The organism is Mesorhizobium sp. CA10, assembly GCF_020165285.1.
GTDB lineage: Bacteria > Pseudomonadota > Alphaproteobacteria > Rhizobiales > Rhizobiaceae > Mesorhizobium.
Genome location: NZ_JAIUHV010000001.1, coordinates 338,593 through 395,561 on the forward strand (window position 1 = coordinate 338,593; position 56,969 = coordinate 395,561).

Here is a 56,969-nt window from a genome sequence, read left to right on the forward strand (position 1 = left end):
TGCTGCTCGACATCGAAAACAAGATCGCCGCCTCCACGACCCAGAAGGAGCGCACCGAGCTTGAGGGCGAGCGCTCCAAAATGGCGACCGAATACAATGAAAAGCAGGCCAAGGAGCAGGAGCTGCTGGCCGAAAGCCAGACGCTGGAGCGCTACACCTCGATGTTCCAGACCTTCGTCGATTCACTCAACAACCAGATTGCCGCGCAGTCGACGCTGATCAACAAGCTGACCATCGACACCGAGCAGCGCATCGTCCTCTACAAGGCGCTGGAAGACTCGCTCAAGACCGCCGCCCAGCAGGACGTCGCCCACAAGATCAACACGCTGGGCAGCCAGGTCGACAACACGGCCGAGGAGACGATGGCCGGCATCGGCGCCGCCTCGCAGAAGCATATCGGCGACCTGCTCGAGATGCATGAGAAGAACATGGTGGCTTCAGCCGACATCCAGCGCCGCAAGAAGCTTGCCGACGATGCTTTCGCCCGCCGCTTCGACGATGTGATGAAGAAGCACAACGCCGCCAACTATGTGCAGCAATAGGCGGCGCCGCTGATTTCATTTCCACGGCAGCCACATGACACCTGAGAACGACGCCGCGGCACGCTATTTCTCCGCCATCACGGCGGCGCTGAGCGGGCTGGAAGTGTTCATGCGCGACGACCGCTCGCCGCTCTACCGGCACGGCATCGTCGCCAGGATCGTCGCGGAGTATATCGCGCGGCTGGACAAGTCCTTTGCCTGCTGGCGCAACCGGCTGGGCTTCATGGACACCTTCCGCATCTCGCGCGCCGAAAGCGGCTATCCGGTCTTCCAGAACCTGCTGGAGCTGGAAAACGACCGCCAGCAGGCCGATGCCCGCCTGGCCAACATCCCGCAGGCCGGCGAGCTGCGCGAGGAGATGGCCGACTTCATCCTGCGCCATAAGGAATTTCCCGAGGCGCTACAGAAGTCGATGGCCGAGCGGCTCTATCTGGAGGACGTCAAGAGCGAGGCGACCTTCGGCCCGTTCACGCTTGCGCAGACGGCCAAGGTCTCGGTCAACCCGAAAACCATGCGGCCCTATTACCTCGTCCACTGGGCCGCGTTCGACGGCAGCGCCAACCTGCCGCTGGTCTACATGGTGACGGTGGAGGACTCCTCCGAAAGCATGGTGCGCCAGCTGGTCGACGTGAACGGCAAGCTCAACGAGCGGGTCGATATCCCGCTCCCCGTCGACGGCTTGCTCAACCCGGAGCTTGCGCACCGCTTCGACGATTTCACCGAGAAGAACTCGGCCTATACGCTGTCTCCGGCGACGATCGCCGTCAATCTCGACAAGGATTTCGAGCCGCTGCATCCCAAGCAGCTGAGGCGCGTGGTGCTGGGACCCTTCTACTCGGCCGGCATCACCCAGAACAATTCGACGGTGGCCGAGGTGCTGGCCAAGGTGCGCAAGCCGCAGAACGCCTGGCTGCTCACCTGGACCATCCAGGAAGTCTTCTCCAAGAGCGAAAAGCCCGGCCGCAGGGGCCTGTTCTCCAGCGAGAAGACGACGCAGGAATTCTTCATCAACACCGACGATCTCGAAGCGGCGCGCCAGGGCGTGTCGAGCTACGAGAACCACGCGCTGATCCCGCACGAGGCCTATCAGGCACTCTACGCCGCCGGCGAGGCGCAGAAGATCTTTTCCGGTTACAAGGTCCACATCCTGTCCAACGGACAGGTGATCAGCGACGTCTGACCGTCAATCGCGGAGCATCCTTCATGGACACCGGCCTGACCACGATCTCGGAAGCCGCAATCGAAAAGCACCGCGCGACCGCGCAGAGCTTCATCACCCGCATCGTCGTGCTGGAGGACCCTTCGCGCGAATCCGGCACGGCGCTTGCCGGCACCAACCGCCGCTTCGTCTCGACCGTGTCGGTCGGCTCGGTGCGCCGCACGCGCGAGGTCGAGCTCACGAAAACAGTAGCGGCCATTCATCCCGACGACCAGTTGATGAGCATCCCGCAGCACACGCTGCTCTACCGCGCCCGCCGCGGCCTGGCGATCGCGCTCGCCATATCCGACGTCTTCGCCGAAGGCTCCGACCTCGAAAGCCTGCAGGCGAGGAATGCGCGTGCGCCGCTGGAAGGCGATGAGGCAGCCACCTTCAAGAAGCTTCTGTCGGCCTCGGCTTACGTTTCCGCCTTCAGTTTCGCTTCGTATCTCTTCCAGCTGATCGACAGCGATGGCGAGGCGCCGAACGACATCCCCGAGCCCGACTTCCTGTTCGACACGCCGCAGGACGCGGTCAAGTCGATCATCGCCGGTCTCGACAAGGCAATAGCCGGCTCGAAGGACGACGCCGACCTGACGACGCGCGCTCGCGCCTTCGCCCGCGTCGCCATCGACGGGTTGCTTGCGCGCAAAGGTCGCTTCGACGGCATTGGCCCGTTCGAAAATGCGCATATCCGTATCGACGTCGACGATTTCACCCTCGATGGTTTCGACGTCGCGCCCGGCAAGCGCACCAAGCCGCTGGTGATGACCTTCAAGAAACCGGAAGAGGTCATCGGCAACCACATCGCCAAATTCCAGTCGGTCAGGCTGGCCAAGATGCTGATGGCCTACGACTTCGAGCGCGAACTGAACCCCTTCGTCGAGCTCGGCGGGTTCCTGTTCACCTTCATCGGCGACGGGGCGCCGGGCACCGGCAAGACGACGCTGATCCAGATGATCGCCGGCCTCGTCAACAGCTACTGCCAGGTCGCCGGCTATCCCTTCGCCTATGAGAATTTCGGGGTCGACCAGATCTCGTCCTACCAGGGCAAGTCGGGCCAGAACTGCCGACAGTTCATCAACAACGTGCTCAATCCGCGCGTCATCGGCTTCGGCACCATCGACGACATCGACCAGGTGGCGGCGCGCCGTTCCGACGACCGTGCTTCCGCCGGTCAGCAGGAGATCACCGGCGTCCTGATGGACGCCTTCGCCGGCGCCTCGACGGTGGTGCGCGGCAATTGCTCCTTCGGCATGTTCTCCAACTATCCGGAAAATGTCGACGACGCGCTGCGCCAGCGCGCCGGCGCGCGCTGGCTGGTCGACGGCCCGCAGACGCGCGACGACTATATCGACATCTTCGTGCTGCTTGCCGGCAAGAACCACGAGATCCCGCTTGGCAAGCACGAGCTCTATGCCGCGCAGGAAATCCAGCGCGCCGTGGCCGAAGCTTATGAAGAGCACGAAAAGCCGCAGGAAGACGGGCTGATGAAGGTCTATGAGCGCTACATGAAGGAAAACGGCGCGCCGAAGACCATGGCCGATGTCGGCACCTATCTGCACATGATCAAGGACGCCGAGCCGCGCTTCACCGGCCGCGCCATCAAGAACGTCACCGACGCGATAAAAATGCGCGCCATGGACATCGAGCTGCCGGACGACTGGTTCGAGAAGCCGGAAGCCTTCATGCACAAGAGCTACGACGACAAGAAGGCGATGATCGAGGAACTGCGCGGACCGTTCTCGATGGACATGGTCATGCAGGAGATCAACCGCTACGCCGATTCCGAGTTCCGCTATTCCGATAAATCCGACGACGCCGCCGTGGAGAAGCTCCTGCGCGACGCCAGGCTGCGCGAGCGCGCAGCGCGCGAGATGGAGGAGTTGAAGAAGAAGGGGCTGTGGAATGCGTGAGCTGCGCCGACCTCGCCTTCTCCCCTTGTGGGAGAAGGTGTCGCCGAAGGCGACGGATGAGGGGTGCTCCAGGGAACGCCAGCGTCTCACTCCGCTGGAACACCCCTCATCCGTCTCGGCGCTATCGCGCCGATCCACCTTCTCCCACAAGGGGAGAAGGGAAGAGTGCGCTGCCCCTCATCCGCCCATCGGGCACCTTCTCCCCGTGAACGGGGAGAAGGACAGATGAAAGCCGCCAAGAAACCCGACCTTCTGCGCGACAACGAGCTGATCTACGGCAGGCTGCTCGCCATCGACGAGCCGCATCTCATCCAGCGCTACAACAAGGCGCTTGCCGCTTTCGGCCTCGAGCCCACCAAGCTTGCGAGCTTCCAGATCGACCGCACCGGCTTCTCACCCGAAATCGCCGAGGAATGCGGCGACTACAACTATCTCGATCCCAATGAGGTCAACCGCCGCTTCATCATCCTGACGCCGTCGCAGATCGACCTGCCGGTGGTCCACACCGCCTTCTCCAACACCTCGCAGCTGATGTTCGAGTTCATGTCGAAGAACCAGCGCGCCATCGACGCGCTGACCATCAAGGACGTCATCTACGGCGAGATCGAGGACTCGGTCCCGAAGGTCAACGACATCGAGGACCTGCTGTCGATCAATCAGGTCGAGTTCAAGGTGTTGTCGGCCGAGGATGTGCTCGGCAAGGCGGCCGAGCTCGGCAAGCTCGTCGACCGGCTGAGGCAGGAGCCTGACGCCTGGCGCGACGACGTCATGCTTGAGCGCATGGTCGAGCTTGCCAAGGTCTGCGGCGACATCCGCGAGAACGCGCTGGTGCCGGACCAGGTGATCTTCCGCCACAACGCCTACTGGACCAGCCATTTCGGCGGGCTCTATGTCTTCGTCGACCCCGACATGACGACGGTGATCAGCGATCCGGCCGCTCCCGGGTTCCGCCGCTCGCGCCCCTGGCAGGTGAGCTATCTGTCGATCAATGACGCCGACAAGGTGTTCGGCTTCCTGGCCGCCACCGGCCGTCTCGATCTGCCTCGCGCCTCCTGGATCGAGACTTCCGGTTATCTCGAACACCGCGCCGAAATGGTCGTGCGAGCGCTGATCCGCGACGCCGAGCCCAACCGCAATCTGACCGATGTCGACAAGATCTGGCTGCAGACCTGGATCCTTGGCCACGCCGACCTGATCGCCAGCGACGGCAATTTCCCCTTCCTCAACGCCGCCAAGCGCGAGATCGCCCAGCTCGGCCATCTCAAGATCGAGGATGTGTCGCCGCGCCAGCGTTTCCTGGTCGTGCGCGCCAAGCCCGATCATCCCGATGCCTGGCTGACCAACCAGCTGATCTCGGATTTCGTGCCGCAGGACTTCGTGTCGCGCTACGTCTTCAACAAGCCCGGCTTCTACAAGGATTATGACGGCTTCAGCGACGCCTGGCGAAGCCATGTTGTGGACGTTCTGAAAACCACATATTTGAAGGACAAGGGGGCGTTCCGCGCGCGCCTTTACGGTTTGACTGACTAGAGCATGATTCCGAAAAGTGGGAACCGGTTTTCGGGGGAAATCATGCTCCAACAAAGAGTTAGATCAGGATGACGTTTCAACGAAACGTTATTCTGATCTAGAGCAATTCCAGGAAAAGTGTGGGCGGTTTTCCGCCCGGAATTGCGGCAAAACAAAGGGTTAGGGCAGATCGCCGTTTCCCTTGAAACGGTGAAATGCTCTGAGGGGTACCACAGCCATGCTCGACCCGATCGTGAACTTCTTCACCCGGATTTTTCAATGGATCGGCCGCGGCATCGGCTTCGTTATCGGCCTCATTCTGTGGCCGTTCATGTGGGTTGGCCGCTGGTACGGCCAGCGCGGCTGGATTCTGAAGGCGGTGGTCGGCCTTGCCGTTCTGGTATTGATCGGCCTCTATGCCAATTTCTTCTACGCCACGCAGTGGTGGAACAATTTCAACCCGAACTATCCCGACACCTACACGTTCGAGAAGCGGAACGTGTCGGCGGGCGAGCAGGTTTCAGCCGGCAGCGGCACCGATACGGCCAAGACATGCGGCAACTCGGCGATCGCCCAGGTTGCCGCCGATTTGACGGACTTCAACGTCAACCAGAATGCCTGGATCTCCTCGATGATCCTCTACAAGCTCGGCTTGTTCGGCATCGATTGGGACCACACGCCCTGGATGGACAACAAGGCCTCCTTCCAGCGCGGCATCAACCAGGCGGTGCGGCGCACCGCGACCGAGCTTGCCGACAATCTCGGCCGCGTGCGCACGACATCGCAGATCGACGCCGACCTGCAGGATGCGCGCGGCAATCTGCAGTTCGATGAATACACCTGGTATTTCGGCCTGAACCCGTTCGGCCCCAAGACGCCGACGCCGAGCTATTATCGCGACGCGGTGCGCAAGCTGCGAAACTTCAACGCCCGGCTGGCCACCTGCCAGGCGACGTTCGACGCCCGTGCCGACAATCTGAAGCAATATATCGACCGCATCTCCTCGGACATCGGATCGACCTCGGCCATCCTCAAGGAGCGCGCGGAAAACCACAATGATGGCTGGTTCGATACCCGCGCCGACGACCGCTTCTGGTTCGCCTATGGTCAGCTCTATGCATATTACGGCCTGATGAAGGGCGCCCAGGCCGACTTCGACGACGTGATCAAGGAAAAGCACCTGCAGAGCCTTTGGGACACGATGGATTCGCAATTCGTCTCGGCGCTTCGCATCCAGCCCTTCATCATCGCCAACGGCCGCGAGGACGGCTGGCTCCTACCGACGCATCTGACGACGATGGGCTTCTACATCCTGCGCGTGCGCTCCAACATGGTCGAGATCAGCAACGTGCTCACGCAATAGCGCCTTCGAGGCGACACGGCGATGGTGGATTTGCGCCGTCGCCTCTGTCGCTTTTCGCGTATTCAGCGGCTGTTTTGAGACGGCGGAACGGTCTTGGCTCTGGCTTCTATACGCCGCAAGCGACCGGGGCCGAAGACCCGAACAGGGTCGGACCGGGAACAGCAGTTTTTCTTTGCAGGAAACTTAGTTGCATGGAAGTTGACGCCGCGGCCGCGACAGGGTTAGAACTTGCCCTTGCGCCCGCGCGGCGTTTCGAACATGCACAAATGATCAAAACCGTCCCTTCCACCGCCCAATCCAGAGGAAAGCCGTCATGGCCGAAGTGAAGTCCGACATCGAGATCGCGCGCGCCGCCAAGAAGAAACCGATCCAGGAGATCGGCGCCAAGATCGGCATCCCGAACGAGCATCTCTTACCCTATGGCCACGACAAGGCGAAGGTCTCGGCCGAGTTCATCAAGTCGGTGAAGGACAGGAAGGACGGCAAGCTGATCCTCGTCACCGCCATCAACCCGACGCCGGCCGGCGAAGGCAAGACCACCACCACGGTCGGCCTTGGCGATGGTCTCAATCGCATCGGCAAGAAGGCGATCGTCTGCATCCGCGAGGCCTCGCTCGGACCGAATTTCGGCGTCAAGGGCGGTGCCGCCGGCGGCGGCCTCGCCCAAGTGGTGCCGATGGAGGACATGAACCTCCACTTCACCGGCGACTTCCATGCCATCACCACGGCACACAACTTGCTTTCGGCACTGATCGACAACCACATCTACTGGGGCAACGAGCTCGGCATCGATACTCGCCGCGTCGCCTGGCGCCGCGTCATGGACATGAACGATCGGGCGCTGCGCGAGATCATCTGCTCGCTCGGCGGCGTCGCCAACGGTTATCCGCGCGAAGCCGGCTTCGACATCACCGTGGCTTCCGAAGTCATGGCGATCCTGTGCCTCTCCACCGACCTCAAGGACCTCGAGAAGCGCCTCGGCGACATCATCGTCGCCTATCGCCGCGACAAGTCGCCGGTCTATGCCCGCGACCTCAAGGCCGACGGTGCCATGGCGGTGCTGCTCAAGGACGCCATGCAGCCCAACCTCGTGCAGACGCTGGAGAACAACCCCGCCTTCGTGCATGGCGGCCCGTTCGCCAACATCGCGCATGGCTGCAACTCGGTCGTCGCCACCACGACAGCGCTGAAGCTTGCCGACTATGTCGTTACCGAAGCCGGCTTCGGCGCCGACCTCGGCGCGGAAAAGTTCTTCGACATCAAGTGTCGCAAGGCGGGGCTGAAGCCGTCGGCGGCGGTCATCGTCGCCACGGTGCGCGCCATGAAGATGAATGGCGGCGTCAAGAAGGAAGACCTCGGCAAAGAAAACATCGAGGCGGTCAAGAAAGGCTGCCTGAATCTCGGCCGCCATATCGAGAATGTGAAGCAGTTCGGCGTGCCGGCAGTGGTGGCGATCAACCACTTCACCACCGACACCGAAACCGAGATCCAGGCGATGAAGGACTTCGTCAAGGCGCAGGGCGCCGAGGCCATCCTGTGCAAGCACTGGGCGCAGGGCTCGGCAGGCATCGAGGACCTCGCCAGGAAGGTGGTCGAGATCGCAGAATCCGGCGCCTCACAGTTCTCGCCGCTCTACCCGGACGAGATGCCGCTGTTCGAGAAGGTCAACACCATCGTCAAGCGCATCTATCGCGGCGACGAGGCGATCGCCGACAAGTCGATCCGCGACCAGTTGCATGCCTGGGAGCAGGCCGGCTACGGCAATCTGCCGGTCTGCATGGCCAAGACCCAGTACTCGTTCTCGACCGACCCGAACCTGCGCGGCGCGCCGACCGGCCATACCGTGCCGGTGCGCGAGGTCAGGCTCTCGGCCGGCGCCGGCTTCGTCGTCATCATCTGCGGCGAGGTCATGACCATGCCGGGCCTGCCCAAGGCGCCGTCCTCGGAGAAGATCTTCTTGAACGAGACCGGCCAGATCGAGGGCCTGTTCTAGACGCTGCTCGAACTGAAAGCCCAAGGGCGCCGCCTCACCGCGGCGCCTTTTTTCTTCGCCGGCTTTCACGCCACCGTGGGCGACCCGAACTTCTTGATGCCGGCGACCGACATCGAGACGAACTGGTCGAGGATGGCGAAGAAGATATCGAGGCTGAAGCCGAACAGGAAAGCGAAGGTGAACAGGCTGAAGCCTATGCCGGTCACCTCGCCGCCGAGCTTGGTTCCCGGCGCCATGAACCAGGCTAGGATCATCCCGGCAAGCCCGCCCAGCGCGATGCGATGAATGAGCCGCGACAGCGGCGGATTGGGCAGAAGCGGGTTCAGGATCATGCGCATGTGGAACATGATGCCGCCAAGCGCGCCGTAAAGCGCGGGCAGGATCCACAGCGCATAGGGGCTGAGGACTTCGCTCAGCGTCTTGGCCTGCAGTGTCAGCGTCGAAATCGAATTCGGCGTGATGGTAATGACGCCTTCGCACTGCAGATCGCGTGTCGCCGCGTCGAAATCCGCGCTCACGTCTTCGACCATGCCGGTAGAACTGACGACTTGCATGCCGCCTTGAGTGTTGCCGTTGTTCCTGCAATCGAAATCCGACTGCTTGAGCGGCTGGCTGCTCCCGGCCCCGCTCTGCTGTTGCGCCAGCGCGATTTCCTGGCCGCAGAACTGGTCAATCGCCATCTGCCTGGGGTTCGAGAAATCAAGCAGCGCGCCCGCTTTGGCCGAGGAAGCCGAAAACTTGCAATAGGCCCATTGCATGCCCCAGAGCGGAAACGGCGCCTCCTGCGTCATGAACCCCTGCGCCCGCACCAGCAACGAGGAAAAACGCTGGTCAAGCGAATGCAGGCTGTCGACGGAATTGTAATAGGCGTCCTTCAGAAGCGTCAGATCGGTCGCCGACGCCTGCTGGGCGGCGGCCGAGCTCAATTGCTTCTTGGTCGCCCAGACCTGCCTGATCGACTGCCCGAACCGAGCGCTGAAATCGTTGTTGTCGATCTCCTGCAGTTCCGCGTTGATCGAGACGCCCCTGTTGTAGACATAGGTCAGCTTGCCGATGACGATCATCATCGTCACCGACAGGGCGATGAGGAAATAGGTCGCGAGAGCGGTCCGGCGCGACATGTCGCCCGGCGACCAGCCGGTGCGCAGCGCAGCCAGGGTTGAAAACGGCACGGTGCTGGAGCAGTCGTTGAGCACCGTTTGAAGTTTGACGACCTCGGGCTGGCTTGCGCTCGCGTCACTGAGTTTTTCCGCGTCGCCGATCGCAGCGAAGAGCGCGCTGTCCTTGAACACGCCGTAGCGGCCGTAGCCGGCAACCAGCTTGGCGTCGGCAAGCAACCCGGAGACAAGAGGATCGTGGAATGTCGTCATCGCGCCCCCCGACGACTAGCCCAGATAACCCTGCACGAAGCCATATTGCGACGGGCATCCGCAGGGATAGCCGGCCGGCCCGGGCGGTTGCGCCCAGCACCAGAAGAATTGGGTGAAGCAGATCGTGCCTGGCGCATGCGGCGGCACTTGCGCGAAGGCGGGCCACGGCAGCAGCGCCGCGCCGACAGCGAGGGTCAGGACGACCAAGGTTCGTGCAACGCGCGCCTTCAATCCAGCCCCCCGAGCCATCCGCGCTTATTCACATGCGCGGTGACTTTCTGAAAATACCGGAACGGCGTCCGTGAAATGGCTCACGCTCTTGCTGGATATTTGGCGCGAAGAAAAAGGCGCCGCATCCTGGCGGCGCCCTTGTTTTGAAGGCTTCGGGTTACGCTGCGTTCCGCTGCAGGGCCCGCTGGTTGGACGCATAGATCGTGTCGCGCTCGGGCAGGGCGCCGGTCTTCAGGCAATCGATCCACTCGGCGGTCTTGAGCACCGCAGCGAAGCGCGCCTGCAAGACGACGCTCACCACCCGGTGTATGTCCTCGGCGGACGCGTAGCCGGCGCTGTTGGCATAGGGCACCGAGCCGCTGGCATCCGAAAGGAACTCGACGGCAAAGCCCATATGCACCGCGTGGATGATGGTCGACAGATCGCAGTTGTGGGTCATGTAACCGACGACCGCGATCGTATCGATGGCGTTGGCGCGCAGCCAGGCTTCGAGATCCGTGCCGGTGAAGGCCGAAGGCAGCGTCTTTTCGACATAGTGGTCGCGGGCGCGCCTGGCGATCTCGGCATGCAACTCGCCGCCATGGCTGCCCTTGGCAAAGATCGGCGAGGTCTCGGGCGCCATCTGCTTGACGACGACGATTTTGATGCCGGCCGCCGCGGCGGCATCCATGGCGCGCGCCACATTGGCGACGGTCTCGTTGAAGGGCGGATGCTGGATGGCGAGGTTGCCGCCATTGTAGTCGTTCTGGACATCGACGACGACAAGCGCGCGGCGCGGCTGGGTGGCTGGTGCTGACATGACGGTTTTCCTTTCGACCGGGTTGATGGGCGCAAAGCTAGGCCGATGTTTCGAGTCGAGAAAGTGTCCCAATTGACATCATTCGAAAAAATTGGGACATTCAATTTTCAACGAAACGATGCTTGCCATGAAGAATCCGATCATCGCCGCCGTCGCCTTCGACGGCATCAGTCCTTTCCACCTCTCTGTGCCGTGCCTGGTGTTCGGCACCGATCGAACCAACCTTGGCCTGCCGCGCTTCGACTTCCGCGTCTGTGCGATGGACGAGGGACCCATTCATACCGATGCGGGGCTGAGCATTGTCGTGCCGCATGGGCTTTCCGCGCTCGAGGAGGCCGACATCGTCATCATCCCGAGCTGGAAGGATCTCGAGGATCCCCTGGCCGCGCCGTTCAAGGATGCTCTGCAACGCGCGCATCGGCGTGGCGCTTTGATCGTGGGCTTGTGCCTCGGCACCTTCGCAATTGCCGGCGCCGGATTGCTGGCCGGGCGCAAGGCAACAACCCACTGGGCCTATACCGACCGGCTGCAGGCGCTGCATTCCGACATCGCGATCGATGCGGACGTGCTCTATGTCGACGATGGTGACATCGTCACCTCCGCCGGCGTCGCTGCCGGCCTCGACTGCTGCCTGCACATCGTTCGCGCTCGCTATGGCGCGGAGGCCGCCCTTCGGCTTGCCCGCCACGTCGTGCTCTCGCCGCATCGGCAGGGCGGCCAGGCGCAGTTCATCGAGCGCCCGCTTGCGCCGACGCCGAATGCCGACCGGTTCTCGCGCGCTCTCGACCAGGTGCGGGCGACGCTCGGCGAACCGCACAGCCTCGACAGCGTCGCCGATGCGGCCGGCCTCACCCGCCGCACCTTCACACGCCGCTTCCAGAAGTCGATAGGCACCAGTTTCGGCGATTGGCTTGCCGACCAGCGCGTGGCACTTGCGCAGAGGCTGCTGGAGCAGACGGACAAATCGATGGACATCGTGGCCTTCGAAGCCGGGTTCGGCAGCGCCACCTCGCTGCGCCAGCATTTCGCCGCGCGGCTCAGGACCTCGCCGGTGCGGTACCGGCGTGAATTCTCAAAAACCGCTCAAAACGCCGGTGCGCTCATCGGCGCGTAACGGCCCGTGCCGGGTTGCCGACGACGGTCGCGTTGGCCGGTACGTCGCGGGTCACCACCGCGCCCGCGCCGACGATGGCGCCCTCGCCTATGCTGGCGCCAGCGAGGATCACCGCGCTGCCACCGATCCAGGCATTGTCGCCGATCGTTACGGCTTTTGCGATCTCCAGCCCGGCCAGCCGGCCGGCAGCTTCGCGATGATGCTCGGCGCAGTAGATCTGCACATTGGGCCCCAGCATCGTCCCCTTGCCGATGCGCACCGGCGCGGTATCGAGGATGGTGCAGCCGGCATTGAGGAAGACGCCCTCGCCGAGGAACAGGTTGAAGCCATAGGCGCAGTGGAACGGCGCCTCGATGCGCGCGCCCTCGCCCACGCCGCCAAGCAGCGTCAGTAAGGCGGGAGCGATATCGCCGCGCTGCCTGGGCGGTAGGCTGTTGTGCTCGAACACCGCGTCGCTTGCGAGAACGCGCAACGCCTCCAGCTCATCGTCGATGCAGGTGTACCATTCGCCCGCCGCCATCTTTATGCGTTCGCTTGTCGTCATGGTGGCCCTCCAGGGTTTCGTCTGCTGCCAAAGCATAATCGATCGTCTGTCAAAAGCCCCGTAGCCAAACGCCTGGCTTGTGCTAGCCTGCCGTTGCGAGGCCATGCGAAGGTCTCGGTTTGAGGGGGCCGATCATGCTTTACATTCTCGCCCTGCTGATAGGCGTCATTGCCGGCCTGCGCGCCATGACCGCGCCCGCCGCCGTCGCCTGGGGTTCCTATCTCGGCTGGCTGCCGGTCACGGGCACCTGGGCGAGCTTCATGGGCCACTGGATCACTGTCGGCATCTTCACCATCCTGGCCATCGTCGAGCTGGTCGCCGACCAGCTGCCGTCGACGCCGAGCCGCAAGGTGCCGCCGCAGTTCGGCACCCGCATCGTCGTCGGCGCCTTCTGTGGCGCAGTCATCGGCGCGACCGCCGGCGCCACCATCGGCGGCCTGGTCGCCGGCGCGATCGGCGCGGTGATCGGCACGCTGGGCGGCGCCGAGGTCCGCGGCCGGCTGGCCGCCGCATTCGGCAAGGATCAGCCCGCCGCCTTCATCGAGGATGCGGTGGCCATCATCGGCGGGCTGCTCGTCGTGGCGGCCGTCACATGAGCGCAAAGAGCTTCGACGCCATCGTCATCGGCGCCGGCCAGGCCGGGCCGCCGCTTGTCGGCCGGCTCGAGGCCGCCGGCATGAAGGTCGCGCTGATCGAGCGCAAGTTCATCGGCGGCACCTGCGTCAACACCGGCTGCATGCCGACCAAGGCGATGGTAGCGAGCGCCTATGCCGCGCATCTCGCCCGCCGCGCCGCCGACTACGGTGTCGCTCTCTCAGGCCCCGTCGGCGTGGACTACAAACGCATCAAGGCGCGCAAGGACAAGGTCACCAACGACGCCCGCGGCAACCTCGAAAAATGGATCGCCGAAATGAAGGGCTGCACGCTTTATCGCGACCATGCCCGTTTCGTCACCGCCGACACGGTGCGCGTCGGCGATGAGCTGCTCACCGCGCCAAAAATCTTCCTCAACACCGGCGGCCGCGCCTCGGTGCCCGATCTGCCTGGCGTCAACGACGTGCCCTATCTCACCAATTCCTCGATGATGGATCTCGATGTGCTGCCCAGCCACCTGATCGTCATCGGCGGCAGCTATATCTCGCTCGAATTCGCGCAGATGTTCCGCCGCTTCGGCTCCGAGGTCACGGTAATCGAGAAGGCGCCGCGGCTGACCGGCCGCGAGGACGAGGACACCTCCGCCGCCATCCAATCGATACTCGAAAACGAAGGCATCGCCGTCCATGTCGGCGCGGACGACATCGCCTTTGCCAGGCAAGGCAATGGGATCGCCGTCACCTTCGCCGCCGGCAAGCCGCCGGCGGTCGGCTCGCATGTGCTGCTGGCGCTGGGGCGCAAGCCCAACACCGACGATCTCGGCCTCGACAAGGCCGGCGTCGCGGTCGACCAGCGCGGCTATATCGTCGTCGACGACCAGTTGCGCACCAATGTGCCGGGCATCTGGGCGATGGGCGACTGCAACGGCAAGGGCGCCTTCACCCACACCTCCTACAACGACTTCGAGATCGTCGCCGCCAACCTGCTCGACAACGATCCGCGCAAGGTGAGCGACCGCATCGAAGCCTATGCGCTCTATATCGATCCGCCGCTCGGGCGCTGCGGCATGACGGAAGCCGCCGTGAAGAAATCCGGCCGCCGCGCGCTGGTCGGACAGCGGCCGATGACGCGTGTCGGCCGCGCGGTCGAGAAGGGCGAGACGCAAGGCTTCATGAAGATCCTGGCCGATGCCGACACCGGTGAAATCCTCGGCTGCTCCGTGCTCGGCCCGGGCGGCGATGAGGCGATCCACTGCGTGCTCGACCTCATGTACGCCAAGGCGCCGATCTCGACGCTGGCGCGCGCCATGCACATACACCCCAATGTCTCGGAGCTGCTGCCGACCATCGCCCAGGAGCTGAAGCCGCTGGAGTAGAGCAATTCCGGAAAAGGCGCAGCGGTTAGGCTCGGCGTCTTCGCCGTAGCCGCCCTGCCCCGATAGCCCGGCGAGGCTGGACCACTCGACAGCCCGATCGCAACAATGCATGGCTGAAACCTCCTCACGCGGAGATATCCCATGCAGAAGACGATCGAACGCATCGCCGGCGACAGCGAGGGTGTCGCCTACGAATTTCCGGTCTTGCGCTTCGAGGGCAAGGACAAGGCGGCTCCTTCCGCCTATCTGCAGGCGGCGCTGCATGCCGGCGAGCTGCCGGGCGTCGTCGCCATCGACGCGCTGATGCCGATGCTGGCCAAGGCGGAGGCCGAGGGCCGCATCAAGGGTCCGATCACCATCGTACCCTGGGCCAACCCGATCGGCCGCGCGCAATATCATTTCGGCGAGCACCAGGGCCGCTTCAATCTCGGCACCCGCACCAACTTCAATCGCTCCTTTCCGCTGCTTGCCGCGCCCGACGCCAGGCTTCTGCCGGATGTCAGCCTCGGCGGCGCCGATCGCCGGCTGAAGAACCGGCTCGTCCAGCTCTCGCTCGGCAACGACATCGTGCTTGACCTCCACTGTGACGACGAAGGTCTGGCCTATCTCTACATCCACACCAGCCTGTGGCCGCATATGGCCGATTGCGCGGCGGCCATGGGCGCCGAAGCCGTCCTGCTGTGGAGCGAGGACGATACCGGCACCTTCGAAGGCGCCTCGATCATGCCCTACCAGAACGTGCCGGCGAGCGTCGCGCGCTTCGATCGCCGCGCCGTCACCACGGTCGAATATCGCGGCATGCTCGATGTCGACGCCGCCTTCGCCGCGGCCGATGCCGCGGGACTTTACCGACTGCTTGTGACGCGCGGCGTCGTCCAGGACTCATCCGTGCCGAAATTCGAGAAATTTTCCGGACCGGTCGTACCGCTGGAAAACATCGACATGATGCCTTCGCCCAAGGCCGGCGCGATCCTTTACGATGTCAAACCCGGCGACCGCGTCAAGAAAGGCGAAAGGCTGGCGACGATCGTCCACGCGCCCGGCGAGGCCGGCGGCCGCACGGAAGTGTTTGCCCCTCAGTCGGGCTTCATCCTGACCCGCCGCGCGCGCCGCATCATCCGCGCCGGCGAGGATCTTCTGAAGCTCGCCGGCGACGCCAGGAGCACCGATGCACGCTCCGGCACGCTGGAAGACTGAGGCGTAGCGGCTTTCACCATCGCCGTGAAATCCAGTTGCATGGACCTCCATTCGCCGCTATGGGAGTCGCCATGAACATGCGTTCGAACAAGACCATTTGGTGGTGGGCTCGCTGACAGCGGCCTGTTCGTGCGTGTGCGCGTGAAAAAGAGGGTGGCCGCAGCGGAATATCCGGGCGGCCATTTGTTTTTTAACGCCATTCCCGGGTCCGTTGCCCAAGACGCTGATGGAGACGGCAATGACGACTAAAGTTCTGGACAACGGGGCCGAGCGCTTCATCACCGCGGGCGGCGTGACGATCACCCGCGAGCGGCACGACCGGCCCTATGAAGGCGCGATCGATGCCTATGTCGACGGCCTGAATTCGCGCCGCGGCGCAGTGTTTTCCTCCAACTACGAATATCCGGGCCGCTACACGCGCTGGGATACGGCCATCATCGATCCGCCGCTGGTGATCTCCGCGCGGGGACGCACCATGCGCATCGAAGCACTCAACAAACGCGGCGAAGTGTTGCTGCCGGTGATCGGCAAGGCGCTTGGCGAGCTCAGTGAAGTGACGATCGTCGAGACCTCGAAGACGCTCATCCGCCTCGATGTGGCAAAGCCCGGCCGTGTCTTCACCGAGGAGGAGCGCAGCCGCGTACCGTCCGTGTTCACGGTGCTGCGCGCCATCACCGCGCTGTTTAAGACCGCCGAGGACGCCAATCTCGGCCTTTACGGCGCCTTCGGCTACGACCTAGCTTTCCAGTTCGATCCTGTCGACTACAAGCTCGAGCGCAAGGAGAGCCAGCGCGACCTGGTGCTGTTCCTGCCCGACGAGATCCTCGTCGTCGACCATTATTCGACCAAGGCCTGGACCGACCGCTACGACTATTCCGGCGACGGTTTTTCGACCGAGGGCTTGGCCCGCGATGCCCATGCCGAGCCGTTCAAGACCGCCGACCGCATCCCGCCGCGCGGCGACCATGAGCCGGGCGAATACGCCAACCTGGTGCGCCGCGCCATGGAGAGCTTCAAGCGCGGCGACCTGTTCGAGGTCGTGCCTGGACAGATGTTCTACGAGCGCTGCGAGACCCAGCCTTCCGACATCTCGCGCAAGCTGAAATCGATCAACCCCTCGCCCTATTCCTTCTTCATCAATCTCGGCGAGAACGAATATCTGATCGGTGCCTCGCCGGAGATGTTCGTGCGCGTCAACGGCCGCCGCGTCGAGACCTGCCCGATCTCCGGCACCATCAAACGCGGCGACGACGCCATTTCCGACAGCGAGCAGATCCTGAAGCTGCTCAACTCGAAGAAGGATGAGTCCGAGCTCACCATGTGCTCGGACGTCGACCGCAACGACAAGTCGCGCGTCTGCGAGCCAGGCTCCGTGCGCGTCATCGGCCGCCGCCAGATCGAGATGTATTCGCGCCTGATCCACACTGTCGACCACATCGAGGGTAGACTGCGCGAAGGCATGGACGCCTTCGACGCGTTTCTCTCGCATGCCTGGGCGGTCACCGTCACCGGCGCGCCGAAACTGTGGGCCATGCGCTTCATCGAGCAGAACGAGAAGAGCCCGCGCGCCTGGTATGGCGGGGCGGTCGGCATGGTCAATTTCAATGGCGACATGAACACCGGGCTGACCTTGCGCACCATCCGCATCAAGGACGGCATCGCCGAGGTCCGCGCCGGCGCCACACTGCTTTTCGACAGCATTCCCGAGGAAGAAGAAGCCGAAACCGAACTGAAGGCATCCGCCATGCTCTCCGCCATCCGCGACGCCAAGACCGGCAACGCCACCGGAACCGAGCGCACCACCGCGCGCGTCGGCGACGGCGTCAACATCCTGCTGGTCGACCATGAGGACAGTTTCGTCCATACCTTGGCCAACTACTTCCGCCAGACCGGCGCCAACGTCTCCACGGTTCGCTCGCCGGTGCCGGAGGAGGTCTTCGAGCGGTTGAAGCCGGACCTCGTCGTGCTGTCGCCCGGCCCTGGCACGCCGAAGGATTTCGACTGCGCCGCCACCATCAGACGAGCGCGCAGCCGCGACCTGCCGATCTTCGGCGTCTGTCTCGGCCTGCAGGCATTGGCCGAGGCCTATGGCGGCGAGCTCAGGCAGTTGCACATCCCCATGCATGGCAAACCGTCGCGCATCCGCGTTTCGAAGCCCGGCATCATCTTCTCAGGCCTGCCCAAGGAAGTGACCGTCGGCCGCTATCACTCGATTTTCGCCGACCCGGTGCGCCTGCCCGACGGTTTCGTGGTGACCGCCGAGACCGAGGACGGCATCATCATGGCTTTCGAGCACCGCAAGGAGCCGATCGCGGCGGTGCAGTTCCATCCGGAATCGATCATGACGCTCGGTCACAATGCCGGCATGCGCATCATCGAAAACATTGTCGCGCATCTGCCGCGCAAGGCCAAGGAAAAGGCCGCGTAGGACCTATGGCTGCGACGCAGGACACGGTGGCGGCCGCGGCGAAAGCCGCGACCCGCGAGAAGATTGCCAGGCTTGCCTTCTCGTCGATCCTGGTCGCCTTCGTGGTGCTCGTCTTGAAGCTTGCCGCCTGGTACATCACCGGTTCCGTGGCGCTCTATTCCGACGCGCTGGAATCGATCGTCAACGTGATCGCATCGGCCGCCGCCTTCTGGGCGATCCAGGTCAGCTACAAGCCCGCCGACCAGGACCATCCCTTCGGCCATCATAAAGCCGAATATTTTTCCGCCGTCCTCGAAGGCGTGCTGATCGTCGTCGCGGCGCTGCTGATCCTCAACGAGGTCTGGCAGTCCTGGCAACATCCGGCCCCGCTGGAACAGCCTTGGGAAGGACTTGCCGTTAACGGCCTCGCGACGGTCATCAATGCGATCTGGGCCTGGACGCTGATCCGCGCCGGCCGGAATGCGAAGTCGCCTGCGCTTGTCGCCGACGGCCAGCACATCATGACCGACGTGGTAACATCCGTCGGCGTGTTCGGCGGTCTTGTCGGTGCCGTGCTCACCGGCTGGCAGGTCCTCGACCCGGCGCTGGCAGTGATCGTCGCGCTCAACATCCTGTGGCAGGGCTGGCATGTCATCGGCTCGTCGATGAGCGGGCTGATGGACCGCGCCGTCGACAACCATGAGCACATGCAGATCCGCAACATCATATCGGCCAATTCGAAGGGCGCGCTCGAGGTGCATGATCTCAAGACGCGCATTGCCGGGCGCGCCACCTTCATCGAGTTCCATCTCGTGGTCGACGCCGACATGACCGTCGGCGCCAGCCATGTCATCTGCGACCGCATCGAGGACGCGCTGAAGGCCGAGATCCCCTCGGTGCGCGTCACCATCCATGTCGAGCCGGACGACGAGGCGAAGCTGCCGAAAGGCACCGCGGCCGTGCCTTTCGCTTAGCAGAGCGCGAAGGTCCGTCGAGATTCAGGTCAGGCCGAGTCGAGAACGATGGCTTCCGAGAACCGGAGCGGAGCGTACTTGAAAGTACGTGAGCACCGGAAGCGTAGGAAGCCGCCGTTCGCAGGCCGGCCTCACCTGAATATCGGCAGACCTCACGGAGCACATGCCGACTGCGGCATCGGCTGCAGCCGATAGACCTTGTCGTCTGACCTGGTCTTGCCATCCGCCGCCTTCGAACAGAGATCGACAATTGCCACTGCATTGTTGGGATTTGCAACCATCATCGTGCCGTTGACGCCGCGCTTGAGGAAGATCTCCTTCTGCGAGACGTCGCAGGAAAAATCGCTCATCTTGGAACTGGCCGAGCAGCGCCACTGATCGGCCTCGCCCTGGCAGGAATAGGTCTGCGTGACCTTTTTCCCTTTCTGCCTGGTCGTCACCGAAACGGCGACATCCGCCCCATCCGGCCAGTTCGCGGCATCGCCGCCGGCTGAGAAGGAGGCGAGCTCGACGGGTCCGCGAAACACGCGGATCGATTGCGTCAGCTGGTTGGGATGCGACTTCAGATGCGCATCGTCGTAGTCACGCCCGAAGCAGAAGGGCTGATCGGGCTTGAGCCGCACGCGCAGCGGCTCGCCCAGCGCCGGATCGATCGGGTCGATGCGCGCGAACTCCGCCTTGCAGGTCTCGGCCGGCATCGGGTCCAGCTTGAAATTGTCGTCGTCGCTGCCCAGCGCCTGCCTGTTGTACTCGGCCTCGCCGAGCTGCTCTTCCGAATCCGGGTCGAGATAGACGTCTGGCGACAGACCGGACAGAAGAAGCTTCCCCTTGTCGTCGACTTTCAGCGAAGCCAGCGTCCGGTCGCAGTCCATGCCGCAACGGATGCCGCTCGCCTTGTCGCTTGGATCCTCCTTGTTGCACCAGCTGCTTGCCCATTCCGGCTTCTTGGCGCCGCGCACCGTTGTGGTGAGAAAGCCGTTATAGGACGTATCCTGGTTGGCGGCGGGTTCTTCGTTCGTCCGGCTGACCGGGTCATGGCCGTAGAAGAAGAAGATGCGCGCCACCTTCTGGCGCGGATGCGCCTTGAGATGGGCGGCGTCGTAGACACGGCCGAAGCAGGCGTCGGCGCCAGTCGGGCTGAGCTCGGGAAGTTTAAGCGGCTGTTCGGCGCGCACCGCGCCGAACGAAGCGGCAAAGGCGGCGCAAAGCACCACCGCCATGGTCCTCGCCACCATGGTCCTCGATGTCATGTGATCCTCCTCCCACCGACAGGACTTGGATATGCTAGTCTAGGAGTGCCGCCTGGACCATGCAAAATCGCGAGCGCGCGGCGAACGGAGGGATACGATGCTGCGCCGTGACATTTTTCGTGCCAGCCTCGCAGGCGCCGCGGGCCTGTTCGGCCTGAGCCGGGCAAATGCGGCAACGCCTGAGGGGCGGCTGAAAGTCGCCTATCACCTCAGCGACGCCGACAAGGTCAACTTCGTCCTCGGCAACATCAAGAACCACTATGAAGGCACCGGCGGCAATGTCGACATCGTGCTCGTGGTGCACGGTCCGGCTCTGGCCGCCTTCAAAGTCAAGGGCGCTTCCGGCGCTGTTTCCAGCCGCTTTGCCGGCCTTGTCCAGCAGGGACTTGTGCCGCAAGCCTGCGGCAACACCTTGCACGGTATGGATATCACGCTGACCGACCTGCTGGCGGGCTTCGACCTTGCCGACAAGGGCGGCGTCGTGAAGCTCGCCGAACTGCAGCATCAGGGCTATGTCTATCTCAGGCCCTGAATGCGCCCGCACTGAACGCCAACACTTGAAGGCCGGGCCGGCAATGGCCTACGAAGGATGGCAACCCGGAGACCAGCCGACATGACGATACTTGCCATCCCCGATCTTGCCGGCAAGGCGGTGCTGGTCACCGGCGCTTCGACCGGGATCGGCGCAGCACTTGCCCGTGCCTATGCGGCGCAGAAATGCCGCGTCGCGCTGCATTTCAATGCAAGCCGCGCTCCCGCCGAAACCGTGGCCGGATCCATCCGCGACGATGGCGGCGAGGTGTTCCTGGTCCAGGGCGACTTCTCGAAACCTGCCGACGTCGAGCGTGTCGTCGAAGAGAGCGCAAACCATTTCGGCCGGCTCGACGGCCTGGTCAACAATGCCGGCGGCATGCTTGGCCGCGTCGCCTATGCCGACCAGGACGAGGCGCATTACGACGCCGTGATGGACCTCAATGCGCGCTCTGTCCTGACCGCTTCGCGCAAGGCGATCCCCTGGCTGAAGCGCCAGGGTGGCTTCATCATCAACACCACCTCGATCGCCGCCCGTAACGGCGCCGGCGGCGGCGCCGGACTTTACGGATCGTCCAAGGCCTTCGTTTCCAACGTGACGCGCGGCATGGCCAAGGAGCTGATCGGCTTCGGCATCCGCGTCAACGCCGTGGCGCCCGGTACGATCTTGACGCCCTTCCACGAACGCTATTCGAATGCCGAGCAGATCAAGGCCATGGTCGCCACCATTCCGCAAGGGCGCGCCGGAACGCCGGAGGATTGCGTCGGAGCTTACCTGTTCCTGTCGTCCGATCTGTTGAGCGGCTACATCATCGGCCAGGTGATCGAGGTCAATGGTGGCCAGTTGATGCCGTGAGCGGTCGACTGCATACTCGATGCAGCGCACAACCTGGAGGAGATCAAGGGCATGTACGGACTGATCGGCAAGATGCGGGCGGCACGCGGCCAGCGCGATGCGGTCATGGACGTGCTGCGCGAAAGCACCGGCGCTCTCCCGGGCTGCCTGAGCTACATCATCGCCACCGATCCAGCCGACGCCGACGCCATCTGGGTCACCGAAGTGTGGACCGACCAGGCGAGCCATAAGGCATCGCTGCAGCTGCCGGAAGTCCAGGCGGCGATCGCCAGGGCGCGTCCCTTCATCGCCGGCTTCGAATTCCAGATCGAGACCCATCCCGTTGGCGGCTTCGGCCTTCCTGCGCCAGAAAAGGCTGGGTGACATCGCCGCCGCGGCGCAGAACGTCGACATCTCTTTCGTCATGGCCTTGCAGACGGCGCGCTTCCTGGTCGTGCTGCTGATTGTGCCAAGCGTAGCCAGGCTGGTGGCGCGAAACGTCGGGGCTTGATCCGGGGTATCCAATGCCAAGGGAATTCCAGGAAAAGTGCTCGGCGGTTTTCCGTTCGGAATTGCGTAAAATCAGAAAGTTGGAGCAAGTAGCAATCCATCAGGATGCTGAATTGCTCGACGAGCAAGGGAATTGCCAATGAACCGCCGTTTGAACGCCGTCGATCTTTCCGGCCGCGTCGCCGTGGTGACCGGCGGCGCGCAAGGCATCGGCCTTGCGGTCGCCCGGCGCCTGTTGTCGTCGGGCGCCGGCGTTGCCATCTGGGACGTCGACCAGGCCGCAATGACCCGGGCTGTCGCCGAGCTCGCTTCGCTCGGCCGCGTTGAAGCCATTCTCTGCGACCAGTCCCAGATCGAGGCCGTCGATCACGCGGCCGCCGCGACTGAGCGCACGCTTGGCCCCGTCGATCTCCTGGTCAACAATGCCGGCATTGCCGGGCCGGCGGCGACCGTGGCGGACTACGACCCCGCCGCCTGGCGTCAGATCATCGATATCGACCTCAACGGCGTCTTCTACTGCTGCCGGCGCCTGGTGCCCGGCATGGTCGCGCGCAATTACGGCCGCATCGTCAATATCTCCTCGGTGGCCGGCAAGGAAGGCAATCCGAATGCCGCCGCCTATTCGGCCGCCAAGGCCGGCGTGCTGGCGCTGACCAAGTCGCTTGGCAAGGAGCTCGCGGGACACGACATCGCCGTCAACGCGCTGACCCCCTCGCCCGCCCGCACCAGAATTCTCGAGCAGCTCACGGAAGCGCAGGTCGCTTATATGCTCGGCAAAGTGCCGCGCGGCCGCTTCGTCGAGGTGGAAGAGGCCGCCGCGATGATCGTCTTCATGCTGTCGGACGAGAACTCTTTCACCACCGGCGCGACCTTCGATCTCTCCGGCGGCCGCGCGACCTACTGACCATCCCCGCGGAGCTTCGTTTGGATTGCCGGGCCTATCGCCCCGCCGCAAGCCTCTCGGGAAGAAAATCGACGAAGACCCGGACCTTCGGCGAAAGATGGCGATTGGACGGCCACAGCATGCGGAACTGGCCGCGGCCGTCGACATGGTCGTCGAGCACGGCGCGCAGCCTGCCGTCATGCAGCGCCTCCCGCACCAGGAAGTCGGGCATGCAGGCGATGCCGAGACCGGCAATCGTAGCGCCCTTCAATGCCTCCATGTTGTTGCAGGTCAGCATCGAACGGATCTGCGGCTCGGCGCTCCCGGTGATGAACGGCCAGTTGAGCAGCCTGCCGCTGTTGAGAAAGCGGAAGTGTATCCCGAAATGTGCCGCTAGATCCGCCGGCGTGCCGGGCATGCCATGGCGATCGAGATAGGAGGCGGCCGCGCACAATATCATGCGAAAGGGCGCGACCGGCCTCGACACCAATCGCGAATCGGGCAGCTCGCCGCTGCGGATCGCGACGTCGATACCCTCGTCGATGACGTCGACGATGCGATCGTTGAAATCGATGTCGAGCTCGATTTCCGGGTATCGCGCCATGAATTCCGACAGCACCGGCAAAAGCAGATGATAGGTGACGATCGGCGTTGAGATGCGTAGCCGGCCATGCGGCGTCTCGCGTGTACGCGACAGCATCGCCTCCGCGTCTTCTATGTCGTCGAGGATGCGGCGCACCCGCTCGTTGAACAGCTTGCCCTCCTCGGTCAGACCTATGCGCCGCGTACTGCGCTGCAGGAGACGCACGCCGAGTTCCTGCTCGAGCCGGGCGACGCTCTTGCCGACGGCGGAGGCGGAAATGCCGAGCGCTTGTCCGGCGGCGACGAAACTGCCGAGCTCGGCGGTGCGGGCGAAAGCCAGAAGGCCGTTGAGACGATCCATGATGAACCTATTCGAGCGTTTTGCTCCGAGATGAACGGAGATTTAATACTATTTTGCCGGAAACGTCGCCGCCCTATCTTGTCGTTGCGATCGGCTGTGCCAGTCAGGACATGCCGGCAAATCCTGCCTCGGATAGGAAAATCCATGACTTTGATGACCAGAACCGGCCCGGCCGGCAGATGGCTCGTGCTGCTGTCGGTTTGCCTTGCCGCCATGACGATGCCGTTGAGTTTCACCGGTCCCGCCGTAGCGTTGTCCCGCATTGCCGCCGAGCTCGGCGGCAGTCCGATCGAGCTCAATTGGGTGACCAATGCCTTCATGCTGACCTTCGGCGCCGGCCTGATGGCGGCCGGAGCGCTGGCCGACTCCCATGGCCGCAAGCGGATCTTCCTCGCCGGCCTCGCCGCCTATGTGCTTGCCGCGCTGGGCTGCATGCTGGCGCCAGACATCGTCTGGTTCGACCTGTTCAGGGCCCTCCAAGGCATAGGCGGCGCTGCCGCCTTCGCCGGCGGCGCCTCCGCGCTTGCCCAGGAATTCGACGGGCAATCGCGTTTGCGCGCCTTCAGCTTCCTCGGCACCAGCTTCGGCATCGGCCTTGCCTTCGGCCCTGTTGCCTCCGGCCTGCTCATCGACGCGTTCGGCTGGCGCGCGATCTTTCTTCTGGTGGCGGTGCTTGGCGTTGCCGCCGCCGCGCTCGGCCTGCGCACCGTCGCCGAATCGCGCGACCCGGACGCAACCGGGCTCGACTGGGCGGGAGCCGCCACCTTCACCATCGCGCTTGCCGCGCTGACCTGCGGCGTGCTGCAGGCGCCCCAGAGCGGTTGGGCCAATCCCCTCGTTATCGCCCTTCTCGGCGTGGCAGCCATCTTCTTTGCCGCCTTCGTCATTGTCGAGCGGCGGGTGCGCCGGCCGATGCTGGACCTGACGCTGTTTCGCTTCCCGCGTTTCGTCGGCGTGCAGTTCCTGGCCGCCGCACCTGCCTATGCCTTCGTCGTCCTGCTCGTGCTCCTGCCGATCCGCTTCATCGGCATTGAGGGGATGAGCGAGATCAAGGCGGGGCAATTGATGATCTGCCTCTCCGGGCCGCTGCTGATCTTGCCGCTGCTGGCCGGCCAGGCGGCACGCCGGATCGCCCCGGCCACCATCTGCGGTGTGGGCCTCCTCGTCGCCGCGGCCGGCCTGGTCTGGCTCAGTTGCGTGCCCGTGGCGGACAACGCGCTGCTGCTCCCGCTGGTCTTGGTCGGCATCGGCATCGCCTTGCCCTGGGGGCTGATGGACGGACTTGCCGTCAGCGTCGTGCCAAAGGAGCGCGCCGGCATGGCGGTCGGCATATTCAACACCACCCGCGTCGCCAGCGAGGGCGTGGCCCTGGCGATCGTCATGGCGGCCTTGTCCGGTTTCACGGCCACGCAGCTTGGCGCTCAAGGATTGGCCTCGCCTGCCGAAGCGGCCGCGGCGGCACAGCTACTGGCAACCGGCAATATCAGCGAAACGAGGCAACATCTGCACTTGGCCGACGCCAGTGCCCTGGTCCAAGCCTATGAGGCGGCTTTCGACCGGCTGCTCATCGTGTTGGCGACGATCACCGTGCTCACCGCCGTCGTCGTCTTCCTCGGCTTGCGTCGCGGATCGCCGTCGCAACAAGACGTCGCGCCTGTCCCGGCCTGCCAGGAAGGCTGACGCCATGTGACGCCGTCAAGTCCGGCGAGGTATCAAAAAAATACTTGACTCTCTTACTCATATTTGAGAGCGCGGAAGCGCAACCAAAACATGAGAATTGGAGACAAGTTAATGCCGAAGCGGTCGAGGACGTGGCGCCGGGGATTATCATTGCTGGCGGGCAGCGCCATCCTCGGCCATGCCTGGCCGACAATTGCCCAGGAAGGCGGCGATGCCACCGTTCTCGACAGGATCGAGGTGACCGCCGAGAGCAACGAGATCCTGAAGCAGGACGGCTACGTCGCGAAGAAGGACCGCATCGGCACCAAGACCGACACGCCGATCGCCAGGATCCCACAGGCGGTCTCGGTCGTCACGCAGAAGCGGATCGAGGACCAGAAGCCGCGTACACTGAATGACGCGCTGGGCTACACGGCCAGCGCCAATCCAAACAGCTTCGGTTTCGACACGCGCTACGACGCCTTCTTCCTGCGAGGCTTCCAGGCCTTCTACAACGGCATGTTCCGCGACGGGCTGCGCCAGTACAACGGCCCTTCCGCCTGGTTCAAGACAGAACCTTACGGCATCGAGGGCGTCACCATCCTGAAGGGACCGGCCTCCTCGCTTTACGGCGTCAGCGGTCCGGGCGGCATCGTCAACGTCGTCACCAAGCGCCCCAAGGACGAGCCGTTCCATGAGATCGAGTTGCTGGCCGGCGAGCACAACCGCTTCCAGGCGGCGCTCGATACTTCCGGGCCGGTCAATGACGACGGCAGCATCCTCTACCGCTTCACCAGTCTCGGCCGTCTAAGCGAGACCGGCCTGCCCGACTATCCCGACGATAAACTCTATCTGGCGCCGGCCGTCACTTTCAAGCCGGACGAGGACACCAAGCTCACCATCCTCGGCGAATATTCGAAGTCCGTCACCGGCGGCACCGCGGCCTTCTACAACTCCGCCTATGGCGTGCTGTCGAACGTCTATGAAGGCGATGCGTCCTGGAATGATTTCACCCAAGATCAGGGGCGCATCGGCTACGAGTTCGAGCACCGCTTCAACGACTGGCTGACCGTGCGCCAGAATCTGCGCTACAACGCCGTCGACTCGGACATCGAATATAGCGGCCATTACTCGATCGGCGCCGATCAGCCGCTTGAGCGCTACTGGGGCCACTACACCGAGACGATGAAGAACTTCGTCGTCGACAACATGGCGCAGCTCGAATTCGACACGGGTCCGGCGCGGCACACCGTGATTGCCGGCATCGACTATGCCTGGTCGGACTATGACGCCGGCAGCGGGCTCTCCTATGTCTCGGTCGAGGATATCAAGGCTGCCCCAGTCCCCCATTCCGGCGGGCAGGAGATGAACCAGCTCGGCGTCTACCTGCACGACCAGATGGAGTGGAACGATTTCACCCTGTTCACCAGCGGCCGCTACGACTGGGTCGACACCACCTCCATCGCGGCGGATTTCAGTCAGTCGAAGCAGACGGACAGTGCCTTCTCCGGCCGCGTCGGCCTGTCCTACCGGACCGAATGGGGCATCATCCCCTACGTCAACTATTCGACCTCGTTCTCTCCCAACATCGGCTTCGTCTATGACGACGTCTCGAGTTCCGTCAGCCGCGTCGCCCGCCCGACCATCGCCACGCAGAAGGAGATCGGCGTCAAATACGAGATCCCCGACCACAACGCGACGGTCAGCGCCGCGCTGTTCGACATCGACCAGAAGGACGGCGTCGTCTTCGACGCGTCCACCGGCATCAACAAGCAGCGCCAGCTCGACCTCAACTCGCGCGGCGTCGAGCTGGAAGCCAATGCCTCGCTCGATAACGGCTTCAGCGTCATCGCCTCCTACACCTATCTGCGCGTGAAGATCGAACGCGGCGCCGAAGGCACCGACGGCAAGGAACTGTCGGCCACGCCGAACCACATCCTGTCGCTCTGGGGCCATTACCAGTTCGAGAACGGCACGCTTGAAGGGCTTGGGCTCGGCGCTGGCGTGCGTTTCGCCGGCGCGAGCTACGGCGACGACACCAATACTTTCAAGAACGACGCGCGCGCCTTCGTCGATGCCTCGCTGTCCTATGATTTCGGCTATCGCAACCCGAGGCTCGAAGGCGTGAAGCTGCAGATCAACGCCAAGAACCTGTTCGACAACCAGCAGGCAATTTGCTCGGCCGGCTATTGCTACCGCGACGAGGGCCGCTCGCTGTTCGGCAGCCTGCGCTATCGCTTCTGATGTCGGTCTCCGTCTCGAACCGGGCCGCCTCGTCGCCGGCGGCCATCGTCGCTGCGATCGGCGGCCTCTATGTGGCGCAGAGCGTGATCGGCGGCATCACCTGGACGGGTCTCCCGGCCGTGATGCGCGACCAGGGCCTGCCGCTCGACCGCATCGGCCTGCTCACCCTGATCGCCCTGCCATGGGCGCTGAAGTTCCTGTGGTCGCCGGCGGTGGAGCGTTACCGGCTTCCGCCAGCGGGCAGGAACCGCACCGGCGCGATCGTCCTCATCGGCGGCCTCATCTCCATCACCGGACTGCTGGCCATCGCCCAGCTCGGTCCCGCCACCTTCTGGCCGGTCGTCGCCTGCCTGACGGTGGTCGCCTTTGCCGCCTCGACGGTCGACATCGCCTGCGATGGCTTTGCGGTGCAGAACCTTGCCGGCAAAAATCTCGGCTGGGGCAATGCCGCCCAGGTCGGCGGCGCCTATCTCGGCTCGGCGATCGGCGCCGGTCTCTTCCTCTATCTCGTCGAAATCCACGGCTGGCGCGCGGCGGTGTCGGCGATGGCCTCGCTGCTGGTGCTGCTCGGACTGCCCTTCCTGCTCGGCATCGCCGGCCGATCGCGCGAGGAAGTGCGCGAACACGTGCCCGCGCTCGGCACGGCGCTGCGGCGCTCGCAGATACGCCGCGGTCTGGCGGCGTCGGCGATCTACGTTCTGGCGCAGAAAGCGGCGCTGACCATGCTCGGCCCGTTTCTGGTCGATGCCGGGCTCAGCCTTTCCACGATCGGCCTGGTCAACGGTGTCGGCAGCATGGTTCTCGGCGGCGCGGCCGCCCTTGCCGGCGGCGCTCTTGTCCGATGGCTGGGCACGCGCAGCGTACTTGTGCTCGCGCTTATGCTGCAGGCCGGATCGCTGTTTATCCTCGCGGCCTTCGCGCTTTCCGGCGTTTTCCCGGCAGGCCCGCTGGCGGCCGTCGCGACGCTGAGTTCCTCGGGCATCATGGCGCTCGGCTTCGTGGCGCTCTATGCGCAGTTCATGCGCTGGTCGGATCCGAAGCAGGCAGGGGTCGATTTCACGCTTTTCCAGTGCATGGATGCCTTGGTCAGCATGGCGGGCGGCATCCTGGCCGGCTATGCGGCGCAGCATCTGGGCTATGGCGCACTGTTCGGCGGCGCGGGCGTCGTCGCGCTGCTGGCGGTGCCGGCCATCGCCATGGTCAGCGATCGCAACTAAAAGATTGAACTATTCCTCGCCGGCACCGTCTCCGCCCGACTCGCCGCGGCGCCAATAGGCGGTGACAAGATGCCGGTTGCGCGACAGGGCCCATTCCTTGCGCACGATCCGGCGGATGTCGCGGAAGTCGGCGAACTCGCATCCGGCCCAGACAAAGAGATCGTCGGCCCCGCGGCCGCGCTCGCGCAGCGCTTCCGGCAGCAGGCCGGCCCGGCCTGCTTCGCGGCCATGCCGATAAAGCCAATGGACAGCGATGTTCTCGCCCGCCGCCAGCGTCACCCGGTCTTGCGGACCGTCAACCTCGATGAAGGCCTCGGCACGGACGGACGGCGCAAGCTCTTCCAGCATCCGGCCGATCGCCGGAAGCGCGGTATCGTCGCCCAGAAGAAGCAGGTTTGATGCCTCGGGCACATCGCCGCCGCCGGGGCCGATCATGCCGATGATGTCGCCGGCCCTCGCATTCTGCGCGAAACTCGCAGCCGGCGTCTCGGCGCCGGGATGCAGCACGAAGTCGATGTCGAGCCAACCCTCGGCCACGTCCAGCGCGCGGATCGTGTAGACGCGGATGGTGAGCGCATCCTCGCCCGACGGCCAGACGATCAGACCGTCCGGGCCCATGGTCGGCCAAACCGCCTGCCGTCCGGCCGGCGGCAGCAGAAGCCGAACATGAAATCCGCCATGGGCGAAGCGGCCGAGGGCGCGGCCGCAGAAGCGCACGCGTTGCATATGCGGCGACAACCGTGTCGAGGACAGGACCGATATCTCGCGGAAGAATATCGGCGTGCCGGCATCCATGCCGTCTCCTTGCCAGCGCAGGCCTTCGGTGGTGCGGAGATGCGCGGCGATGTGGCCGGCGAAGATCATCTTCATGTAGGAGAGGCAGGTCTCGTCCTCCGCCGCGACACGGACCAGCACGCCGCGGTCGTCGAATGAGGCATTCAACGTGCCGTAATGCATGCGGAATTCCCATTGGCCGGCAACGCCGGTGTCGTTTTCATAGTCGCCGTGCTCGGCGCGCAGCCTGTCCATCACCGCGCGGATGTCGTCGTTTTGGATACGGGTTTGCGCGCTCAAGAGCTTCATCGCCGGGCCTTCCGATATCGACGAGATCGGCCGAAGCCCGATATCGCCGCGCCGGCATGCCACAGCGCCGGCGGCATTGCCACAAAAACATGATTACAATGATCATATTTTTGGACGATGCCGCACGAAGGTCGGCGACGCATCCGTTCTTCAGCTGATGACCAGGCTCGCGATCCGGTCGCCGTTGAGCGTGAAGGCCATGTCGCCCTCGCCGTTGAAGCCGTTGCCGGTCACGGCGACGCGGGCATGGTAGACGCCGTCGCGCTCCGCGATGCGAACGATGCGAAGGTTGGACTGCACGCCGATATTGTCCGACTGGTTCCACCGCGCGACGCTATCGCGGCCACGGAAATCGCGACCCCAGTCGCTGAGGAAAGCATCGTCTGTGAATGTGGCCAGAAAGGCTTCGGTATCGGCGGCGTTGGTTGCTTCGACAAAGCGACGGATCGGATCGGGTGTGGTCATTGGTCTGTACATTTTGAGGTGTGTTGAGATTCAGGTCAGGCCGAGACGAAAATGGTGGCTTCCGAGAACCGGCCTTCGCCGGCCGTAGCCTTCATCGGGCGGAAACACTTAAGAGGGCTTCGGCCGGCGAAGGCCGGAGCGGAGCGTACTTCATGTACGTGAGCACCGGAAGCGCAGGAAACCGCCATTTGCAGGCCGGCCTCACCTGAATATCAACGCACCTCAGTCCAACCTGTGCATGAGGTCGTCATCCAGCCAACGGCCGAAGAAATAGACGAGCTGCTTATGCCACCACGGCCAGTCATGGCTGACGTCGCCACCCCAATAGTCGACCCAGGCCGGGATCGATTTGTCGCGCAGCACCTGTTCCAGCTCGCGCGTTTCGACCAGCATGTGCTCTTCCCAGGCGCCCTGGCCGCAACAGAAGATCAGCCTGAGCGCCCTGAGCCGCCCGAGCAGCTTCTGGTCGACGATGCCGGGCAGATAATCGAGCGGCGAGTTGAAATAGATATTGCCTTCCAGAGCCCGGCCGAAAAAGTCGCGCGCCGAATAGACGCCGGACAGCGAGATCACCCCGCTCGCCAGCTCCGGGAAGCGGAACACGAAATTGGATGAGTGATAGCCGCCCATCGAGCAGCCGCAAAACAGCGGCTTCAAAACGCGGCCACCGTTGGACTTGGCGGCAACCGCCTGCAATTCCGGTAGCGCTTCTTCGCGCACATAGCGGAAATAGGCTTCGTGGCGGGCGATGCGTTGCGCCGGGTCGGCATGCTTGTCGAAGAAGGATTCCGAGTCGATGCCGTCAAGCGTGAAGAGCTGGATGCGGCCGGTGTCGATGAACTCGGCAAGCGCGCTGGCCCCGCCCGAATCTTCGAACTGATAGAACCGCCCTTGCGAGGTCGGGAACACCACCACCGGACGCCCGGCATGGCCATAGCGCTTGTATTCCATGTCCCGGCCGAGATTGCGGGCATGGTCCTTGTGATAGGAGACGTCCATCGGCTCAGGCCTTTTCCGCGTGGATGTAGTCGACCGCCTGGCGCAGCGCCTTCGGATCCTTCGAACGCATCTGGTAGGCGTAATTGCCCATGGCGCGGCTGAAGACCTCTTCGATGGCCTGATGATGGACGATCTTGTCGCCGTGGGCGGCTAGCACGTCCGCATGGCTGTGCAAATAGTCGATGTGGCGTTTGCGGCTGGCATAGGCGGTGAAATACTTGCCCTTGTAAGGGCCGCCGGCGGCATCCTTGACCACCATGTCGGCCCAGGCGGCATAGACGTCGATGTCGAATGTGTAGTTGATGGCGTCCGTCATCCAGGCGCCGGGCGGCCGCATGTTGACCTCGAGCGCGATGACGCGCTTGTCGCTGGTTTCGAACAGCTCGATATGGAAGAAGCGCTCGCGTACGTCGAACGCCTTGAGGATCTTGCGGCCCGCCTCCTCGACTTCCGGGCTGATCTCGGGAAAGCAGGTGTAGCTCATATGGCGATCCTTGTTGACCGCCTCCATGATGCTCTGATCGTAACGGTGGCTGGCCGCCAGCACCACCTCGCCGTCGCGGTTGACTAGCCCGTCGAAGGTCACGACCAGCCCCTCGATGAACTGCTCCATGACGAAGGTGACACCCTCCGGCTTGTCCTTGAAGAACTGGTCGAGCTCCTTGGCGTTGGAGATCTTGAAAGTGTTGGAAGCCCCGGAGCCCGAATCCGGCTTGACCACCACCGGAAAGCCGACGCGGCGGATGAAGGTCATGGCGCCGGCACGGTCGGAGCATTTGCGCTGCGGGATGGTCTCGACGCCGCTCTTGCGGAAGAAGGCGCGCATGCGGCTCTTCCGCTTCAAGTTCTTCACGAAATCGAGCTTGGTGCCGTAGATATTGAAATCGGTGCGGATGTTGGCTTCGAGTTCGAGCCAATGCTCGTTGAGCGACTCGAAGCGATCGATGCGGCCCCATTTGTGGATGAAGTGCCCCATCGCCCGCAAAACGGCGTCGTAATCTTCCATGTCGGCGATGCGGTAATATTCCGAAAGCGCCGCCTTGAGCTTGGCGTTCAAGGTTTCGTAAGGCGCATCGCCGATGCCGAGCACGGTGGCGCCCGCCTTTTTCAGCCGGTCGCAAAAATCGGTGCCGTTGGCCGGGAAATGCGGCGAGAAGAACACGAAATTCATGGACGAACCCCTCCCCGGAGCTTCGCTCGGTGCCAAGCCTTCGAAACCAAGTCTGGCGCATTTGCGAGGCGCGGGGAAGACTGTCCGCGCCGGCGGCGATATTAGGCAAGGGCGTTCATTCATGCGTCCCGCTTGCCTCCGACGGGCCGCTCCTGTAAGAGAGCCGGCATGACCACGCGCGTCCGCTCCGTCGCCTCCTCTCGCACCGGCTTTGCCGGCGAGACCGCGCGCGCGCTCGCCTCGACCCTGCTTCTTCTCGGCCTTATCGGCGATCGCCGGGTTCGCTGAAGGAGCGCCCGGCGGTCGAAACCGCCGCTCAAGGCGCATGCTCCTTGGCCAGACTTTGGCAAAGTCACATCAAGCGAACGAATTTTTGGTAGAGGCGACGCTCGCCACCCATCCGCCTGAAGCGGGCATGCGGGCCGCCGGGAGAAACGACGATGAACGCACGAGAAGAAATCCGCGCCGGCGAGGCTGAAGCCGGGAAGCGCGCGGCCGGCCACATGCCGGATGCGGCACGCAAATACCAATCCTACCCGACGGTCGGCCTGACCGACCGCACCTGGCCGAACAAGACCATCGACAAGGCGCCGATCTGGTGCTCGGTCGACCTGCGCGACGGCAACCAGGCGCTGATCGACCCGATGGGTCATGAGCGCAAGGCGCGCATGTTCGCGCTGCTCCTCGACATGGGCTTCAAGGAGATCGAGATCGGCTTCCCCTCGGCCTCGCAGACCGATTTCGACTTTGCCCGCTGGTGCATCGAGGAAGGCGGCGTCCCCGCCGACGTCTCACTCCAGGTGCTGGTGCAGTGCCGGCCCGAGCTGATCACGCGGACCTTCGAGGCGCTGAAGGGCGCGCACCGCCCGATCGTGCATTTCTACAATTCGACCAGCGAGCTGCAGCGCCGCGTCGTGTTCGAGAAGGATGTCGCCGGCATCAAGCGCATCGCCACCGACGCCGCCAAGATGATCACCGACATGGCCGCCAAGGCCGGCGGCGGCTACCGCTTCGAGTATTCGCCGGAGAGCTTCACCGGCACCGAGCTCGAAGTCGCGCTGGAGATCTGCAACGCCGTCACCGAGATCGTGATGCCGACAGCCGACAACAAGCTGATCATCAACCTGCCGTCGACGGTCGAGATGTCGACGCCCAACGTCTATGCAGATCGCATCGAATGGATGTGCCGCAACCTCGATGCCAGAGAGAACCTGATCGTCTCGCTGCATCCGCACAACGACCGCGGCACCGGCATCGCCACCACCGAGCTCGGCCTGATGGCTGGCGCCGACCGCGTCGAAGGCACGCTGTTCGGCAATGGCGAACGCACCGGCAATGTCGATATCGTCACGCTGGCGCTCAACATGTTCACCCAGGGCGTCGATCCGGAGCTCGACTGCTCCGACATCAACCGGATGAAGGACGTCTACGAATATTCGAACCAGCTGAAGATCCCGGAACGTCACCCTTATGTCGGCGAGCTGGTCTACACGGCTTTCTCCGGCTCGCACCAGGACGCCATCAACAAGGGCATGAAAGCTCTGAAGAAGGCCAACACCCCAATCTGGGAAGTGCCCTATCTGCCGATTGATCCGGCCGATGTCGGCCGCACCTACGAGGCGATCATCCGCATCAACTCGCAGTCCGGCAAAGGCGGCATCGCCTATGTGCTGCAGGCAGATTACGGCCTCAACCTGCCACGCAATCTGCAGATCGAGTTCAGCCAAGCGATCCAGGCGATCACCGACGCGGAAGGCAAGGAAGTGCCGGCCAGGCGCATCCATGAACGCTTCCTCGAAACCTATGTCGACCAGCCCGGCGCGCGGCTGAAGTTCCTCGACCATCGCACCTATCCCGATACCGAGGTGAAGGGCCGGCGCATGGTCGAAGCGGATATTCTCGACAATGGCAAGGAAGTGACCATCACCGGCTCGGGCACCGGCCCGATCGACGGCTTTGTCGATGCGCTCTCGCGCCATGTCGGCGTCGACATGTCGGTGCTCGACTACTCCGAGCATTCCTTGCAGCGCGGCTCCAACGCTTCGGCGATCTCCTATGTCGAGATGGAGTATCCGGGCGGCAAGCTGTTCGGCGCCGGCATCAACACCAACATCGTCGCCGCCTCGCTGGAGGCCGTCGTTTCGGCCGCCAACCGGATCATCGGCGGCTAGAGCAAATTCCAGGAAAATTGTGAGGCGGTTAGGCTCGGCGGTTTCGCCGCAGCCTTCCGTCCGGAATTGCGGTCAAACAAAAAATTGAGCGGTTCACCGTTCCGTGAACGGTGAACCGCTCTAGCCGGATGATCTGATTCAGCGATGGAGCTGGCGCATTCCAGCTTGCGCCACGCTGCAGACGCGGACGCGAATCTGCCATTCGTTAACCGCCGGAGGAATTTCCGGTGGCTTACGCGATCACATAATAGAAGCATCCTTGTGCGCCGGCGCGAGCGCTATATTATCGCTCCCTAACCTGTGCCGACTTCGAAAGGTTCGACACTTGGAGCATGCCCCGCCTGCCGCCCCCGCAGTGCGCGAGACATTGGAGCGACTGCTTGCCAGCGAAACGTTCGGACGATCCGAGCGTGCCCGCAGGCTATTACGCTATCTGGTCGAACGCGAGCAGGCCGGCGAGGCGGACAGGCTGAAAGGCGTTTCAATCGCCATGGACGTCTTCGGCAAGGACGGCGATTTCGACGCCTCCACCGATGCCGTGGTCAGGGTTCAGGCCGGTCGTCTGCGCGAACTTCTGGAGCAGTATTTCGCCAATGAAGGTGTCGCCGAGCCGGTGCGCATCGCGATCCCGCGCGGCGGTTATGTCCCGTCCTACGAGCCGAATGCGATCCGCCTGCCTGGCGACGCCAGGTCCGCCTCCAAAACCGTCGCGCAGCGGCCCGACGCTTCGGCCGAAGCCGCTCCAGCCGAACATCTCGACGCCTCTGCACCCGGCGAACCCGTAGCGCTGATGGCGCCCGCAGCACCCGCCCAGTCGCTCACGCGGCAATTGCGGTTCTTCTGGGCTGCCATGGCTTTGGTCATTGTCATGCTCGGCGTGCTCATCGTGCGTCAAGGCAATGCCTTCCTCAACGGCGGCGACACTGCCGCGACAGTCGAGACGGCGCGCCTGGCCGGCACCGCCCAGTCCGGATTCGAATCCCTGCCGCTGATCTACATCGCCGTCAAAGCCGATGGAGCGGAGGCGGCTCGCGTCGCGTCGTCGCTGCGCGCCGGGCTTGCGGGTTTCGACACCATCGATTTCATCGGGCGCGATGCGGATTCGACGCGTGATCGGTCCGCCGATCCGATCAGTTTCGTTTTCGAAATTGTTCCCGGGCCCGCTGCCGGCGACGTCACGGTGGAGTTGCAGAGCGTCGGGACCGGGCGGGTTCTCCTGTCGCGCAACCTTACATCAGCCGAGAGCGCCCCTGGCGCGGTTGAAGGCAACGTCGCCAGCCTTCTCACCTCGACAGTTCCCGCTTCGGGCGCGATCTACAGCTACATCGACCAGAGCGACATCCGGACCAGCCAGATCGGATGCCTGGTGCTCGACGACCGCTATTATCTCGACATGAGCGCCCAGACGCACGAAATTGCGTATCGCTGCCTGGAGAAGCTGGTCGGCGAAGGCACCAAATCGTCGCTTGTCTACGCGGAGCTGGCCGCGCTTCATGTGGAAGCCGTCACCGCGCACTATGCCTATCCACCGGAAGCGACGCTCGAAAAGGCCATGTCGCTTGCCCACCGCGCCGTCCAGATGGGGCCGATGAGCCCGCATGCGCATCGCGCCTTTGGCTACCTCAACTCGCGTCTCGGCAACACGGACGAAGCGATCCGATTAATGCGAAAGGCTTACGAACTCAACCCGTACGACCTCGGCATGGCCGCCGCCTATGGCTACGGCCTGATCTTCGCCGGCAAATATGATGAGGGAACGCCGATCCTGGACCACGCGGTCGAAGCCTTCAGCGGCCATCCAACCTGGTGGGATTATGGCCTTTTCGTCGGAGCCTTCATGCAGGGCGATATGAAAAAGGCCGCGCTCGCCAGCGAGTCGCTGCGCACGACGGCATCAAAGTCGCATTACCTGGCCGCGCGCCTGATCGGCGCCAGGATTTCGGGACGCGACAAGCTGGCGGGTGAGCTTGCCAACGAGCTCACCGCGCAATTCCCGAAGTTCGCCGCCGACCCGCGCGCGACATTCGTCGATCGCAAATACCCCCCGGATCTCACCGATCGGCTGGTTCAATCCTTGCGGGCCGCTGGGATCGGCAACCCGAGCTAATCCAACTCTCCATACTCATCTGGGCCACACGAATGCCGGAGCACCAAAGTATGACGCTGTGATCCGGCATATATTAGGACATTCTTGCGCATCGAGCGCCTGACGGGGCGCTGCGGTCGCGAAAATTTTACTGGCCATCAATCCGGTTCGGGAGCAATTCAGCCACAATTTGAAGCTCCTGCCTTGTTCACCGTCCCATTTTTTCATGCGTCCATTCCCTTATGCGGTCGAAAGCGGCGCCCGTCCGAGGACGATCGTGCTTCTGCACGGCTTCGGAGCATGTGGTGAGATCTGGCGTGACGTCGCGGCCTCGCTGGCGGCGCGGGCGAGAGTGTTGGCCTATGATCTGCCGGGCCATGGACAGTCCCTGGAAAGCGAAGGCCTGGGCGGCGCCAAGCCAGCCGCGCGAGCCATCCTCGCCGATCTGGCCGCCCGCCGGTTGGGTAAGGTCCATCTCGTCGGTCACTCAATGGGCGGCGCGGTCGCCACATCGATGGCGCTTGCCGACCCCGACAGGGTGGCCTCGCTTACGCTGTTGGCGCCCGGCGGTTTTGGCCCGGAAATCAACGCCGACTTGCTGCGCCGCTACGCCGCCGCGGCCGGCAGCAACCAGGTCCGCGCCAGCCTTGCCGCCATGTCGGGTCCGCGAAGCGTGCCGCCCGATCACGTGGTGGATGCACTCTGCCGGATGCGCACCCGACCGGGCCAGTTGCAGACCCTGATCGATATGGCGGCCGCGATGACGAGGGATGACCGGCAAGGGATCATCCCCCGCGCGCAGTTGGATACGCTCGACATGCCGGTCATGGTCGTTTGGGGAGCGGAGGATCCGCTGCTGCCGGTCGAGCAGGCCGAGGCGCTGCCGTCGCATTTCCATCTGCATCATGTCCTTGACGCAGGTCACATGCTGGTCGAGGAAGCTCCTGACCTGATTGCCGAAATCGTGCGTCGCAACGTGCGGCGGCGCGGCAGATGGTTGCGTCCACCGCTGGACGCTTCGGCGGGTTGATCGCTCCCGGACCGATCTCGAAACGTCCCTTACCCGCTTTCGCCGGACCGCGGCAGTCGCGCGGTTCGTCGTCGGCAGTGCATTTTGCCGGCGACTGTGGTAACTCGCTGTTAACCAACAGTGAGGCAGCCGCCATGACGGATGCAGGCGACAAAATCAGCCCGATCGAACCGTCGCGAAAGCTCGCCGATGCCGTACGCGACGTCAAGAACGCCTTTGCCGACCGCGATGATGTGGTCGTCGACATGCGCGAGGCGCACCGCATGCGGCTCGATCTGCTGGCGAGCGAGCTTGCCCCGGTCTTTGCCGATGTTCCGGCCGACATGGACAGCTTCGACTTCGCCGTTTCGTCCGGCCTGCAGCCGCGGCTATGGATCGATGCGGTGAGCCATGTCGCCATGGGACGCGACCGCCGCACCTATCGCTTCCTCAGGGATACGCGCGTCGGCCGCGTGGTGCTGGCCGAATCGACCGAGATGAAAGCCGTTGCCGATGCGGTGATGCGCTACGTGGCCGAGCGTGTCGTCGAGCGGCAGCGCATGATGGAAGGGAGCGTGGAGAGCGCCGTTCGCGGCCTGCATCGCCCCGTGGTCCAGGAAGCGGAGCCGCCCATCCGATCCGAAAGCGGCCGCAACGGCTGGACGACCTTCTTCGCCGGGCTCGGCCTGATCGCCGCAGGCGCCCTTGTCGGCCTGGCGGTTTCGCTGGCGTTGTTTTGGGAACGCATCATGCAGATGAAGATCAGCTTCTGACGAGCTGGCGCGCCGTGCCGGCAGGCACATCGAGGTCCATGGCCTGCAGGTCGGCAGGCGGCAGGGCTGGCCCCGTCAGGCCGCGCCGGATCAGGCGAAGACGCCAGCCGCCCTTTTCACCGTCGATTTCGAAGATGTTGTATTGCGCCGGCGGGTGTTTGCCGCCGGGCGCCTGGCCCGCGGCGGCAACCCCGACCACGGGCACCTTGGCGCCCCGTGCGCCGATGGTGAACAGTGACGGCAGATGCGAATGCCCGTGCAGGACGAGTTCAGCGCCATGACGGCGAATGACCTTGTGAAAGCGAGTGATGCCGAACAGCCGCTTATGCTGCGGGACGGCACCGCGCACCGGAGGGTGGTGGATCATGATGGCGCGGAACAGCCCTTGCTCCGCGGCATCGTCGAGGATCTTGGCGAGCCGCTCGGCCTGCCCTTCCATGAAGAAGCCGTTGGCCATGAAGGGCGCGGTGGCGCGCGCCGTGGTGACGCCGATCAGCGCTACATTGCCGCGCACACGCAGATACGGAAAGGAATTGCGGTCGACCGGGCTGTTGACGCCGTCGCCCGTCATCCAGGGAGCCCACGACCGGCAGACTTTGTCGAAGGCGCCCGGCACATAGGCGTCATGATTGCCGGGGACCACGGAAACGTCATTTGGCGATCCAAGCGTCTCCAGCCAGTGCTTGGCCATCTCGATCTCGCCATCGAGCGCCAGGTTGACGAGGTCGCCCGTGACGGCCAGGTGATCGGGCGCGCCGGCCTTGATGTCGGCGACGATGGTGTCGATCACCGAGTCATGCATATGGCGGCGGCGATTGCGCTGCCAGTTGACGTAGCCCAGCACGCGCTTGGAGGCGAGGTCGCGATAGGTTACATCGGGCAGCGGTCCCAGATGAGCATCGGAAATATGCGCGAGCCTGAACATGGCCCCTTCTTAAGCGACGCCGACGAGGCTTTCCACTCACCGTTTGCTGTTCGCCCAAGCAAGTTCCGCAAAAGTGTCCCACGGTTTTGGGGCCAGAACCTGCGAAAAACAAGGAAAGCCAGGCAGATGTTCGTGGGGCAACCCATCTGCTTGGGGATCGTTGAATGAACCGCCCGGCCGATCCTGACGCGGCATTCCGCCAGACCGGCTGGCCGGGGTTGCGGGCAAGGCTGTTCCATTTCTACTTCCTGCTGCGCCGCCCGATGACGCTTGGCGTGCGCGGGCTGGTCTATGACCGTGCCTCCAACTCAGTCTTCCTGATCCGCCACACCTATGTTCCCGGTTGGCAATTGCCGGGCGGCGGCGTCGAGGTGGGCGAGACCCTTGAGGAAGCGCTGGCGCGCGAACTGGCCGAGGAAGGCAACATCGCTCTGACTGCGCCGCCGGTGCTGAAGTCGATGCATTTCAACCATCGCCCCAGCAAGCGCGACCATGTCGGCCTTTATCTGATCGAAGCCTTCTACCAGACGGCGCCGAAACTGCCTGATCACGAGATCGCCGAAGCGGGTTTCTTTCCGCTCGACCGCCTGCCGGAGGGCACGACGCCGGCGACGCTGCAGCGGATAGCGGAGATTTTTGGCGGCGAGCGTAACTCGGCTTACTGGTAATCACGCCGCCTTCCTGAACCTGTTCCGGTCATGCGGCGCGGCATAATCAAGCTCCGGCCCTGCCGGAATGATCCCCGTCGGGTTGATCGATCTGTGGCTGCCGTAATAATGCGCCTTGATGTGATGCAGGCTGACCGTGCCCGCGACGCCGGGCACCTGATAGAGATCGCGCAAATAGTTCGACAGGTTCGGATAGTCGGCGATGCGGCGCAGGTTGCATTTGAAGTGGCCGACATAGACCGGATCGAAACGAACCAGCGTCGTGAACAGCCGCCAGTCGGCCTCGGTGATGCGTTCGCCGGTCAGAAAGCGCTGCTGCGAAAGCCGCTCTTCGATCGAATCAAGCGCTAAGAACAATTCGCCGAACGCTTCCTCATAGGCTTTCTGCGTGGTGGCGAAGCCGGCGCGATAGACGCCGTTGTTGATTGCCGGATAGACCAGCGCATTGATCCTGTCGATCTCCGCGCGTAGCGCCGCCGGATAGAAGTCGAGACCGGCGTCGCCCCATTCGTCGAAGGCGGAATTGAGCATGCGGATGATCTCGGAGGACTCATTGTTGACGATGGTCTCTTGCCGTTTGTCCCACAGCACCGGCACCGTGACGCGGCCTGAATATGCCGGATCGGCCTTGGCATAGACCTGGTGCAGAAAATCGAGGCCGTAGAGCGTGTCGCCCGTGGCGCCGTCCTCAGCTTTGAAGGTCCATCCGTTCTCCCCCATGAAATGGTGCACCACGGAGACGGAGATGATGCCCTCCAGCTTCTTCAGGACGCGAAAGATCAGTGTGCGATGCGCCCATGGGCAGGCGAGCGACACATAGAGGTGATAACGGCCGGGTTCCGCCTTGAAGCCGCGCGTGCGCCCTTGCGCCGGCGCGCCGTCGCGCGTGATCCAGTCGCGCCATTGCGATTCCGTTCGCACGAACCGGCCGCCGCTGTCGGTGTTGGGCGTGCGATCCTGCCATCTGCCTTCAATCAGCAATCCCATGCGAAAAATCTCCCTGCGGCTCGATACTATCTAGGTTGATGACCGGGCTGGCGAAGCCCTCAGCGGATGAACAGTTCGTCAAACGACGAACCAGTTCGTCAAATGACCAACGGCTCCGGGGACGGATAAGTTCGTCATGGACGCAAAGAAAGCCTGAAAGCACCGATTGCAGCGGCCCAAAATTGATGCTAGCGGAGGCGCCCATGTTCGACTTTGCCTCGATCCGGTTCGACCGACGACGAAAGGGCGCCCGCGCTTAAGAAGCGTTGACTGGCGAACGCTGCCGCTTTGCAGCAGACCTTCCTCGATACCGGAACGCAAAGACCATGAGCCTTGCCGACGTGAAATACCTGCCGGAGACTCCGGCGCATGACCCTGAAATCGAAGCCATCAACGACGAGGCCTTCGGTCCGGGTCGTTTCGTGCTTGCCGCCTACAAGATCCGCGAGTCGGGAGGACATGACCGCTCGATGTCCTTCGTCGCCGTCAAGGAGGGCACGGTCATCGCTTCGGTGCGCATGACGCGCGTGGCAGCGGGCGCCGGACGCGCCATGATGCTCGGCCCGCTTGCGGTGCGCCCCGCCTACAAGAATCTCGGCATCGGCCGCAAGCTGGTCGGCATCGCGCTGGAGGCGGCCAGGAAGGCCGGTGCGCCTGCCGTCATTCTGGTTGGTGACGAACCATATTATGGACCGCTTGGCTTCAAGCGCTTCCCGCGCGGACAGATCACCATGCCGCGCCCGGTCGATCTCGACCGGCTGCTGTATCACGAGATCAAGCCGGGGGCGGTCGCCCGCTTTGCCGGCGATGTCTGTCACGCCAACACGGCAAAGGTTGCGGAATTTGCCCCGGCCGTGTCGCGTTCGATCGCCAGTGTGCAGCCTTCAATCGACCCGCCTATTGCGGTTGCGCCTCCTTTGCGCGCTTCGTAGCATAATCGGGAATCCTGGGAGGCCTGCATGAACCCGAACGGCCAGATCGCGATCGTCACCGGCGGCGGGTCGGGCCTTGGCGAGGCAACGGCGCGCGCCTTGGCGGCCAAGGGCGCCCGCGTCGCCATCCTCGACGTGGGCATCGAGCGCGCGGCGAAAGTTGCAGCCGAGATCGGCGGCGTTGCCGTCCAATGCGATGTCGGCAGCGGCGACAGCGCTACGGCCGCGATCGCCGAAGTGGCTGAAAAGCTTGGGCAGCCGCGCATCCTGATCAATTGCGCCGGCATTGCCATCGGCATGAAGACGATCGGCAAGGACGGGCCGCATCCGCTCGACCAGTATCGCAAGGTGATCGAGATCAACCTGATCGGCACCTTCAACATGATCCGCCTCGTTGCCGACCGGGCGGCGAAACTCGAACCGCTTGCCGGCGGCGAGCGCGGCGTCATCGTCAACACCGCATCCGTCGCCGCCTATGACGGCCAGATCGGCCAGGCCGCCTATGCGGCGTCCAAGGGCGGCGTCGTCGGCATGACGCTGCCTGTGGCCCGCGATCTGGCGCGATCCGGCATTCGCGTCTGTACCATCGCGCCCGGCATCTTCAAGACGCCGATGATGGCCGGCATGCCGCAGGAAGTGCAGGATTCGCTCGGCGCTTCCGTGCCCTTCCCGCCGCGGCTCGGCGAGCCGTCCGAATATGCGTCGCTTGCGCTCCACATCGTCGAGAACCAGATGCTGAACGGCGAGACCATCCGCCTCGACGGCGCTATCCGCATGGCGCCGAAATAAGCGGGGATGTCTGGCTCGCCGACAGGCGCCGGTGCTTCCACCGGAAAGACCGGGCCGCTCGCCGGCCTGAAAGTGATCGAAATGGCCGGGCTTGGTCCGGTGCCGCTTGCCGCCCTGATGCTGTCCGAAATGGGCGCCGAGGTGCTGCGCGTCGAACGTGCCGATGCCGGTCAGCCGCTTCTGAGCCTGCCCGAACAATACGATCTCGACCGCCACGGCCGTTCCATTCTCAAGCTCGACCTGAAGAGCCAGGCGGGCGCCGACCTGCTGCTGTGCCTTGTGGCAGGGGCCGACTTGCTTGTCGAAGGCTTTCGCCCCGGCGTGATGGAACGGCTCGGCCTCGGGCCGGATGCCGTTCTGCAGCGCAATCCGGCGCTGATCTATGGCCGCTTGACCGGATTCGGACAGGACGGGCCGCTGTCCGGGCGAGCCGGGCACGACATCACCTATCTCGCCTATGCGGGCCTCTTGCATGCGATCGGCAGGCAGGACGCGCCGCCGGTGCCACCGCTCAACCTCGTCGCGGATCAAGGCGGCGGCGCCATGATGCTGATCGCCGGCGTGCTCGCCGCTCTTTTCCAGCGCTCGCGCAGCGGAAAGGGCCAGGTGGTCGATGCCTCGATGATCGAGGGAGCCTCGATGCTCGCCACCCCCATCCACGCCTACATGGCGGCGGGTCTCTGGAGCGACAGGCGCGGCGAGAACCTGCTCGATTCCGGCGCGCCGTTCTACGATACATATGAGACGGCTGACGCAAGGCACATTGCCGTTGGCTGCCTCGAGCCGCGCTTCTTTGCCGAATTCGCCAGGCTGCTGCCGCTCGACGGGCATTTTGTCGGCAGCCAGTATGAAAAGTCGTCGTGGCCCGCCATGCGTGCCGCCATTGCCGGCCGGATCAAGCAGAAGACGCGCGACGAATGGGCCACGCTTTTCGCCGCGACCGACGCTTGCGTGGCGCCCGTGCTGTCCCTGGTCGAAGCCAGGAACCATCCGCACAGCCGCGCCAGGAAAAGCTTTGTGAATTCCGGCGAGCTCGACCGCCCGGCACCGGCGCCGCGTTTCTCGCAAAACCCGCAGACGCTTGCCGCGGCGCCGGACGTCGCCGATCGCGACCCTGCGGACATATTGAGCCGTTTTGGGTTGAACGAAGACGAAATCGCAGCCCTTGCAAAGGCGGGTGTACTCGGCCGATAACCGGAGAGCAGAAATCAACTTATCTCGGGTGAACCTGTGACCGAACCGAAAAAGGACGTCATTCGCGAGACCGACGCCGAGGCGGTCAGGCTCGCGAAAACCCTGATCCGCGCAGCACGTTTCGGCGCGCTCGCGGCGATCGAGCCCGGCACCGGCGCGCCGCTGGCAAGCAGGGTTGGCGTCGCCACCGACATCGACGGCGCGCCGCTGATCCTGATCTCGATGCTGTCCGCCCACACCGGTGCGCTGCTCGCGGATCCGCGCTGTTCGCTGTTGCTTGGAGAACCCGGCAAGGGCGATCCGCTGGCGCATCCGCGCATCAGCCTGGCATGCCGGGCCCTGCGGCTGGAGCGGGGATCTGCCGATCAGATCCGAGCCGAACGCCGCTATCTCAACCGCAATCCGAAGGCGAAGCTCTATGCCGGGCTCGGCGACTTCTCGTTCTTCCGGCTCGAGCCCGAGCGCGCCAGCCTGAATGGCGGCTTCGGCAAGGCCTTTCTTCTCGACCGTGATGATTTCATCACCGATCCCGCCCTTATCGAGGAGTTCGCCGGCAGCGAGCAGGCCGCACTCGATCACATGAATACCGACCATCGCGACGCGCTTGCCCTTTATGCCCGCCATTTCGGCCGCGCCGAAGACGACGGCTGGATCGTCACCGGTTTCGACCCCGATGGCATGGATCTCGCCGTCGCCGATGCGACCTGCAGGGTTTTCTTTCCCCGGCCTTTGCAAAGCGCGCGCGAATTGCGTTCGGTGCTCGTCGAGATGGCCAGGGCGGGACGCGCGGCCGAGCAAGAGCGATAGTTGATCGCGCGCCGGCAAAAGCAACGCTTGAGATTTAGATGAAATGATCTACCTTTGTAGTGGCGCTGATTCAGCAGCGCCTAGCGACATCTGAACATCGTGGAATCAGGCGCCATTGCCCCCTGGCGTCTGGATGAGCCAGGACCCTTGGGGGATCTATGATCTCAAATAAGCTAATCGCCAATGCGGAATCGGCGGCCGCCTTTCTCACGCTCATGGGCAACGAAAAGCGCTTGCTGATCATGGCTCACCTGATCGACGATGAAATGTCGGTCGGCGCCATCGCCGAGAAGGTGCAACTCAGTCAGTCCGCGCTGTCGCAGCATCTCGCCAAGCTGAGGGCGCTCGATCTCGTCGAGACCCGGCGCGACCGCCAGATGATTTACTATTCCTGCAAATCCGAGGCGGTGCGCGAATTGCTGCGCATGCTGGAAGGCATTTTCGGCGACGGCGACCTTTCACAGATGGCCTATCGGTTGCGCCGCGCCGGGGCTTGACCCGCGCCATCCAAAGCCCCTTACCTCGCTGGCAATTTTTGCCGACGAGATTTGCATGAACCTCATCCCCATCGACGATCCTCGGGACCCACGCGTCGCCGCCTATCTCGACATCCGCGAGCGCGACCTCGTCGGCCGGCATGGCCGCTTCGTCGCCGAAGGCAAGGTCGTGCTGGATCTTCTTCTGTCGAGCGGACGCTTCGCCGCCGAGTCTGCCCTCATCCTCGAAAACAGGCTGGCTGGCGTGCAGGACATCTTGCGCAAGGCGCCCGCGGGTTTTCCGGTCCATGTCGCCGCCGGCGAGGTCATGGACCGGATCGCCGGCTTCCACATGCACCGCGGCATCCTGGCGATCGGCTTGCGCGGCGATCCGGCGCCCGCTGAGACCCTGGTGGAAACCTTGCCCCGGCGTGCCTTGGCCGTCGTCCTGGTCGGCATATCCAATCACGATAATATGGGCGCGATCTTCCGCAATGCGGCGGCCTTCGGCGCGGACGCGGTTCTGCTCGACCAGACGTGCTGCGATCCGCTCTACCGCAAGGCAATCCGTGTTTCGGTCGGTGCGGCGCTGAAGGTTCCCTTCGCGTCATTCGGCGACACCGGAAGCTTCACCGCGACGCTCGATCGGCTTGGCTTCGCCCAATTCGCGCTATCGCCACGCGGAAACGTCGACATCCGCGCCGCGGAGCGATCGGCGCTCCTGGCGCTTTACCTCGGCACCGAAGGCGAAGGCCTGCCGCAAGACCTGCTTGCCCGGTTGCACACGGTGCGGATCGGCATCGCGGAAGGTTTCGACAGCCTGAACGTCGCCGCCGCGTCGGCAATAGCCCTGCATCACTTTTCAAACCGCTAGCGGTCCCGACCTGGGAGCCCGAACAGCTGCAACGCTTTGAGGTGTGTTGAGATTCAGGTCAGGCCGAGTCGAAATGGTGGCTTCCGAGAACCGGAGCGGAGCGTACTTAAAGTACGTGAGCACCGGAAGCGCAGGAAGCCGGCATTTGCAGGCCGGCCTCACCTGAATACCAACACACCTCAGTTGGACGGGCCGGCCTTCTGCAACGCCCTCACGCGGTCGGCAAGGCTGACGCCGCGCCCGTTCTGCTGCCCCTCGCCCGCAAGGGCCTTGGCGATAGGCGAGTCCGGCCCGTCGAGCTTCATCGTCAGATTGACCACCTCGGCTGCCAGTTCGTTCATTTGTTCGCGGAGGCCGGCGCTGGAGCGTGCGTCGCCCGCCGATTCGGGCATTGCCGCCCCCGTGGCGGCGGCAAGATCGGTCTTCAGCCGCTTGTTCTCGCGCGCCAGCGCCGTCAGCCTTGCCTCCAGCCGTTCCCGATCGCCCTCGAGCCTGGCAATTGCCTTGTCGACATCGTCGCCTTTCGTGTCCGTTCCGGCAGCCAGCCGCGCAACGCCGTTTGCAGCGCTCTCCTTCGAACGTTCGCGCATTCGGGCGAGATCCTTCTCGCGCCGGTTGAGCTTTTCCTCGCGGTCGGCAAGCGTCGCCAGAAGCCGCTCGACCTTCTTGTCGAGCTCGGCCGTTTTCTTCTTCTCCGCCTTCAGCGCTTCGCGTGCGGCCTTGCTTTCCGACGCGACCTCCTGATTGCGTCGGTCCGCCTCCCTGCGCTGGCCTTTGAGCAACGCGATGTCACTGGCGAGCTTTTCCAGCTCCGATTCGCGGGCAACCAGCTCGATCTGCCGGTTCGAGGACGAGAAGCTGGCGTCGTCATACATCTGCTCGAGCTTCTGCAACTCCAGCGCGCGCTTCTCCAGCGCCCGCTCCGTCTGCGCGTGCTTCTCCGCCAGGCGGTGCAACTCTTCCTCGCGCTGCCTGAGCTCCGCATTCTTCGCCTGCAGGTCGGAAAGCGCCTGATTCTTGTCCTTTCTTTCAACCGCGAGTCCCTTCAAAGCCTCGTTCGCGCGGCCGATCTCCACCAGTTGCTCAGCGACCTTTTCCTGAAGGTTCTTGACGGTTATCTCCAGCCGGCGCGTCGTCATGGCATATTCCGCCCGGACCCGGTCCTTGTCCGCCTGGATTTCGGCTGGTGTCAGCGGCAGCGAAGCCTCGAGGCGCCTGCGCGTCAGGACAACGGCCCGCCGCCAGACCGCCGGCGCGACAAGCGACGCCAGAAAAACGGCGCAAAGGAAACCGAGTACGAAGAACAGAACCGACTGGACCAAGGCGTGCTATCCACTTTACGGCGCGGCAATCGCTGGATCGTGCCAGCTTGGCATGGCGGAAATTCAACGCGGCGGCAAGAGCTTGCCGCGGCGCGATCAGCACTGTCCGAGCGATCGTAGCGAGCGCAATCCGATCAGAACGGGTTCCAGGTCGGCCTTTCGGTGAGCTTCAGATAGCCGAGATTGACTCCCAGACGCGCGCCGACGCCGGTGCGGATCGGCACGAGCAGCACCCGGTTGCTCTGCAGCACGTTGAAGCCGACGCCGGCGATGACATAGGCTGAGCCGGCAACGCCGCCGAAGCGGTTATAAAGGCTGCTGATGTCGTCGAGGTTGTAGACCAGCATCATCACCCGGGACCCCTCGCCACCGAAATCCCAGCCGAGCGAAGGGCCTTGCCAGAACACCTTATGATCGCCGGCGTTCTTGGTGTAGAGCGTCCCCTCGCCATAGGTCAGGCCGCCGATCAGGGCGCCGGATCCTTCCTCGCCGAGCAGGTAGCCATTGGGCAGGCCGTAGGAGGCGAAGATCTTCTCGACGACGGTGGCCAGGCCGCCGGATGTCTCGCCGAAGAATTTATGACCGGAATCGACGATTTCCTGAGCGGTGTACTGCTGAGCCCGCGACGCCGAGGTCGAAAGGACCAAAGCCGCCAGGAGTGTGATGGTCATGGTGAGGACGCGGACGAACGTCCGGTCGTAGTATCGGGAAAACATGCTTCCAATCTCCGTCAGGGAGCACTTTCGCCGACGCCTCGCACCCCTGCGGCTCTTGCCGGCCGTTCGGGGTGGCTATCACGGGCAAATTATGCCGTAATCCTTTTTCAACCATTAAGCTCCCACACGAAGATGGCGGTTCGAAGGCTGCGCTTTTGCCGCTGCGGCGAGTTTCCCCCGCGAAACACACCATTTTCGCCGTCGATAATTTTGGATTTGTTGATGCGCGCTCGGGCCCTGTGTATTCAGAAAGCCTTGGAAAAGAGCGTGATTCGTGTGGGCAGGCGCGAAACCGTCGCTCGGCCATGAACAAATGACTTAAGCAGGGATTTCGCCGATGGCCGAGCTTTTCACCCTTTCCGCGCCAGATCTCGCCGCGCTGCTTTGCAGCCGTGTCTGCCACGACATCATTTCGCCGGTCGGCGCAATCAACAACGGCCTCGAGCTGCTCGACGAAGGCGGCGCCGACGAAGACGCCATGAAACTTATTCGCCAGAGCGCCAAGAACGCTTCGGCGCGATTACAGTTTGCCCGCATCGCCTTCGGCGCCGCGGGTTCCGCCGGCATGATGATCGACACGGGCGATGCCGAGGCCGTGGCCATCGCCTTCTTGAAGAACGAAAAGCCGGAACTGTTGTGGAACGGCCCCCGTGCGCTGCTTCCTAAGAACAAGGTCAAGCTGCTGCTCAACCTCATTCTCGTCGCCAACGCAGCCATACCGCGGGGCGGCAAGTTGGTGGTCACGCTGGAAAGTCTCGAAACCGAGCCGCGTTTTTCGCTGTCGGCCAGTGGCCCGATGCTGCGCGTGCCGCCGAAATTCCTCGAGCTGCATTCCGGCCACAAGCCGGAGGAGCCGATCGACGCCCATTCGGTCCAGCCCTATTATACGCTGCTTCTGGCGCGCGAGGCCAATATGACGATCTCGATCCACGCGACCGCCGAGGAGATCGTGCTGACGGCAGCCTAAGAAAAACCGAAGTATCTTTTGTTGCTGATATTTTTCCTGGCGGCGCAGATTGAGCAATGCCAGCCGCGATCCATGTAATCGCGCTGCGGGGCCAAGGCCGCGCGATACCGTGTTTGGAAAAACTTTACCCAACGCCTTTTCGGCTTCTTTACCAGATTGGCCTATGGTGGTTTGCGGCCACCCCGAGATTGCGGTTCGGCAGATGGCAAAGAGGACCCGGACATGAAGCGCTGCCTGTTCGTCGATGATTCGAGCGTCATCAGGAAGGTCGCAAAACGCATTCTTGGCGGCTCGGATATGATTGTCGTCGAGGCCTCGACCGGAGTCGAGGCGACCGACATTTGCGCCGGCGACATGCCCGATGTCATCGTCATCGACGGTGGTCTTGCCGACGTCCCGGCCGTGGACCTTATTCGCCGCATCCGTGCTATCGAAGCGCCCAACAAGCCGCAGATCCTGGTCTCGCTGGTCGAGGTCGACGTCGCGGCGATCATGCGCGCCAAGCGCGCCGGCGCCCAAGGCTATCTGCTGAAGCCCTTCAACCGTGCGCAACTGCTCGAAAGCTTTCGCGTCCTGAAGATAGCCGCCTGATTCGCCGGAACCGTTTTCAAGCAAAAACCCGGCCTGAGCCGGCTTTTTCGTTCGAATCACCTGGATCGCTCATGCGCTCAAGCAAAAACCCGGCCTGAGCCGGGTTTTTCGTTCGAATCGCTGGGATGGCTTATGCGCTGACGCGAATATCCTCCGGCTCGCGCAGCACATAGCCGCGGCCCCACACCGTTTCGATGTAGTTCTGACCACCGGACGCCGCGTCGAGTTTCTTGCGCAGCTTGCAAATGAAGACGTCGATGATCTTCAGCTCCGGCTCGTCCATACCGCCGTAGAGATGGTTGAGGAACATTTCCTTGGTGAGCGTCGTGCCCTTGCGCAGCGAGAGCAGCTCCAGCATCTGATATTCCTTGCCGGTCAGGTGCACGCGCTGACCGCCGACCTCGACCGTCTTGGCGTCGAGATTGACCACAAGGTCGCCGGTGGTGATGACCGACTGGGCATGCCCTTTGGAGCGGCGCACGATTGCGTGGATGCGCGCCACCAGCTCGTCCTTATGGAAGGGCTTGGTCATATAGTCGTCGGCGCCGAAGCCCAGGCCGCGCACCTTGTCCTCGATGCCGGCCATGCCGGAGAGGATCAGGATCGGCGTCTTGACCTTGGAAAGGCGCAACGTGCGCAGGACTTCATAGCCCGACATATCGGGGAGATTGAGGTCCAGAAGGATGATGTCGTAGTCGTAGAGCTTGCCGAGATCGACACCTTCTTCGCCGAGATCGGTCGTATAGACGTTGAAGCTCTCCGACTTCAGCATCAGTTCGATGCTCTGTGCGGTTGCACTGTCATCTTCAATCAGCAGAACACGCATTTCATTCCCCTTTTCTGCTGCCGGACCGTGTCACGACCCGTCCGGGACCCGGAGCAGTGATTGCCTGAACAGAAGGTGCCACCGACTGGTTAACAAATCCTAATTTCGTGCCATCCACGATACCAGATTTTTTAACCCCTTTCTACACCCACTTGAATCTAATAACGAATCACAGACCAAAACCGCTAATGCACCACATTAAAAAGTCAGCCTAAGTGACTCCAGGGACTCGCTGGCCCGGGCTTCCCGCCGCCGCCGGAATTTTTACCCGGCCTTAAGTCCTCGCCCGTATGATTAACAATGCCCGTAAACGAATGGTTACCGCCGGCGAAAATCTTTAGGGCTTTGTTTCCTATAGCCCAGGGAAAGCCGGGGGAAACGGGCGGCGCTTAGGTCTTTCCGGGCGGACTGGACGGTATTGCAGGTGTGCGTTTGCGGAGTATCGAGTCATGAAGTCACGTGAAAACCTCGTTCGACTGAAGCAGTTTCAGGTGAATGAGAAGCGGCGGCAGCTCTTGCAGCTGGACATGATGATCGCCGAGTTCGAGCGCATGGCCGTCGAGCTGGAGGCGCAGATCATCGCCGAAGAGAAAAAAGCCGGCATCACCGACATCAACCATTTCGCCTATCCGACCTTCGCCAAGGCGGCTCGCCTGCGCCGCGACAACCTCAGGAATTCACAAAGCGACCTCGCCCAGCAGCGAAGCACTGCCGAATCATTACTCGGCGAAGCTGAAGCGGAGCTGTCCAAGGCGGAGATGCTGGAATCGCGCGACACCAAGATCCGCGAGGCCGAAACGGGCGGCCGCAGCGCCATGATCGGCTGATCGCCGGGCATAGTCGAGTCATGCCGGAGACCTGCCGGCATCCTCAGAGCTGGCAATCGCCAAAAATCGGCCTCGCCGTCTTCACGGCATAGCGGCCTTCTCGCCGTGATCGGCCGATGCCCGGGTTCGGGCATCCTTGATTTCGGATGCATGCTCTTCCGCCCAGGAGCGTATCTGGCTGAGCAATCCCGCAAGGTTCCGCCCAAGCTCCGTCAGTTCGTACTCCACGCGCGGCGGGATCACCGCGAACACCTCGCGCCGCACGAGGCCGTCGCGCTCCAGCACGCGGAGCGTCTGCGTCAGCATTTTGGGCGTGATGCCCTCCAGCTTGCGCGCCAGCTCGCCATTGCGCAGCCGGCCGCGCCGCAGCGCGCAGACGGTGAGATAAACCCATTTGCTCGCGAGCATCTCGAGCACGGTATGCGATGGGCAGGAGCGCCGGAACGCGTCGTAGCCGCAGGGGGATCTGTCTTCGCTATCCATGAGGTGCCTATATATACAAAAGGTACATACTCGACAATCGAATATTACTATCCAAATGATAGCGAGCACATCCACTCGAACAGGAGGCGTTCATGCGTGCCGTTATCCAGACTTCCGTCGGCGGACCCGAGGTCCTTTTCGTGGCCGAGCAGCCCGACCCCAAGCCCGGCCCCGGTGAAGTGCTCGTCCGCGTCAAGGCGGCGGGCCTCAACCCGGTCGACGGCGCCGTGCGCGGCGGGTTCTACCCGCTGCTCGGCGAACCGCCTTTCATCCTTGGCTGGGACATTTCCGGGACCGTCGCGGCGCTCGGAGACGGCGTGACCGCCTTTAAACTCGGCGACGAGGTGTTCGGCATGCCGCGCTTCCCCAAACAGGCCGGCGCCTATGCCGAGCTTGCCGCGGCGCCGGTGGACGAGATCGTCGCGAAACCTGCCGCCATCGACCATGCCCGTGCGGCTGCATTGCCGCTGGCCGGGCTGACGGCCTGGCAAGGCCTCGTCCGCCATGGCGGCTTGCAGGCAGGGCAACGCGTGCTGGTTCACGCCGGCGCCGGCGGCGTCGGCCATCTGGCGGTGCAGATCGCCAAGGCGCGCGGCGCCTGGGTGGCATCGACCGTCAGTCCGGACAAAACCGACTATGTCCGCTCGATCGGCGCCGACGAGGTGATCGACTACACCAGGGACGATTTCACCGGGAAGGTCGGCAATGTCGATCTGGTGCTGGACCCGATCGGCGGCGACCACGCCGATAAGTCGCTGGAAGTACTGCGTGACGGCGGCGTTCTGGTGTCGCTGCTCGACGTACACGACGCCACCAGGGCGAAGGCCAAGGAGCGGAACATCCGCGTTGAACGCATGTCGGTGGTGCCTGATCGCGAGGGCCTCGCCGAACTCGCCAGGCTGGTCGAGGCCAAAAAGCTGATGCCGCATGTGGCCAAAGCTTTCCCGCTCGACCAGGCGGCGGCCGCCCATGCCTTCCTCGCGACCCGACCCATCGGAAAGGTCGTGCTGACAGTTTGAATGGAAGGCCGCCGCAAAAGCGAAGGGCGCGGAGTCCCGCGCCCTTGCACGTTTTCGGCCGGCAGCTTAATGCCGGTATTGCTGGATTCGCGTGGTGCGCAGCCCGGCAAGGCCGTATTCGTCGATCGATGCCTGCCAGGAGAGAAATTCTTCGGTGGTGAGCTTGTAGCGCTGGCAGGCTTCCTCAAGGCTGAGCAGGCCGCCGCGTACAGCGGCGACCACTTCCGCCTTGCGCCGGATAACCCAGCGCCGCGTGTTTGTCGGCGGCAGATCGGCGATCGTAAGAGGGCTGCCGTCGGGCCCAATAACATACTTGACTCTAGGTCTAACCAGATCGGTCATCGTACTCTCTACTAAAAACTCAAAGACCCAATCCCCGCCACAGTACCGCCACAGCTTTAAAAATTGCCTAAGCGAACCCTAATGACTAGGTAAGGATCGTGAACGCCCGGTTAGGATTTCGTTTAGAATTTGAAACACCGGCCTCCGGGCCTTGATTTTGCCGGTGAACTCGTCTTGGCCGCAAGCTGGCGCATGCGTGGCGCTTGACCTATATTCCGGCCATTGGCATTGAGCGCCGCACAGTGAAAGCATCATGAACAGCCTCGATCTCCCTCGCCGCCCCGAAGAAACCCGCGTCGTCGTCGCGATGTCGGGTGGTGTCGATTCCTCGGTGGTTGCCGGCATCCTCAAGCGCGAAGGCTATGATGTCGTCGGTGTGACGCTGCAGCTTTACGACCACGGCGCGGCCACCCATCGTGCCGGCTCCTGCTGTGCCGGACAGGATATCGATGACGCGCGTCGCGTCTCGGAGACGCTCGGCATCCCGCATTACGTGCTCGACTACGAGGAACGTTTCCGCAAGGCGGTCATCGATCCCTTTGCCGAAAGCTATGTCGCCGGCGAGACCCCCATCCCTTGCGTGTCCTGCAACCAGACTGTGAAGTTTGCCGATCTTTTGGCGACCGCCCAGGATCTCGGCGCCGACGCCTTGGCCACCGGCCATTACATTCGTTCGCGCGCCAATGGAGCGCATCGTGCGCTTTACCGGCCGGTCGACGCCGATCGCGACCAGAGCTATTTCCTGTTTGCCACCACGCAGGCGCAGATCGATTATCTGCGCTTTCCGCTCGGCGGCCTGTCGAAGCCGCAGGTCCGCGTCATTGCCGAGGAAATGGGCCTGACCGTCGCCGCCAAGCAGGACAGCCAGGACATCTGCTTCGTGCCGCAGGGCAAGTATTCCGACATCATCGCCAGGCTGAGGCCGGCCGCCGCCAATCCCGGCGACATCGTCCATATCGACGGCCGCGTGCTCGGCCGCCATGAAGGCATCCTGCGCTACACGATCGGCCAGCGCCGCGGCATCGGCATCGCCTCTGGCGAGCCGCTCTATGTTGTCCATCTTGACGCCGACCGCGCGCGCGTCATCGTCGGCCCGCGCGAAGCGCTGGAGACGCACAAGATCTATCTGCGCAACATGAACTGGCTGGGCGACGGACTGTTGTCGGATGTTCCGGCCGGCGGGATCGAGCTCTTCGCCAAGGTCCGCTCGACCAGGCCGCCGCGTCCGGCCGTGCTGCATCACCGCGACGGCGTGACCTCTGTCGAGCTGGCCGACGGCGAGTCGGGCATCGCGCCGGGGCAGGCCTGCGTGCTCTATTCCGACGACGGCAATGAGGCGCGCGTCTTCGGCGGCGGCTTCATCGAGCGCTCCGAGCGCGGCGCCGAGGCCGAGGCCATGCTGTCCCGGCTGGCGGACAGGCCGGCGCAGATTCCCGCTGAGTAATTCTCGATCTGATTGCTTTATGCAGACGAGCCGGTGTGGATCACTGTGCCGGCGGTCAGGATGCGCAGCACCCTTATCGCTTCCTCGCCGTCGGTGCGCGGTTCGGCGCGCGTCTCGATGCATTGCATGAAATGGGCAAGCTCGCGAGTCAGCGGCATGCCCTCGCCGACGGCCACATAGGCAGGTTCGTTGGCGGTGAAGGCCCACTGGCCGCTGTCCTGCCATACTGCGTGGCGGTAGACGGCAAGCTTGCGCTCCCAGGGCTCGACGTCGTCGAACACCGCCATCGCCTTGGTGCCGACGACCGTCAGCCGCCGCTCGCGATAGGGATTGAGTCGCGAGGCGAAGAGATGGCTGCGCAATCCGTTCGGGAAGCGCATATGCAGATGCGCGAAGTCGCTGAGATTGTCGAGAAGTGCTGCCCCCTCGCCCCTCACTTCGATCGGCTCGGTGCCGGTGATGGCGAGGATCATCGACAAATCGTGCGGCGCAAGGTCCCAGAGAGCGTCGTTCTCAGTATGAAACTTGCCGAGGCCGAGCCGGTGCGAATGGATGTAGCGCACCTCGCCGAGCTCGCCATTGTCGATCAGCGCCTTGAGCGTCTCGAATGCGGGATGAAAGCGCAACACATGGCCGACCATGAAGATGCGGCCATTGTCCTTTGCCGCCTTCACCGCGCGCTCGGCATCGGCGACCGTCAGCGCGATCGGCTTTTCCACCAGCACGTCCTTGCTGCTTTCGACGGCCCGCACCGCGGTGTCGGCATGGAATTGCGGCGGCAGCGCCATGACGATGGCGTCGATGTCGTTGCGCTCGAACAGCCTGTCCGGCTCGATTGCCAGGCAATCCTGCTCGCTGGCGAAACCTTCGGCGCGGGCGCGGTTGGCGTCGGAAACGGCATGGAGCGCGCCAAGCGCCTTGAGGGTGCGGATATGGTTGCTGCCCCAGTATCCGCAACCGAGGACGGCGATGCGCGGCTTCATTCGCTCAACTCTAGAATTTCTTGGCCGAGACATAACGACGTGCCCCGCCGAACTCAACCCCGGGGCAGGCCCTGAGTGTCTGTCCGGCAAAGCTTTTCTGGGATGAGATCATGAGGGCCGGATTATGCCCACATGTCGGCCGCTTCGAAGCTTGACAGGCCCACCCTCCCAACCTTATATCCGCGCGACCTCGGCGAACGCCTCGAGACGCCCGTCCATCAGGACGGTTCTCCGGGCCATTTGCCACCCTGGCGGGGTAGCTCAGTTGGTTAGAGCACGGGAATCATAATCCTGGGGTCGGGGGTTCAAGTCCCTCTCCCGCTACCACCGTTCCCACCGACAGAGAGGCCGGTGTTCAATGTTGAAAGCGGAGATAACGGTCCTCCGCTACCACCGTTAACAACACCGAGGCTTCCGAAGCCTCTTGCCCCTCCAGAGCGTCTAATTTCCCCGAATGTTGACGCTCACGCCACCCTGCCGATTGGGGCGGACAGTGACGCAATCAACGGTGGTGTCTCAGTTCGAGATTCGTTGCGAGAACAAGTCATGGCCGCAGTTGGGGCAAACACGGCCCGGAGTGCGGCGGAGATACCAAATGCGCCCCGCGTGGAGGCGCAGGCCACATTGCGGGCAGCGGACAAGCCAGCACGCATAAACGACTAACCCGGCCTGCCCAAAGAAAAATGCCGCAAATGTTTTATGGCCAAAATCGCTGTCAAAAACAGGGATTTCGACAACCACTAGCGCTGCGAATACTAACCAAGCGCCATAATATTTTACTAGCGGGCTCACAAACTGAGACACATACCGCCTCCCGATGTCGCTTGACCCCGGCGCGCGCC

53 protein-coding genes, 1 tRNA gene and 1 pseudogene (1 of these 55 running past the window's edge) are annotated in these 56,969 nt (G+C 63.5%); 37 read left to right on the forward strand and 18 right to left on the reverse strand.

Features of this window, described 5'->3' with window-relative positions; all coding sequences use genetic code 11:
* The 6 genes from LB535_RS01625 to LB535_RS01650 all read left to right on the forward strand — a co-directional run.
* Positions 1-542 carry the 3' portion of a hypothetical protein gene (locus tag LB535_RS01625; RefSeq protein WP_224524557.1) on the forward strand. The gene continues 547 nt to the left of window position 1, outside the view, so the window shows 542 of its 1,089 coding nt (coding positions 548-1,089); its start codon lies beyond the left edge, outside the window; it ends in the stop codon at positions 540-542.
* A 34-nt stretch (positions 543-576) separates the two neighbouring features.
* A complete protein-coding gene (locus tag LB535_RS01630; protein ID WP_224630931.1) occupies positions 577-1,722 on the forward strand; it encodes a hypothetical protein in 1,146 nt (381 codons plus the stop codon).
* 23 nt (positions 1,723-1,745) lie between these two features.
* Positions 1,746-3,656: an AAA family ATPase gene (locus LB535_RS01635; protein WP_224630932.1), complete on the forward strand. Its 1,911-nt coding sequence runs from the start codon at positions 1,746-1,748 to the stop codon at positions 3,654-3,656.
* A 225-nt stretch (positions 3,657-3,881) separates the two neighbouring features.
* The gene (locus tag LB535_RS01640; protein WP_224630933.1) at positions 3,882-5,186 is read left to right on the forward strand and encodes a DUF6638 family protein; all 1,305 of its coding nucleotides are present in this window, start codon (positions 3,882-3,884) and stop codon (positions 5,184-5,186) included.
* Positions 5,187-5,403: 217 nt separating this feature from the next.
* Positions 5,404-6,528: a DUF2333 family protein gene (locus LB535_RS01645; RefSeq protein ID WP_095766470.1), complete on the forward strand. Its 1,125-nt coding sequence runs from the start codon at positions 5,404-5,406 to the stop codon at positions 6,526-6,528.
* Between the two features lie 313 nt (positions 6,529-6,841).
* Positions 6,842-8,521 carry a formate--tetrahydrofolate ligase gene (locus tag LB535_RS01650; protein ID WP_140838762.1) on the forward strand — a complete coding sequence of 560 codons (1,680 nt, stop codon included), beginning with the start codon at positions 6,842-6,844 and terminating at the stop codon, positions 8,519-8,521.
* A 65-nt stretch (positions 8,522-8,586) separates the two neighbouring features.
* Here the strand turns inward: LB535_RS01650 and LB535_RS01655 are convergent, their stop codons facing one another.
* From LB535_RS01655 to LB535_RS01665, 3 genes are all read right to left on the reverse strand, one after another.
* Positions 8,587-9,891 (reverse strand): hypothetical protein, encoded by a 1,305-nt coding sequence (locus LB535_RS01655; RefSeq protein ID WP_224524538.1) that lies wholly within the window; start codon positions 9,889-9,891, stop codon positions 8,587-8,589.
* 15 nt (positions 9,892-9,906) lie between these two features.
* Positions 9,907-10,122: a hypothetical protein gene (locus LB535_RS01660; RefSeq protein ID WP_140838766.1), complete on the reverse strand. Its 216-nt coding sequence runs from the start codon at positions 10,120-10,122 to the stop codon at positions 9,907-9,909.
* A 157-nt stretch (positions 10,123-10,279) separates the two neighbouring features.
* Positions 10,280-10,921, reverse strand: coding sequence for a cysteine hydrolase family protein (locus tag LB535_RS01665; RefSeq protein ID WP_224524535.1), 642 nt, complete (start codon positions 10,919-10,921; stop codon positions 10,280-10,282).
* Between the two features lie 127 nt (positions 10,922-11,048).
* Here LB535_RS01665 and LB535_RS01670 point away from each other — a divergent pair, with 127 nt between their 5' ends.
* Positions 11,049-12,035, forward strand: coding sequence for a helix-turn-helix domain-containing protein (locus LB535_RS01670; RefSeq protein ID WP_224630934.1), 987 nt, complete (start codon positions 11,049-11,051; stop codon positions 12,033-12,035).
* On the opposite strand, the gene LB535_RS01675 is transcribed toward LB535_RS01670, so the two are convergent.
* Entirely contained in the window at positions 12,022-12,579 is a 558-nt protein-coding gene (locus tag LB535_RS01675) for a sugar O-acetyltransferase (protein ID WP_224630935.1), read from the reverse strand. The genes LB535_RS01670 and LB535_RS01675 overlap by 14 nt on opposite strands.
* A 134-nt stretch (positions 12,580-12,713) precedes the next feature.
* On the opposite strand from LB535_RS01675, the gene LB535_RS01680 reads away from it, so the two are divergent.
* The 5 genes from LB535_RS01680 to LB535_RS01700 all read left to right on the forward strand — a co-directional run bounded on the left by LB535_RS01680 (position 12,714) and on the right by LB535_RS01700 (position 19,126).
* A complete protein-coding gene (locus LB535_RS01680; protein ID WP_224630936.1) occupies positions 12,714-13,175 on the forward strand; it encodes a DUF4126 domain-containing protein in 462 nt (153 codons plus the stop codon).
* The gene (locus LB535_RS01685; protein ID WP_224630937.1) at positions 13,172-14,548 is read left to right on the forward strand and encodes an FAD-containing oxidoreductase; all 1,377 of its coding nucleotides are present in this window, start codon (positions 13,172-13,174) and stop codon (positions 14,546-14,548) included. The genes LB535_RS01680 and LB535_RS01685 overlap by 4 nt, the downstream gene beginning before the upstream one ends.
* Before the next feature lie 141 nt (positions 14,549-14,689).
* Positions 14,690-15,745, forward strand: a complete 1,056-nt coding sequence (locus LB535_RS01690; RefSeq protein WP_224630938.1) for a succinylglutamate desuccinylase/aspartoacylase family protein — start codon at positions 14,690-14,692, stop codon at positions 15,743-15,745.
* Positions 15,746-15,983: 238 nt separating this feature from the next.
* Positions 15,984-18,173, forward strand: coding sequence for an anthranilate synthase (locus LB535_RS01695; RefSeq protein ID WP_224603652.1), 2,190 nt, complete (start codon positions 15,984-15,986; stop codon positions 18,171-18,173).
* 5 nt (positions 18,174-18,178) lie between these two features.
* Positions 18,179-19,126 carry a cation diffusion facilitator family transporter gene (locus LB535_RS01700; protein WP_140838782.1) on the forward strand — a complete coding sequence of 316 codons (948 nt, stop codon included), beginning with the start codon at positions 18,179-18,181 and terminating at the stop codon, positions 19,124-19,126.
* 152 nt (positions 19,127-19,278) lie between these two features.
* On the opposite strand, the gene LB535_RS01705 is transcribed toward LB535_RS01700, so the two are convergent.
* Positions 19,279-20,376: a hypothetical protein gene (locus tag LB535_RS01705; protein WP_224626769.1), complete on the reverse strand. Its 1,098-nt coding sequence runs from the start codon at positions 20,374-20,376 to the stop codon at positions 19,279-19,281.
* Between the two features lie 97 nt (positions 20,377-20,473).
* Between LB535_RS01705 and LB535_RS01710 the strand changes: the two genes are divergently transcribed.
* The 5 genes and pseudogenes from LB535_RS01710 to LB535_RS01730 all read left to right on the forward strand — a co-directional run bounded on the left by LB535_RS01710 (position 20,474) and on the right by LB535_RS01730 (position 23,156).
* Positions 20,474-20,908 carry a DsrE family protein gene (locus tag LB535_RS01710; RefSeq protein ID WP_224626768.1) on the forward strand — a complete coding sequence of 145 codons (435 nt, stop codon included), beginning with the start codon at positions 20,474-20,476 and terminating at the stop codon, positions 20,906-20,908.
* A gap of 81 nt (positions 20,909-20,989) precedes the next feature.
* Complete coding sequence (locus LB535_RS01715) at positions 20,990-21,763, forward strand: SDR family NAD(P)-dependent oxidoreductase (protein WP_224524510.1); 774 nt, start codon at positions 20,990-20,992, stop codon at positions 21,761-21,763.
* Between the two features lie 51 nt (positions 21,764-21,814).
* A complete protein-coding gene (locus LB535_RS01720) occupies positions 21,815-22,126 on the forward strand; it encodes a putative quinol monooxygenase (RefSeq protein WP_095766458.1) in 312 nt (103 codons plus the stop codon).
* Position 22,127: 1 nt separating this feature from the next.
* Positions 22,128-22,253 (forward strand): annotated as a pseudogene (locus tag LB535_RS01725) (AbrB family transcriptional regulator); the annotation flags it as partial.
* Between the two features lie 150 nt (positions 22,254-22,403).
* On the forward strand, positions 22,404-23,156 hold the full coding sequence (locus LB535_RS01730) for an SDR family NAD(P)-dependent oxidoreductase (protein ID WP_224626941.1): 753 nt from the start codon (positions 22,404-22,406) through the stop codon (positions 23,154-23,156).
* 34 nt (positions 23,157-23,190) lie between these two features.
* On the opposite strand, the gene LB535_RS01735 is transcribed toward LB535_RS01730, so the two are convergent.
* Entirely contained in the window at positions 23,191-24,078 is an 888-nt protein-coding gene (locus LB535_RS01735) for a LysR family transcriptional regulator (protein ID WP_095766457.1), read from the reverse strand.
* Between the two features lie 144 nt (positions 24,079-24,222).
* Here LB535_RS01735 and LB535_RS01740 point away from each other — a divergent pair, with 144 nt between their 5' ends.
* The 3 genes from LB535_RS01740 to LB535_RS01750 all read left to right on the forward strand — a co-directional run bounded on the left by LB535_RS01740 (position 24,223) and on the right by LB535_RS01750 (position 29,198).
* Positions 24,223-25,758, forward strand: a complete 1,536-nt coding sequence (locus LB535_RS01740; RefSeq protein ID WP_224630939.1) for an MFS transporter — start codon at positions 24,223-24,225, stop codon at positions 25,756-25,758.
* Positions 25,759-25,908: 150 nt separating this feature from the next.
* Entirely contained in the window at positions 25,909-27,981 is a 2,073-nt protein-coding gene (locus tag LB535_RS01745) for a TonB-dependent siderophore receptor (RefSeq protein ID WP_263490507.1), read from the forward strand.
* On the forward strand, positions 27,981-29,198 hold the full coding sequence (locus LB535_RS01750) for an MFS transporter (RefSeq protein WP_224630941.1): 1,218 nt from the start codon (positions 27,981-27,983) through the stop codon (positions 29,196-29,198). The genes LB535_RS01745 and LB535_RS01750 overlap by 1 nt, the downstream gene beginning before the upstream one ends.
* A gap of 9 nt (positions 29,199-29,207) precedes the next feature.
* Here the strand turns inward: LB535_RS01750 and LB535_RS01755 are convergent, their stop codons facing one another.
* From LB535_RS01755 to LB535_RS01770, 4 genes are all read right to left on the reverse strand, one after another.
* Positions 29,208-30,281 (reverse strand): siderophore-interacting protein, encoded by a 1,074-nt coding sequence (locus LB535_RS01755; protein ID WP_095766715.1) that lies wholly within the window; start codon positions 30,279-30,281, stop codon positions 29,208-29,210.
* A 150-nt stretch (positions 30,282-30,431) separates the two neighbouring features.
* Positions 30,432-30,746, reverse strand: a complete 315-nt coding sequence (locus LB535_RS01760) for a nuclear transport factor 2 family protein (protein ID WP_140838796.1) — start codon at positions 30,744-30,746, stop codon at positions 30,432-30,434.
* A gap of 222 nt (positions 30,747-30,968) precedes the next feature.
* Positions 30,969-31,745 (reverse strand): esterase family protein, encoded by a 777-nt coding sequence (locus tag LB535_RS01765; protein WP_224630942.1) that lies wholly within the window; start codon positions 31,743-31,745, stop codon positions 30,969-30,971.
* Between the two features lie 4 nt (positions 31,746-31,749).
* On the reverse strand, positions 31,750-32,916 hold the full coding sequence (locus LB535_RS01770; protein WP_224626762.1) for an ATP-grasp domain-containing protein: 1,167 nt from the start codon (positions 32,914-32,916) through the stop codon (positions 31,750-31,752).
* Positions 32,917-33,356: 440 nt separating this feature from the next.
* Here LB535_RS01770 and leuA point away from each other — a divergent pair, with 440 nt between their 5' ends.
* From leuA to LB535_RS01790, 4 genes are all read left to right on the forward strand, one after another.
* Entirely contained in the window at positions 33,357-35,087 is a 1,731-nt protein-coding gene (gene leuA, locus LB535_RS01775) for a 2-isopropylmalate synthase (RefSeq protein WP_224626760.1), read from the forward strand.
* A gap of 325 nt (positions 35,088-35,412) precedes the next feature.
* Complete coding sequence (locus tag LB535_RS01780) at positions 35,413-37,194, forward strand: tetratricopeptide repeat protein (protein ID WP_224630943.1); 1,782 nt, start codon at positions 35,413-35,415, stop codon at positions 37,192-37,194.
* A 205-nt stretch (positions 37,195-37,399) separates the two neighbouring features.
* The gene (locus LB535_RS01785) at positions 37,400-38,203 is read left to right on the forward strand and encodes an alpha/beta fold hydrolase (RefSeq protein ID WP_224524645.1); all 804 of its coding nucleotides are present in this window, start codon (positions 37,400-37,402) and stop codon (positions 38,201-38,203) included.
* Positions 38,204-38,337: 134 nt separating this feature from the next.
* Entirely contained in the window at positions 38,338-38,955 is a 618-nt protein-coding gene (locus LB535_RS01790) for a hypothetical protein (protein ID WP_224630944.1), read from the forward strand.
* Here the strand turns inward: LB535_RS01790 and LB535_RS01795 are convergent.
* Entirely contained in the window at positions 38,945-39,880 is a 936-nt protein-coding gene (locus LB535_RS01795; RefSeq protein ID WP_224630945.1) for a metallophosphoesterase family protein, read from the reverse strand. The two genes, LB535_RS01790 and LB535_RS01795, sit on opposite strands and share 11 nt — an antisense overlap.
* Positions 39,881-40,044: 164 nt before the next feature.
* Between LB535_RS01795 and LB535_RS01800 the strand changes: the two genes are divergently transcribed.
* A complete protein-coding gene (locus LB535_RS01800; RefSeq protein WP_095766444.1) occupies positions 40,045-40,548 on the forward strand; it encodes an NUDIX domain-containing protein in 504 nt (167 codons plus the stop codon).
* On the opposite strand, the gene LB535_RS01805 is transcribed toward LB535_RS01800, so the two are convergent.
* Positions 40,549-41,535, reverse strand: coding sequence for a glutathione S-transferase family protein (locus tag LB535_RS01805; RefSeq protein ID WP_224630946.1), 987 nt, complete (start codon positions 41,533-41,535; stop codon positions 40,549-40,551).
* A gap of 326 nt (positions 41,536-41,861) precedes the next feature.
* Here LB535_RS01805 and LB535_RS01810 point away from each other — a divergent pair, with 326 nt between their 5' ends.
* From LB535_RS01810 to LB535_RS01835, 6 genes are all read left to right on the forward strand, one after another.
* Complete coding sequence (locus LB535_RS01810) at positions 41,862-42,467, forward strand: GNAT family N-acetyltransferase (RefSeq protein ID WP_224630947.1); 606 nt, start codon at positions 41,862-41,864, stop codon at positions 42,465-42,467.
* A gap of 27 nt (positions 42,468-42,494) precedes the next feature.
* Positions 42,495-43,256: a 3-hydroxyacyl-CoA dehydrogenase gene (locus LB535_RS01815; protein WP_224630948.1), complete on the forward strand. Its 762-nt coding sequence runs from the start codon at positions 42,495-42,497 to the stop codon at positions 43,254-43,256.
* 6 nt (positions 43,257-43,262) lie between these two features.
* Complete coding sequence (locus tag LB535_RS01820; protein ID WP_224630949.1) at positions 43,263-44,450, forward strand: CaiB/BaiF CoA transferase family protein; 1,188 nt, start codon at positions 43,263-43,265, stop codon at positions 44,448-44,450.
* A gap of 36 nt (positions 44,451-44,486) precedes the next feature.
* Entirely contained in the window at positions 44,487-45,257 is a 771-nt protein-coding gene (locus tag LB535_RS01825; RefSeq protein ID WP_224630950.1) for a HugZ family protein, read from the forward strand.
* A gap of 158 nt (positions 45,258-45,415) precedes the next feature.
* A complete protein-coding gene (locus LB535_RS01830) occupies positions 45,416-45,754 on the forward strand; it encodes an ArsR/SmtB family transcription factor (protein ID WP_095766438.1) in 339 nt (112 codons plus the stop codon).
* 55 nt (positions 45,755-45,809) lie between these two features.
* A complete protein-coding gene (locus LB535_RS01835; protein ID WP_224630951.1) occupies positions 45,810-46,607 on the forward strand; it encodes a TrmH family RNA methyltransferase in 798 nt (265 codons plus the stop codon).
* Between the two features lie 179 nt (positions 46,608-46,786).
* Here the strand turns inward: LB535_RS01835 and LB535_RS01840 are convergent, their stop codons facing one another.
* Positions 46,787-47,929: a hypothetical protein gene (locus tag LB535_RS01840; RefSeq protein ID WP_224630952.1), complete on the reverse strand. Its 1,143-nt coding sequence runs from the start codon at positions 47,927-47,929 to the stop codon at positions 46,787-46,789.
* A gap of 134 nt (positions 47,930-48,063) precedes the next feature.
* Entirely contained in the window at positions 48,064-48,600 is a 537-nt protein-coding gene (locus LB535_RS01845; RefSeq protein WP_224514585.1) for a DUF1134 domain-containing protein, read from the reverse strand.
* A gap of 382 nt (positions 48,601-48,982) precedes the next feature.
* Here LB535_RS01845 and chpT point away from each other — a divergent pair, with 382 nt between their 5' ends.
* On the forward strand, positions 48,983-49,612 hold the full coding sequence (gene chpT, locus LB535_RS01850) for a histidine phosphotransferase ChpT (RefSeq protein ID WP_095766435.1): 630 nt from the start codon (positions 48,983-48,985) through the stop codon (positions 49,610-49,612).
* A 222-nt stretch (positions 49,613-49,834) separates the two neighbouring features.
* Complete coding sequence (locus tag LB535_RS01855) at positions 49,835-50,203, forward strand: response regulator (protein WP_224603777.1); 369 nt, start codon at positions 49,835-49,837, stop codon at positions 50,201-50,203.
* 130 nt (positions 50,204-50,333) lie between these two features.
* Here the strand turns inward: LB535_RS01855 and ctrA are convergent, their stop codons facing one another.
* Complete coding sequence (gene ctrA / locus LB535_RS01860) at positions 50,334-51,029, reverse strand: response regulator transcription factor CtrA (RefSeq protein ID WP_006203583.1); 696 nt, start codon at positions 51,027-51,029, stop codon at positions 50,334-50,336.
* Between the two features lie 449 nt (positions 51,030-51,478).
* Between ctrA and LB535_RS01865 the strand changes: the two genes are divergently transcribed.
* The gene (locus tag LB535_RS01865) at positions 51,479-51,856 is read left to right on the forward strand and encodes a flagellar export protein FliJ (RefSeq protein ID WP_040989842.1); all 378 of its coding nucleotides are present in this window, start codon (positions 51,479-51,481) and stop codon (positions 51,854-51,856) included.
* Between the two features lie 81 nt (positions 51,857-51,937).
* Here the strand turns inward: LB535_RS01865 and LB535_RS01870 are convergent, their stop codons facing one another.
* Positions 51,938-52,339, reverse strand: a complete 402-nt coding sequence (locus LB535_RS01870; RefSeq protein ID WP_224630953.1) for a winged helix-turn-helix transcriptional regulator — start codon at positions 52,337-52,339, stop codon at positions 51,938-51,940.
* A 92-nt stretch (positions 52,340-52,431) separates the two neighbouring features.
* On the opposite strand from LB535_RS01870, the gene LB535_RS01875 reads away from it, so the two are divergent.
* A complete protein-coding gene (locus LB535_RS01875) occupies positions 52,432-53,358 on the forward strand; it encodes an NADP-dependent oxidoreductase (protein ID WP_224630954.1) in 927 nt (308 codons plus the stop codon).
* A 66-nt stretch (positions 53,359-53,424) separates the two neighbouring features.
* On the opposite strand, the gene LB535_RS01880 is transcribed toward LB535_RS01875, so the two are convergent.
* A complete protein-coding gene (locus LB535_RS01880; RefSeq protein ID WP_006203587.1) occupies positions 53,425-53,700 on the reverse strand; it encodes a DUF1153 domain-containing protein in 276 nt (91 codons plus the stop codon).
* 253 nt (positions 53,701-53,953) lie between these two features.
* Between LB535_RS01880 and mnmA the strand changes: the two genes are divergently transcribed.
* Positions 53,954-55,144 (forward strand): tRNA 2-thiouridine(34) synthase MnmA, encoded by a 1,191-nt coding sequence (gene mnmA, locus LB535_RS01885; RefSeq protein WP_224630955.1) that lies wholly within the window; start codon positions 53,954-53,956, stop codon positions 55,142-55,144.
* Between the two features lie 17 nt (positions 55,145-55,161).
* On the opposite strand, the gene LB535_RS01890 is transcribed toward mnmA, so the two are convergent.
* Positions 55,162-56,127 (reverse strand): Gfo/Idh/MocA family protein, encoded by a 966-nt coding sequence (locus LB535_RS01890; protein WP_224630956.1) that lies wholly within the window; start codon positions 56,125-56,127, stop codon positions 55,162-55,164.
* 250 nt (positions 56,128-56,377) lie between these two features.
* Between LB535_RS01890 and LB535_RS01895 the strand changes: the two genes are divergently transcribed.
* A tRNA-Met gene (locus tag LB535_RS01895) sits at positions 56,378-56,454 on the forward strand.
* Positions 56,455-56,969 lie beyond the last annotated feature (515 nt).

Bases quoted from the DNA above. Each gene is read 5' to 3' on its own strand.
- LB535_RS01630 (WP_224630931.1), top strand. From the start codon at position 577: ATGACACCTGAGAACGACGCCGCGGCACGCTATTTCTCCGCCATCACG.
- LB535_RS01635 (WP_224630932.1), top strand. From the start codon at position 1,746: ATGGACACCGGCCTGACCACGATCTCGGAAGCCGCAATCGAAAAGCAC.
- LB535_RS01640 (WP_224630933.1), top strand. From the start codon at position 3,882: ATGAAAGCCGCCAAGAAACCCGACCTTCTGCGCGACAACGAGCTGATC.
- LB535_RS01645 (WP_095766470.1), top strand. From the start codon at position 5,404: ATGCTCGACCCGATCGTGAACTTCTTCACCCGGATTTTTCAATGGATC.
- LB535_RS01650 (WP_140838762.1), top strand. From the start codon at position 6,842: ATGGCCGAAGTGAAGTCCGACATCGAGATCGCGCGCGCCGCCAAGAAG.
- LB535_RS01655 (WP_224524538.1), bottom strand. From the start codon at position 9,891: ATGACGACATTCCACGATCCTCTTGTCTCCGGGTTGCTTGCCGACGCC.
- LB535_RS01665 (WP_224524535.1), bottom strand. From the start codon at position 10,921: ATGTCAGCACCAGCCACCCAGCCGCGCCGCGCGCTTGTCGTCGTCGAT.
- LB535_RS01670 (WP_224630934.1), top strand. From the start codon at position 11,049: ATGAAGAATCCGATCATCGCCGCCGTCGCCTTCGACGGCATCAGTCCT.
- LB535_RS01675 (WP_224630935.1), bottom strand. From the start codon at position 12,579: ATGACGACAAGCGAACGCATAAAGATGGCGGCGGGCGAATGGTACACC.
- LB535_RS01680 (WP_224630936.1), top strand. From the start codon at position 12,714: ATGCTTTACATTCTCGCCCTGCTGATAGGCGTCATTGCCGGCCTGCGC.
- LB535_RS01685 (WP_224630937.1), top strand. From the start codon at position 13,172: ATGAGCGCAAAGAGCTTCGACGCCATCGTCATCGGCGCCGGCCAGGCC.
- LB535_RS01690 (WP_224630938.1), top strand. From the start codon at position 14,690: ATGCAGAAGACGATCGAACGCATCGCCGGCGACAGCGAGGGTGTCGCC.
- LB535_RS01695 (WP_224603652.1), top strand. From the start codon at position 15,984: ATGACGACTAAAGTTCTGGACAACGGGGCCGAGCGCTTCATCACCGCG.
- LB535_RS01700 (WP_140838782.1), top strand. From the start codon at position 18,179: ATGGCTGCGACGCAGGACACGGTGGCGGCCGCGGCGAAAGCCGCGACC.
- LB535_RS01705 (WP_224626769.1), bottom strand. From the start codon at position 20,376: ATGACATCGAGGACCATGGTGGCGAGGACCATGGCGGTGGTGCTTTGC.
- LB535_RS01710 (WP_224626768.1), top strand. From the start codon at position 20,474: ATGCTGCGCCGTGACATTTTTCGTGCCAGCCTCGCAGGCGCCGCGGGC.
- LB535_RS01715 (WP_224524510.1), top strand. From the start codon at position 20,990: ATGACGATACTTGCCATCCCCGATCTTGCCGGCAAGGCGGTGCTGGTC.
- LB535_RS01720 (WP_095766458.1), top strand. From the start codon at position 21,815: ATGTACGGACTGATCGGCAAGATGCGGGCGGCACGCGGCCAGCGCGAT.
- LB535_RS01735 (WP_095766457.1), bottom strand. From the start codon at position 24,078: ATGGATCGTCTCAACGGCCTTCTGGCTTTCGCCCGCACCGCCGAGCTC.
- LB535_RS01740 (WP_224630939.1), top strand. From the start codon at position 24,223: ATGACTTTGATGACCAGAACCGGCCCGGCCGGCAGATGGCTCGTGCTG.
- LB535_RS01750 (WP_224630941.1), top strand. From the start codon at position 27,981: ATGTCGGTCTCCGTCTCGAACCGGGCCGCCTCGTCGCCGGCGGCCATC.
- LB535_RS01755 (WP_095766715.1), bottom strand. From the start codon at position 30,281: ATGAAGCTCTTGAGCGCGCAAACCCGTATCCAAAACGACGACATCCGC.
- LB535_RS01760 (WP_140838796.1), bottom strand. From the start codon at position 30,746: ATGACCACACCCGATCCGATCCGTCGCTTTGTCGAAGCAACCAACGCC.
- LB535_RS01765 (WP_224630942.1), bottom strand. From the start codon at position 31,745: ATGGACGTCTCCTATCACAAGGACCATGCCCGCAATCTCGGCCGGGAC.
- LB535_RS01770 (WP_224626762.1), bottom strand. From the start codon at position 32,916: ATGAATTTCGTGTTCTTCTCGCCGCATTTCCCGGCCAACGGCACCGAT.
- leuA (WP_224626760.1), top strand. From the start codon at position 33,357: ATGAACGCACGAGAAGAAATCCGCGCCGGCGAGGCTGAAGCCGGGAAG.
- LB535_RS01785 (WP_224524645.1), top strand. From the start codon at position 37,400: ATGCGTCCATTCCCTTATGCGGTCGAAAGCGGCGCCCGTCCGAGGACG.
- LB535_RS01790 (WP_224630944.1), top strand. From the start codon at position 38,338: ATGACGGATGCAGGCGACAAAATCAGCCCGATCGAACCGTCGCGAAAG.
- LB535_RS01795 (WP_224630945.1), bottom strand. From the start codon at position 39,880: ATGTTCAGGCTCGCGCATATTTCCGATGCTCATCTGGGACCGCTGCCC.
- LB535_RS01800 (WP_095766444.1), top strand. From the start codon at position 40,045: ATGAACCGCCCGGCCGATCCTGACGCGGCATTCCGCCAGACCGGCTGG.
- LB535_RS01805 (WP_224630946.1), bottom strand. From the start codon at position 41,535: ATGGGATTGCTGATTGAAGGCAGATGGCAGGATCGCACGCCCAACACC.
- LB535_RS01810 (WP_224630947.1), top strand. From the start codon at position 41,862: ATGAGCCTTGCCGACGTGAAATACCTGCCGGAGACTCCGGCGCATGAC.
- LB535_RS01815 (WP_224630948.1), top strand. From the start codon at position 42,495: ATGAACCCGAACGGCCAGATCGCGATCGTCACCGGCGGCGGGTCGGGC.
- LB535_RS01820 (WP_224630949.1), top strand. From the start codon at position 43,263: ATGTCTGGCTCGCCGACAGGCGCCGGTGCTTCCACCGGAAAGACCGGG.
- LB535_RS01830 (WP_095766438.1), top strand. From the start codon at position 45,416: ATGATCTCAAATAAGCTAATCGCCAATGCGGAATCGGCGGCCGCCTTT.
- LB535_RS01835 (WP_224630951.1), top strand. From the start codon at position 45,810: ATGAACCTCATCCCCATCGACGATCCTCGGGACCCACGCGTCGCCGCC.
- LB535_RS01845 (WP_224514585.1), bottom strand. From the start codon at position 48,600: ATGACCATCACACTCCTGGCGGCTTTGGTCCTTTCGACCTCGGCGTCG.
- chpT (WP_095766435.1), top strand. From the start codon at position 48,983: ATGGCCGAGCTTTTCACCCTTTCCGCGCCAGATCTCGCCGCGCTGCTT.
- LB535_RS01855 (WP_224603777.1), top strand. From the start codon at position 49,835: ATGAAGCGCTGCCTGTTCGTCGATGATTCGAGCGTCATCAGGAAGGTC.
- ctrA (WP_006203583.1), bottom strand. From the start codon at position 51,029: ATGCGTGTTCTGCTGATTGAAGATGACAGTGCAACCGCACAGAGCATC.
- LB535_RS01865 (WP_040989842.1), top strand. From the start codon at position 51,479: ATGAAGTCACGTGAAAACCTCGTTCGACTGAAGCAGTTTCAGGTGAAT.
- LB535_RS01870 (WP_224630953.1), bottom strand. From the start codon at position 52,339: ATGGATAGCGAAGACAGATCCCCCTGCGGCTACGACGCGTTCCGGCGC.
- LB535_RS01875 (WP_224630954.1), top strand. From the start codon at position 52,432: ATGCGTGCCGTTATCCAGACTTCCGTCGGCGGACCCGAGGTCCTTTTC.
- LB535_RS01880 (WP_006203587.1), bottom strand. From the start codon at position 53,700: ATGACCGATCTGGTTAGACCTAGAGTCAAGTATGTTATTGGGCCCGAC.
- mnmA (WP_224630955.1), top strand. From the start codon at position 53,954: ATGAACAGCCTCGATCTCCCTCGCCGCCCCGAAGAAACCCGCGTCGTC.
- LB535_RS01890 (WP_224630956.1), bottom strand. From the start codon at position 56,127: ATGAAGCCGCGCATCGCCGTCCTCGGTTGCGGATACTGGGGCAGCAAC.